We start from the raw sequence: 54,479 nt of genomic DNA on the forward strand, positions 1-54,479 counted from the left end.
AGATTGCTTTAAACGGCGATCTTCTCACATGGAAGTACCTCGGAAAAAATGAGCAGGATACTTATATGAAGGTACTGGCCGGACTTACGCTTCTTGATACAGAACAGGGGAATACGGGGATGCCGATCGTGGCTGAACACGTAGATGGCCACCAGCGGAAAGCGGTGCTGAACTTTATGGCGATGATGGAGAACGCTGTCCATGCGAAGTCGTACAGCAACATCTTTCTTACATTAGCTCCAACCGAGCAGATCAATGAAGTCTTCGAATGGGTGAAAAACAATAAATTTTTGCAAAAGAAAGCGGGAATAATTGTTTCAATCTATAAGTCAATTCACAAAAACGATGACATTTCATTATTCAAAGGAATGGTTGCTTCTGTGTTCCTAGAGAGTTTTCTTTTTTACTCAGGGTTTTATTATCCACTTTACTTTTACGGACAAGGAAAACTGATGCAAAGCGGTGAAATCATTAACCTTATTATCCGTGATGAGGCGATACACGGCGTATATGTCGGATTGTTAGCTCAGGAGATTTATAAGAAGCAAACACCACAGAAGCAAAAGGAATTACACGAATGGGCTTTAAACTTACTGCAGGAGCTTTACGAAAATGAATTGGAGTATACAGAAGATGTTTATGATCAGGTTGGATTAGCTCCAGATGTAAAGAAATTCATCAGATACAACGCAAATAAAGCTTTAAACAATCTGGGCTTTGATCATTGGTTTGAAGAAGAGGATGTTAATCCAATTGTTATCAATGGTTTGAGCACTAAAACAAAGTCCCATGACTTCTTTTCAACTAAAGGGAATGGATACAAAAAAGCAACAGTGGAGCCATTAAAGGATTCAGATTTTATTTTTAACGAGAGAGGATGTATTCGATGAGAGTAATTAAATTAGAGCAGCCTAATTGCAATCCATGTAAAATGGTGTCCAATTACTTAGAACAAGCAAATATTCAATTTGAGACAGTTGACGTTACACAGGAACCAGAAGTGGCAGCTAGATTTGGTGTTATGGGAGTACCGGTAACCATTTTGTTGAGTGATCAAGGAGAGGAAGTAAACCGAAGTATTGGTTTTAAGCCTGATGAACTTGATGAGTTACTAAAGGAATTACGATAAAAGGGTAATTTTAAACAAATTTAATTAGAAGGAGCTATTTATGTATTTCATTGAGACTCAGGAAGGATTAATTGGTAAAGAAGTTGCTTATGTTTGGGCAAATCAGTTTTGTGAGCAAACAACAATTATTACTAAAGATGGGGGCGTGTTTATGGCTTGTCAACAAACTGACTGGGATGATACCTATGAGACAAGAATTTTATACGCACATGAAGCAAAGAAGATCTTACACCCACTGAAAAGAGAATTACATGATAAAGGTGTGATCGATGAAACAGAGTGGGAAGAGTATGAGAATGAGCTAAAAAAGAAGCAAGATGCTGAAAGAGAAAGGTATCTCAAAGAGAAAGAAGAAAGTGATCGTAAACTATATGAAGAGTTAAGGGCAAAGTTCGAACATTAATGAGTTGTTTGTTTAACTGAAGAAGACAAAAAAGAACGTACATACATTAAAAATAAAAGGAGCTAATACATAATGCAAATTAAAATCAAGTATCTAGATGAAACCCAAACAAGAATCAGCAAAATTGAGCAAGGTGATTGGATTGATCTTCGTGCCGCTGAAGATGTAGTGATCAAAAAAGATGAATTTAAGCTTGTCCCATTAGGTGTGGCTATGGAACTGCCTGAAGGTTACGAAGCACATGTCGTTCCTCGTTCAAGTACATATAAGAACTTTGGTGTTATTCAAACAAACTCAATGGGTGTTATCGATGAGTCTTATAAGGGTGACAACGATTTTTGGTTCTTTCCTACTTATGCGTTACGTGACACAGAGATTAAGAAAGGGGATCGGATCTGCCAGTTCAGAATTATGAAGAAGATGGTGGCAGTTGACTTGATCGAGGTAGACCATCTAGGCAACGATGACCGAGGTGGGCACGGATCAACAGGAACGAAGTAATTGGATTATGTATCAGAAGTATAAATTAATTTAAAAGTTTTCTTGAAAAACATTTTTAATCATATTACCTTTTCTAGGAAAGGGGATTAAAATATGAAAATAACTATTGAAGAATTACCTGAATCAAGGATTGCTTATTTCCGAAATGTTGGAGAGTATGGTGGCAAGAAAAATAAAGAACTAATGGAATCTTTTAAAAAGTGGGCACAGTTGAATGGTGTATTTCATAACTCTATAATTTTAGGGATTCCACAAGATAATCCAAGTATTACTCCTAAAGAGGAATGCCGTTACGATGTTTGCATTGTAATAAATCAAGATTTTAATGTGCCACAACCAGCTAAAGTTGGCAAGTTATCTGGAGGGAAATACGCTGTTTTCTTGCTTGACCATACAAAAGAGGCAGTCAGTGAATTTTGGAATATTATCTTTTCTGAAATAGAGAAAAATAGTCTAACTATAAGGGAAGATCCAATCATAGAGAGATATACTTCACAAATGATTGATAATCACTTATGTGAATTATTAGTTCCAATACAATAAAGAAGGTGGGAAATTTCCCACCTCCTATATATGTATAAGTTAAATGCTCTGAATTAACTCGTTTATTTTATCAAGATTAGTAGTTATGTTGCATATTGCAATTAAGAAGTATAGAGTACCTTGGTATCGTTCTTTTTTAACAAAACAGTTAACTCCAAAACCAATTAAGAATGCAATTATGATTAGCTGAACGAACACAAATAATTGTGAGTTAGAACTGAAGAAAGAATAAACTAATAATAACAATAGAATCAATAAACTAATGATTTTGAATATTTTTCGCAAATTAACACTCCTTTAAATACATTACTTTAAATTTATCATAAAAGAATTTTGTTGGAAATATTTCCGAATAAAAGAATACTTTTATCTAAAATCAATAAGGAGGAAAGAGATAATTAACAACAAAGAAAGAACTTTACAAGCAAAACATGATGACATGCTTTATAGGAACGGTCTTTGCTTTGGATTTCTTCAGTTGCAAGGACTCGAAGATGAATTCATTGAACATATGAGACAAGTTGCTGAGTACGAGAAAGACCTGAGATACAAAAGTGCAGCGTCTAATTTCTTGAAGATGATCGACCATAATTAAAATAGGTGGGTGATTAATTGTTTAAGGATAAAAATAAAATAATAAAGAGTATTGAAAAGATCAACAAACTTGAAGAAGGGTTGTCGCTATTTGAAGAAGGTGACGAAGAATATTTAAGTGTATTAGTGAAAATTCAGGGGCTATATGATGAAATCTCAGATACTGCTTTAGAGTGTTTTAAAGAGATGACTACAAAAATCAGGAAAACTGGTCAGAAACGAATTGAAAAGGGGATAGATCAGTTGCCACATACAATTAAAGAAAGCATTGCTGATCAAATGAATGATTTAAAGGGGATTATTGAATGAAAGTAAAAATTAATGGTGTTGAATTTGAGGGTACGCCCGAAGAAATAAATGAATTGATCAATTTACATGGATATAAAAATATGCTGGAAGATGATTTATTAATGAGGAACTTTGGCCAGCTTAGCCGAGTGAATAGATCAAGACCGACTAATTTATTTAAAGTAGGGGATTATGATTTCCATGACTCGCCTAAATGCTTAATCAGCACTTGATTAAAGTAGTAAAAAATCAAACTCAAATATAAAATAAGGAGATGTTCTTCATAGCTTATGTAACTCTATTTCTAGCAGCTTATCTAATAGCATTAAACATTAATGAGGTCAGATTGATTGTTCGAGGAGAAAGCAATGCGTATAGAAAAGTAAAGAATGTGCTCGATAATTCAACGTTAGAAAATGTGAAACGAAATAAGAATTTGATTTATCTGTTTACTTTACTCAAGGGAATATCTTTCATTGTCCCTCTGGCTTATATTGGATTAGTTACGCACGATAACATCCTAATGCTTGCGTGGACAGCAGTTTCACTTATATACACAGTCCTAAGCATGTTTAAGGTTTTAGACGTGTTGGAGGGCGAAACAGTAAGCCATAGTAGGTATATTTATTTGGCTTATGTCTTTGGGAACCTTATCTTTGCTTTGAGTATTATTTTTCATTTAATGTGAAATTGAGTTTAGCTGCACTCATTATACGGCTCAAGCCCTTTTAGCATAGGTCTTGAAGGATGTCTTGGAGAGTTTTTCACAGTTAGAAGCTTGTCAAAATGAGTTTTTATTACATAAACCTGAGTCTGATTCGCTTCTTTAAGCAACAACATAAAGTCATTACATTGTTTTTTATGGAATTGCTTATCAAATAAATCAGGGCAATCTCCCCAAGCCAAGACGACTTTTTTTGAGTTTCTTACAAGGGAGCTCAATACCTGCCGATTAGTTGCCATTACTGTATCAAATAAATTTGTATTTTCGTCTTGTAAGTTTTTAATTAGAGAAGATAACATTGTGGAATTGGTTTCATAAAAAGGATACAGATTGGCAATATGTATTGTACCTACTTCGTTAAGGGTGTGGCTGAATTTACAAAGCTTGTTTATGGTTAGGTCAGAAACATCCCTACCTGCTATACTTGGATTTAACATTATATAAACAAAAGAGGAGTCTAAAGAGTTGTTTAACTTTATCGATAAACAGTACCTAGCTTCGATGGAATCTGTTAATCTTTCAGTTTTACACTCAATAACTTTGCTAACAAACTCCGGCTTATACTTATAAACAGGCATAACTGACCATCCCTTTCCAATTTATAACTAAGAATATCTTACCAAAGTGTGTAAATGAAAGGAAGTTAATTTTAAATGACTCAATTCGATAAACAATACAACTCAATCATAAATGACATTATAAATAAAGGAATCTCAGACGAAGAATTTCAAGTAAGAACAAAGTGGGATTCAGATGGAACACCGGCTCATACACTGAGCGTGATTAGTAAGCAAATGAGATTCGACAACTCAGAGGTTCCGATTTTAACAACAAAAAAGGTTGCCTGGAAAACAGCGATTAAAGAGTTGCTTTGGATATGGCAAATGAAATCGAACGATGTTACTGAATTGAACAAAATGGGCGTACATATTTGGGATCAGTGGAAACAAGAAGATGGCAGCATCGGACATGCATATGGATTCCAGCTGGGCAAGAAAAACAGAAATCTAAATGGAGAAAAGGTAGATCAGGTTGATTATCTTCTGCATCAATTGAAGAACAACCCATCTTCACGGAGACACATTACAATGCTTTGGAATCCTGATGAATTAGACTCAATGGCCTTAACACCATGTGTATACGAGACGCAATGGTATGTTAAGCAAGGAAAACTCCACCTAGAGGTAAGAGCACGTAGCAATGATATGGCATTGGGAAATCCCTTCAATGTATTTCAGTACAATGTTTTGCAGCGCATGATTGCTCAAGTGACTGGTTATGAGCTTGGTGAATATATCTTTAACATTGGTGATTGCCATATTTACACACGCCATATAGACAATTTGAAAATTCAAATGGAAAGAGAACAGTTTGAAGCACCTGAATTATGGATCAATCCTGAAGTAAAAGATTTTTATGACTTTACCATTGATGATTTCAAGTTAATCAACTATAAACATGGGGACAGGCTTTCATTTGAGGTAGCAGTTTAATGCTGCCTCTTTATTGTGCATTAAAAGTGAAACCTATAGGATAAGATTAGAGTGAATGGGAGGTGGTAATTATGGTCACAGAAGATGAGCAAATGAGCTGAGGAATTATGAAATTGGTGAAATATCGCCTCCAGCTTGCTTACGGAACAAAAGGTTAATAAAGCTAAACCAATAAATAAAGAATAAAAATAAAATAACTATAGACATACGTAATGAACAGGTGATAAGATAGAGACAAGTTAATCAACTTGTTCTTTTATATATTTAGAGTAAAAATAAAATTACTATAAAACTAATATTTTATTCAAACTTTAAGGAGGTGATTCATTGGAGGTAGGAGACAAAATACATAGCACAAACGAACAGATAAGAGCCTTGGAGGAAAAGAAATATCAAATTGAAACAACTTTACTTGAAAAACAAAGGGATCTTTTAAGACTTGAAACACAGCAAAATAAAGAGAAGCTTGAATTGTTTTTCGAGCTAAGCGAAGTCTTAACCCAATTGGAAGATGAAGAATGGGTAAGCTACACAATTGCTTTACGTATTATTAGAAGAAATAAAAGAAAGTACTTAGATCTTTTTAAACTTAATGATGACAAAGCATACATAAATAAGGATAAATTTAAATTTCTTCACGATAAATTCTTTGATCTGAAACAACAATTAAATGATATTTGAGGAGACGTCGGAGGTGAATTATATGTGTACATGCGAAGAGGAGAATGGCAAATGTCCTTATTGTGATGGAGCGCTGGATATTATCTAAATGAAATCTGTATTTTATTTAGATTAAGGCGCAAAAAAATGAAGAGGTCAAACCTCTTCATCAGGCAGTTTTCTTCTTAGGTTCCCAACTGCAGCCTAAAACTGAATTAATAATCCCAGCTGTTAAGAATCCCAAAAAAACACCTAAGTAATGATTTATATTCACACTAAACCATACACCAAGAGAAATAGCTGTGATTAGAATTTCAGAAATATTTTTAATAAACGGATGTGAATTGAAAAAATTTTTAAACATGTATAGCTCTCTTTCTGCTTTGATTTCTTAAATAGTGATTTTTTAAAACCAAAGAATGTAAATAAAAAAATTAGGAATCAAGCACAAGGACAGAAATTAAGGAAGGATATGATTATATTGACCAAACGCTTATTTTTCTTTGTTTTGTGCTTATTTTGCACAAGTTAATACACCTCATTTAGGTCCTTTTATCATAATTTAATCATACTTACCCATTAGAAAGTTATTCTTCCAGGTATTTAACAAAATTTACTTTCTTTTCATTTAATTTCGGGACTGCCCGGAAGCCTGCTTTCAACCAGGAATTAGCCTGAGTATGTTGTGAATTATTATTTACCCACCATTGATCTCGTTTTAAAGCTGTTGTAGGAAGTGTAAAACCAAGTATATCCTCCAAATCAGAAAAAGTCATGACAACACGATTGGTATCCTTTAACTTTAAAAATTTATACAGTGGCTCGTATTTACTACTTCTAGTATTCATTTTTCATCCTCCTAAAGCTTTATTTTTAGTTAATTATAAGACACTAGATGATATTTATATAGAAAATCATACCATTGAAAAATGTGGTAGAGCAAGTGGGAGGGTTAAATGTAATGGCAGGGTTTAGAAGAGGAGCATTAAAAGAGGGGAATACCCCTCCTTAATGAAATTGACTGCCCATGTTCTGTTGAGCTAAGCGAACTAAACGTTTAGTGATTTCTCCACCAACTGAACCGTTTGCACGAGAAGTAGTCTCAGCGCCTAATTGAACACCAAACTCAGAAGCTATTTCAAGTTTCATTTGTTCAATGGCTGAAGCTGCTTGAGGAATTAATAACTCATTATTGTTGTTTGATCTTGATCTGCTTTGTTGAGCCATCTTATTCATCTCCTAAAGTGTAATGAAAACATGCTTGTTTGAATCATATTATGGAGAGATTATTTTAATTAATACACGCCAACGAAATTAATTTTTTCATTAAGAAAGGTGGGCGAAAAATGAAAATTGATTATGTATCAGATCTTCATATTAATCATTGGATTCCCTGGAATGTAAATCAGATTAAGTGGGAGAAGCGGACAAGGGAAATCATAAATAGATTTATCTCAAACGGTAATGGAGAGGTATTAGTCATTGCCGGTGATTTTACTGAATGGAATCAACAAACATTATGGGTTTTAGATGAGGCAGCAAAGCATTACGAGAAAGTTTACTTTACATATGGTAATCATGATCTTTATTTACTTAGCAAGAATCAAAAAAGAAAGTATTCAGACTCAATTGGAAGGTTAAATGATCTAATCAAAAAGGCTGCCAACATAAAAAATGTAACTCCATTAATTAAGACAACGGGAACATATAAAGGTAAAGTCTTTGCAGGAGATGTAATGTGGTACCTTCCAAAAGGACTTGATGGATGGGATTTCTTTAAAGGAGTTTCTAATGACACAAATTACATTTGTATTAATGGTTACAACAAAGTAGATGGAGTAAGAGCGATGTGGAAAGAATCAATGGATTGGTATGAAACATTAAAAAACATCCAAGTTGATGTATTTGTGTCTCATGTTCCACCTGTTCACAATCCGTATTCACCGTTTGAGCCTAACACATGTTATATGGTTGATGTACCGTTCATTAACACAAAACATTGGATTTGTGGACATGATCATTTACAAGCTGAGTTTGATAAAGAGGGAGCGAGCTTTCATATGAATTGTATCGGATACCCGTATGACTATGATAATTATCCAAGTGTCAATGTGATACCAGGAAATGAAGTAGATTCATATAAAACATTTGAACTTAAAACATTTGAGATTTAAATTCAGTTAAAATTCTAATTTTATGTAGAGGTGATGTGTATGGATGAAATAATGATATTGAACATGGTAATAGAGCGCCTAAACAAAGCTAAAAAAATTGCCAATACTTATGATGAACAGTTTGGAATTGACATTGCAATAGACGAAGTTGAAGAAATGATTAATGAATTTAAATAAAATGTTGATTTTTTTTGAAGGTTTGCCTTTATATTATTTTTAGTTGGATGAATATGTACGAAAATAAGAAGGGATTACAAGCTGACTGGCTTAAATTTTATTAAACATTCTGCTAGTATATTATGTGAATATTGAAAAACAAATGGGAGTTTTAAAACCATGTTTTTAAGCAGATCACTTTAGAGTGGAATGATTATAAAATTTTTTGGAGTGAATTCTAATGAGTAAGACTGAAGAATTTAATTTAGCAGCTTATATAAAGCAGATAAGAATCAATCGGAATATAACACAGAGCAAACTTGCTGAGCTAGCGGATTTAACAGTATCATATATTTCTCAAATAGAAAGTGGCAAGAGGAAAAATCCCTCTCAAAAGACTTTAAAAAAAATAGCCGTGGCACTTTCAATACCAACTATAGATGTTGTGAAGGTATCAAATTTTATTTCGGATGCTAATTCTGATAACAACTTGAAAGTATTCGATGTTAGCGGATTAGAAAGTCAGGATATTCAACACATTGAGTCTCAAATTGAGCTGTTGAAAATAAAGAACAAATATAAAAAAATATGTACAGACGAACGGCAAGATATTTGAGTGAAAAAGATAATTGTTATGAGTTTTAAAGATCACTGGGTGTATTGAAATCTCAGGTATTCAAGACGCCCTCTTAAACTTTTAGCATAAAAATAAAATTAGTGAAGGATGAGCGGTATAGTCGAGGCTTATCATTCAATTCAAACATTATATAACAAAATGGATAGACAAATGAAAACAGTAAAGGAGGCCATTGATGAAAAAGATCTACAAAGAGCGCATCGTAACTTAATTAACTTAGCTGACAATAATGAGGAATTAATGCAGGAAATAAGGTGGGTCAAAAAGGGAACCATATTGTAAATTATTTGGTTAATTGTCTGCGCTCTTTAAAGTTCCATACATAAAGCTCTTCTATAGAGCAACCTATGGCATCAGCAAATGTCATTGCTGTTCCAATATTCATATTAGATTTAAAACCACGTACATAATCATTAATACGTTGTTTTGATAATCCAGTACGCTCAACAAGATCTTCAATTGAAACGCTATATTCATGCATGAGTTCATTGAGTCTTGAATCAACTGGTTTCCATTGTTTTTTCACTATGTACACCTCTTTCAGGAACGATTTTAGCACATACATATTTTACCTTCAATATAGATTAGGAGAGTGATTGATTGGGAGCAAACAATCAAGGAAAAGTTTTTGAAGCGAACATTGAAAAATCTGCAGCAGATCAGAAGCTGTTCTTTTACCGGATTAAAGACGTTAACCCAATGTTTTTGAAAAGGGGAGCATCGGTATCAAAAAACAAATATGACTGTTTCCTTCACTTTAATGGATACTTATTTCCTTTTGAGCTTAAATCAACAAAGGACAAGTCCATTTCCTTCAGCGAGAAGATCATAAAGCCGCAGCAGATTAAATATTTAAAGGAAGCAACACAATATCCAAACATAATCCCTGGCTTCCTGTTTCAATTTAGAGAGCCCGAGAACAAGGTTTATTTCGTACATATTGATGATTTCCTTACATATAAGAACATAGCTGAAAAACAGTTGGAACATAAATATAAGACTAAAGTTAACAAGTCCAGTATTCCGATTGCGATCTGTAAAGAGATCGGCACAGAAGTGCGTTGGATGAAAAAGAAAGTGAATTATACATATTATCTAAACAAACTTTGTGGGGAACTAATTAAGAAAGAACAGTCAAGAGACAAACCCTTACATACATATAATACTCCTGTGAAAACGGGGGTTAGATAAATGCCTTATGAAGAATATGAAGAACTGAAGAAGAAAACAATTAAGGTTATTCAAAGAAATAACTACTCAATAAGAATTATTGACCAAAAATTTGAGGATGATAACTTAGATCAGTTTTATAAAGAAGTCGCAAGATTACTATTTGAAAGGGCTCTGAAAAGTTCAGAATAGTCCTTTCTTTTTTATCAATTTGTAGTCAGTATCTTTAAAAACAGCTTTATCTGTACTGATATGAATAACCTGCTGAACTCGGTGTAAAAGGGCAGCCTCAACCACATTCTGTCCGCCGATGAGATTGGTCTGGATCGCTTCAAATGGATGGTCTTCACAGGTCGGAACCTGTTTCAGCGCAGCAGCGTGAAAGACGATGTCGACGTCTTCCATCACCTGATTCACCCTTCTATAATCGCGCACATCTCCGAGTATAAATAAAAGCCGCTTATCCTCCGCATATTTTTGGCTCATCATATACTGTTTACTGTCGTCTTTGCTGAATACAATCACCTGTTTCGGAGTAAGCAGCAAAAGGCGTTTGACAATTTGACTCCCGATTGAACCCGTCCCGCCAGTGACTAAAACTGTTTTGTTATGGAAAAATGGTTTTAGTTCTGCTGTTTGCTGTTTAGGCATGGCTTATCCTCCAACTCTCGTTTCTCTACCATGCATCATATGTTCAACTTTTTAATCGAGTTAATGAAAGCAACCAGTAAATCAAAATTTAGGGGAATGATTACGTCACAAAGTGTTCTTCATTTATAAAAAATGGAAAATAGACGCAACCAGAAATAAAAAAACTAAATGAATAATGTACTAAATATTCATTATAATTTATTTCGCGCCGTAAAAGGAAACCTGACAGAGTTATCACGTCCCTCGTACGTGCAGTAGTTTACGAATCAAAAACACTATAAAAAAGGTTCATTTCCTCACAGTTAAATACCTGTATATATTAAATTGCTGCTAAGCACTGGTGCGGGTTTATTGCTTAACCTGACAGCAATAAACCTGCCGATCATCATGTGAATGCGGAACATCATTTTAAAGTGACAGCGCAAATCGAGACAAATCCTGTCGCTTTAGGAAAGGGGCAGGTTGTCGACCGTGCGACAGGAGAACATTTGACAGCATATAGAAGGACTGACGATCTTTTATGCACCAAACGGCAAAGGGTACCTCATGGCCTCAAGTCACGGAAGTAACTGCTATGCAATGTATGAACGGCAGGGAAGCAATTGCTATGTAGCAAACTTTGACCATCACAGTTGGCGTAAAGATAGACGGTACTAGTGATACGGACGGTATTGATGTTCTCGGTTTCGGACTTGGCCCAAAATATCCTTTCGGGATTTTTGTGGCACAGGACGGCGAAACTATCAACAATGGACAAGCCGGCAATCAAAACTTCAAATCAGTGTCGTGGGAACAGTTTGCACAGCATCTTGGCGGGAGACTTGATCTTTATAAACAGGTGAATCTGAGGAAGCTGAAGGACCGTTCTGATGGCTAGAAAAAATCGTTCATAGAAATGAACGATTTTTTAAGAAAGCGCCAAATGAATCGCCTTTAGTTTTTCAGGAAGCTCATCATACGTATTTGCGGGTACGGTCTCTTTGTAATTGGATGCTGCTACTTTATGCCGTTCTTCAGGATGGTTGATATAGAAAGCGGCTTTTTCCTTAAAGTCGTTGATACTGTGATAAGAAATAAAGGATGAAAAAGGATGAGCCGCGGGTAAATCTGTTAATTGAAATGCTTCGCACGCAGCGATATCAAACGTTCGGTTATTGAAACTGGCATTTTTGATGGGGATATTATTTTTGTTGAAAGCAAAATGATAAGGCCGATGCGCATTGATCACAATGTCAGCCCCGTTATAATAATGAACGGCGTGTTCGGGTGGAATCCATGTGCTGACGACATCGATATGCGGCTGCTTGAGCACTTTTTTAGGCAGATACTTTCTCCATTCCTTTCCGATTACTCGAACCGTGAAAGGCAGATGTACCGCTTCTTTCATAAGCTGAACCCGATTAGGGTAAGGATAGCCAATGATAAGCAGATTTGAATGGAAGGATTGTTCGGTGTCCATTTTTTTAAACAGCCGATGATTAACTGGAATCGGAACATAATAGACGTGCTGGAAGCCAAGCTCCCGATAATAGAGAGCGGCATTTTGTTCTATCGTTAATATGGCGTCAGCATGTTTAATCACCTGAAGACTGATATCAATATAAAATGGGTCTTCGGTCAGCCAAACATACACGGGAATATCCTTACCCTTTAACCAGGTCAGCCAGTCGTGAGGAACGCGGTCTCCAACCATCATAAGTGCGAAGTCCGGCTGAAATGTTTCGATCTTCACCAGAGCCTCTGCTTCCAGAGTACCTGCTGACATATACTCTGTATGAGTACACCGAAAACATTCTTCAGCCCAGCGATCAAAATAACTGTATATTCCTCCGTATCCCGACTGGATATACAAGACTTTCATCAGATGTTATGAAAAGAACGTAACGCTTTCTACTTTGTTTACATCAATTAATGTTGTAGCTTGGCCCGCAGGAGTGACAGTGCTTTCTTGTGTTACAAAGACGATGCCTATTTCCTGATTGAAATTGATAAATATGGCAGGGCCGATCATGTCACCTGAATCAGTTACAATACTGATCCTAGTACCCGGTGCGATTCTCTCGAAAATCCATTCTGCTGGCGAATCAGGTGAAGTATTCGAATTCGTATTTAAATCAAGCGCGGTTCCCAAAATAGTGTTAAGTGAAATATCCAAGTTATCTCCTCCTAAAGTTGAATTTGTTAATAAAGGGTTTAAAAGGGCCCTGATTAACTCCCTTTTTAATTGCGTGTTTCCACTATTCATTAAAAACACCTCCTAATAATAGTGAACTCAAATTAATCATATTCTACTAACCGGTATTTGGTATGAGGCGAACGCCAAACTTTTTTTATATTTAAGAAAAGTGCTGATTTTTTTCAATGAACAGACATTATCTATACCGCAATTGACAGTTCAATCATACTGTGAAAAGTATAGGAGGGATTGTTGTTTGGAGTCTCAATATCAAGTAAACAAAGATGAAAATGGAAACGAATTGCAATTTATTCTACTTTTATTGATTTTGCTTATCTGTCACCCAGTTTCTGAAGAAAATGATTCTGATCTCAGACGTCAACTCATATTTGCGAAAGAGCTTAGTGTGCCGATTCCAAAAGTGAACCTAATAAATGGAGGTACGCTTCAAAATGTCATTGTAAAAGAAGTCCTGACAGACTTGGTGATTTTTCAAAATCCGTTAAATAACCTGAGGTCAAATGTTGCACTCTCGAGTATTGTAAGCTGGGGTGCTTTTTAATGAAGACAGAGGCTCTGCTTGCTGCGGAGCCGTTTTATATGTCAGACGTTAAGGGGATGTATAGATGGGAGAGAAAGTGTCCATTGTTTTAACGAGTTACAACAAACCCGCTTATCTGCAAAAGGCGATTGAAAGCGTCATGAATCAAACACATGACAATTGGGAGCTTTTTGTCATGGATGATCATTCTAATGAAGAAACAACTGCAGTAATTCACAAGTATCTTCATGACCCTCGCATTCGTTATGAAAACAGTTTCGTAAAACCTGAAGAACGAATAAAAACAACCCGCTACGCCACGCTAATTAACAGCGCGCTTCCATTTGCTAAGGGAGACTACATTTCCTATCTCACCGATGACACAGTTTATCATCCTGAGCGTTTGAACCGTATGGTGCAGACGTTTTTGCATAAGCCTGAGGCACTGGCTGTCTATTCAAGACAAAAAGTTATACATGTAAACGAAAGAGGAGAGGAAATTTCACATTTCTATAGGAATGCCGATGCAGTGTTAGATCAGGCTGCTTTCCAAGTCGATCATTGCTCAGTTATGCATCGTCGTTCGTTACTTGATCGTATACTTCATAAATATGGAAGCTACTGGGACGATGACATGAAGCATTGGAATCATGGTGACTCAATTTTTTGGACCAGAATCAACAACTTTGCGCCGTTTTTGCCGATAAATGAAGTATTAGATACAACCTATAAAACCCCCAATTCATTTCAAAATGCATATCAGTCTCTGCCCGCTGATTTGATTGACGGATCTTTTGTAAAAGGTTCAGATCAAAACGTGTATTTTATTGATCAGGGTCTGAGGCGTCCTGTCGGGGATAGGTGGGGTTCTTTGTATCTAAATCGGACTGTGACCGTTCCAGATCCGTATTTATTCCAATATAGAATCGGAAAAATGTTAAATATACCGAATTACATTTTAGTAAAGGAAGCTGGACATCCTGCAATATTTTATATCGAAGACGAAAAAAAAAGACGGATTATGGGTCAGTATGCTTTTCGGTTTTATCAATTTAAAAGAAAAGACATATTGACAATTGGAAAAGAAGAATTAGAGGCGCTGCCGGAAGGGCTGCCAATTACGCGGGAACGATCTAGTTTGATCGAAAATCCGCCTAATCGAAGGCTTTTTCTCATAGAACGCAAGTCGTTTTTGTTTCTACACGGCGTCTTACACCCAATTAGTGAACAAGTAGTAAGGAAATTTTTTTTGCATCAAAAGCCAATCTCCGCTTCTTTCCGAAATATCCATAAATTTTCAATTGGAAAGCCGTTTTATCCAGTGTACGATGAGATTATAAAGAAGTTGAATATTGCAATTGAGTAAAGGCATAGGTTCATAAAAAGGAGACGTTCATGACAGGACATTATTCAAAAACGGAACACCAATATATATTGTTAACGTCTGAATCGGCATTGTTTGATCATTACAGAATATATAGAGATCCAAAGCTTCCGCAAATTTTTTCTCATAACTTTGTACAGCTCCATGATACGTTTCCATTGGATCGGTTACTGGACTTTTTGCCCTCCGTACCAAAGCTACTTGCTGCGAATTATCTCCATTTAAAAGCGTCACCGCAGCATGTTTTTCCGCTTGGTTTGAAGCAATTGCTTGTCAAAAGCGGGTTTGTTGTCGAGGATGAGCTGTTGTACGACATGAAACTTAGTGATTGGAAAGGGCAGATGGGGCATCCGTTAACGGCATGGGGGACAGCAAAAAGTCTCAGTGATGGGTCTACTATCATGAAAATTTATGATTCCATTTATATTGGGGAAGCGATCGCAAAACAAAAATTAAAAAGAAAATATCCCTTTTATGAAGCGGGTACGATTATTCTTGTTGTTTGTTATAGCGAAGCTTCACAGAAGGTTCCCATTGGGTGTGGAGAGCTATTTATCCATCCGCAAGAAAAAACGGCTAAAATCGAAGAAGTTGCCATTTTGGATCAGTTTCAAAGGAAGGGCTATGGCAGTATCTTAGTGAAAGAAATGTTGTCCATCGCGAAATCGCTAGGAATGGAAGCAGCCTATTTAGTGGCCACAAGCACTGAGGGTGCAACCCATTTTTACGAAAAGCTGACGTTTAAAAAATATGAGCGGATGCACACTGTTTTTCATTATTTCCTTACATGAAATAGGCGTTTGCACAAACCATTTGGGACTTGGCCCGCATATTATGCCGTATATCGTGATAAGAAAGGATGAAAATAGCATGCATGGATACTCTGGATACGGTTACGGATCTGGCTGCGGGACAAATACGTTTGTATTGATTGTTGTCTTGTTTATTTTATTAATTATTGTCGGAGCTGCTTTTATTCACTAATGTTGAAATTCAAAAGAGCCTTCCCATCAGGAAGGCTCTTTTTTGTGTGAAAAGTTTTTGCGTGGAACGTCATGCCGCAATTTGGACACTCATATAATATGTCAAAAGGGTTTTTTGAGGTGGGAGCATGAGCAGTTATTTAATTAAGCCGGACCTTAGTTCGGCCTATCCGGTTGTCAGTTATGCGAAGGGTTCATATGTTTATGATCAGACCGGAAAAAGATATCTTGACGGCTCATCAGGTGCAGTGACATGTAATATCGGCCACGGGGTTCGTGATGTGACTGAGAAGCTGAAAGACCAGCTTGATCAAGTGTCTTTTGCTTATCGATCACAGTTTACAAGCGAGCCTGCCGAGCAATTAGCCGCCCTCTTGGCGCAAGAGCTTCCGGGAGATGTGAATTGGTCTTTTTTTGTCAACAGCGGATCAGAAGCGATAGAAACAGCTATGAAAATCGCCATTCAGTATTGGCAGGAAAAAAAGCAAACACAAAAATCCATCTTTTTGTCTCGATGGAGCAGTTACCACGGAATAACTTTGGGAGCGCTTTCATTATCTGGTTTTTATGAAAGGAGATACCGATTCACCCATCTCATTGAGCGATATCCTGTTATTTCAGCTCCTCATGTGTATCGGCGGAATCATGGGACGGAAGAAGACTTTGTTCAGACTGCCGCTGATGAACTGGAGACTGCGATCAAAAGAATCGGAAGCCAATTTATCGCCGGCTTTGTGGCTGAGCCTATTATTGGTGCAGCAGGAGCAGCGATTACTCCGCCTCCGGGATATTATGAGAGATTAAGTGAGGTATGCCGCACACACGAAGTGCTCTTTATTGCAGACGAAGTGATGACAGGGCTTGGAAGAACGGGAAGGATGCTCGCGACAGAGCATTGGCACACCGTTCCTGATATTGCTGTACTGGGAAAGGGTCTCGGTGCCGGGTATGCACCTATTGCCGCTGCCGTTGTATCTGATTCTATTATTCAAACGATAAAACAAGGCTCAGGTGTGATTATGAGCGGCCACACATATAGTGCACATCCCTATTCAGCCAAAGCCGCTCTTGAAGTTTTGCAGTATGTGGTAAAGCATGGCTTGATCAAGCAATCAGAGAAAAAGGGGGCTGTACTGAAAAAGAAGCTTGTTGAGACAGCGTCTCAAAGCGAGATTATTGGCGATGTGCGCGGAAAAGGACTGCTATTAGGAGTTGAATTTGTAGCAGACAAGAATACGAAACAAGTTTTTTCTCAAGAGAAGGCGGTTACTCAGCACATGATCAGCGAGGCGAAAAAACGCGGGCTGATTGTTTATCCTGCCAAAACGGGAATAGACAGCGGGGAAGGAGATGCTGTTATTATTGCTCCTCCATTTACCATTTCAGACGGTGAAATTGAAGAGCTCATTTCAAATTTTTCGGAAACAGTTGGAGCGGTCGAAAAAATACTGAAAAAGGATTGAAATCAAATGGCGCCATTTCAAAAAACAATCAGCATCGAAACAGCAATTGCAGATGTTCAGGACGGGGCGGTCCTGATGTTTGGCGGCTTTGGGGGAGTCGGGACGCCTCCTTCATTAATTGAAGCTATATTGGACAGCGGTGTAACGGATTTAACCGTCATCTGCAATGATGCCGGGTTCCCGGAAATAGGGGTCGGCCCGCTTATTGTCAATCAACGAGTCAAAACCCTGATCGCATCGCATATCGGTTCCAATCCTGTAGCCGGAAAACAGATGACAGACGGGACGTTAGAGGTTCAATTTTCACCCCAGGGAACGCTTGCGGAACGGATTCGTGCCGGCGGTTCGGGAATCGGTGGCATTTTGACCGACGTCGGCATTGATAATCAAATGGTTTGTGAGAAAAAAGACATCGTGTCTGTGGCTGGAAAGCGGTATTTGGTTGAAGAGGCGCTGACGGCTGATTTTGCTTTCGTCAATGCGCACATTGCTGATGAATTCGGCAACTTAACGTACGACAAAACAGCGCGCAATATGAATCCACTTATGGCAATGGCTGCCAGGAGAACCTTTGCCGAAGCTGAGCGGATCGTCCCGATAGGAGAGATTTCTGAAGAAATGATTGTCACACCGGGGGTTTTTGTCGAGGGGGTTGTGAGAAGCGAAGGAGTGAAGTGGAAATGGGCTTGGGAGTAGCAGAGAGAGAACAGATCGCAAAACGGGCCGCTTCTGAAATCAAGCCGGGTATGATTGTGAATCTCGGTATCGGCATCCCATCTTTAGTGCCGAACTTTTTGCCGCCTGACATGCAGGTCATGCTGCAGGCGGAAAACGGTGTGCTCGGCATTGGTGAAAGCCCTGAAAAGGGGGAAGAGGATGAATATTTATGCAACGCCGCGGGGTATCCTGTCCGCGCTGTAAAAGGGGCGTCATACTTTGATACAACGATGTCATTTGCGATGATCAGAAGAGGCAAAATTGACATAACAATTTTAGGCGCCCTGCAGGTGAGTCAGTCAGGCGATTTGGCAAATTGGCTTGTCCCGGGAAAAAAGGTGCCGGGCATGGGCGGTGCGATGGAACTGGCCCAAAAAGCGAAAAAAGTGGTTGTCGTCATGAGTCATACAGATCAAAAGGGAAGGCCTAAATTAACCGAAACATGCACGCTTCCATTAACCGCAGCAGGCTGTGTAGATATGATCATTACTGAAAAAGCCGTTCTTGAGGTCGATGGCCGTCATTTCATTTTAAAAGAGCTGATGAATGGTTCGACAATCGACGAGGTGACGAGGCTGACTGAAGCTGAAATCAAAATAGATATGCCTTTTTCTTAAAAGGGGGAATGAGGATGCAAGACATTGAGAGAAAAGTAATCGGGTGGCTTGATCAGCATTCGGCCAAAGCCATTCGTCTTCTCAAAAGATTGATTGGAGAAAAAAGTACTATGGGCGCAGAATTTAACGCCCAAGCTGTTGTGCTTGAAAAGCTGAGGCAATTTCATATGGACATTGACGTGTGGGAGCCAAGCCTAAAGCAATTAAAACAGCATCCCTACTTTAAATCAGACCGCTCAGATTTTCATGAGAGCCCGAACATCGTTGCAAAAAAAACGGGAGCGGGCGGAGGCAGGTCTCTGATTTTAAACGGTCATATCGATGTTGTGCCTGAAGGAAGCGTAAAGGATTGGAAGTATGAACCGTTTCAAGCAGTCGAAGAAAACGGTAAAATATACGGGCGTGGCTCAACGGATATGAAGGGAGGCAATACAGCCCTTCTTTTTGCTTTAGAAGCCCTGCACGCCTGCGATGTTCATTTAAAGGGAGATATATTGTTTCAAAGTGTTGTAGATGAAGAGTGCGGCGGCGCCGGAACACTGTCCGCCATCATGAGAGGTTATCGTGCTGACGGGGCACTAATTCCGGAGCCGACGAATATGAAACTATTTATAAAGCAGCAGGGCTCGATGTGGTTTCGAATTACAGTAAAGGGATTAGCCGCACATGGCGGCACACGCTATGAGGGGGTAAGCGCGATTGAAAAAAGCCTGCACGTGATCACTGCCATACAAGAGCTGGAGAAAGTTCGCAATGCGAGAATTTCAGATCCGCTGTATGACAATGTCCCTATACCGGTACCAGTGAATATCGGCACCATCTCAGGAGGAGCATGGCCTTCGTCAGTTGCAGATCGTGTCGTCATAGAAGGGAGATGCGGAATTGCTCCCCATGAAAAACCAGAAGCAGTAAAACTTGAATTGGAAAACTGGTTGAAGGATTTAGAATACCGTGACGAATGGTTTAAACGCCATCCGGTAACAGTAGAATGGTTCGGCGCTCAATGGCTGCCGAATGATTTACCTGATGACCACCCTTTACTTTCAGTGCTGCAATCAGCCTATCAAAAAACGAAACAGACAGAGCCAATCATCGAAGCTTCACCATGGGGAACGGACGGAGGGCTTTTATACCATGCAGGAGATACGCCAGTGATTGTCTTCGGGCCTGGGGAAACAAAAACAGCTCATCAGGCAAATGAATACATCGAGGTTGAAGCCATGATAGAATCTGCTAAAATTATTGCGCTTTTTGTTATGGATTGGTGCGGGCTTCACACAGACGAGGAGGATGCGGATGCTCAAGTCGATAAAGAATAACGGTGTTACAGCAGTTCTGGACTATGACGGTTTTAATAAACGAATCAGAGTGGTTCGTTATGACGGAGCCATTGAGAAGGCTCTGCCTGATATCGTGGCAGCGGCAAAAGAAGAGGGTTCCGAAAAAATCATCGTCTATACGAAACAGCATGATGAGGCAGTGCTTGCCCAACAATTGTTTGTGCCGGAAGGTTTTCTTAAGGGCTATTATCTCGGCCACCCGGCTTGCGTCATGGTCCGTTATCTCACAGAAAACCGGAGACAAACACATTCTTATATAGAGGAACAGGAAATGATCGAAGCTTTATATCGCACAGCACCTCGCCTCCGCAGTGAAGATACACCCGTCTTTACGATGAGAAAAGCTGAAACAAACGACATGTATCAGCTATCGATGCTGTATAAAAAAGTATTTCGTACGTACCCGACCCCGGTATTTGACCCTGCATATATTGAAAAGACGATGAATACAAACACGATGTATTATGTCATGCTTGACCATGACCGCCTGATCAGCGCAGCAAGCGCAGAAACTAACCCAGAGCTCGGGCATGCAGAAATAACCGACTGCGCTGTGCTTCCGGAATATCGAGGACATTCACTGACAAGCGTTTTAATCGAGGCATTAGAAAAAGAAATGGCTGAAGACAATATATTTCATGTATTTTCTCTCGCCCGCGCTGCGTCTTTTGGGATGAATGCTGTGTTATACCATTCCGGTTATCAATACGGAGGAAGGTTGATTAATAATTGCTATATAGCGGAAGGTCTTGAAAACATGAATATTTGGTGCAAGCACCTGTAAGTCAAAATGATGCACGAGGAGGAATTCATTTGGAGAGCAAATGGTATAAACCGAAACGGCATTGGAAGGAGATAGAATTATGGAAGGACGTTCCGGAAGAGAAATGGAACGATTGGCTTTGGCAGCTTACACATACGGTAAGAACATTAGATGATTTGAAAAAAGTCATTAACTTGACCGAGGATGAAGAGGAAGGCGTCAGAATTTCAACCAAAACGATCCCCTTAAATATTACACCATATTATGCTTCTTTAATGGACCCCGATAACCCCAGATGCCCGGTCCGCATGCAGTCTGTACCTCTTTCAGAAGAAATGCACAAAACAAAATACGATCTGGAAGACCCCCTCCATGAGGATGAAGATTCACCGGTACCCGGACTGACACACCGCTATCCCGACCGTGTGCTGTTTCTTGTCACCAATCAATGTTCCATGTACTGCCGCTACTGCACAAGAAGGCGTTTTTCCGGACAAATCGGAATGGGAGTTCCTAAAAAACAGCTTGATGCTGCAATTGCTTATATCCGGGAAACACCCGAAATCCGCGATTGTTTAATTTCAGGCGGTGACGGACTGCTAATCAATGACCAAATTTTAGAATACATTTTAAAAGAGCTGCGCAGCATTCCGCATCTGGAAGTAATCAGAATCGGAACAAGGGCGCCGGTCGTTTTTCCGCAGCGCATCACCGATCAGCTGTGCGATATTTTGAAAAAATATCATCCAGTCTGGCTGAACACCCATTTCAACACAAGCATCGAAATGACAGAGGAATCCGTTGAAGCCTGTGAAAAATTGGTGAACGCAGGAGTGCCGGTTGGAAATCAGGCCGTCGTGTTAGCCGGTATTAATGATTCCGTTCCCATCATGAAAAAGCTCATGCACGACTTGGTAAAAATCAGAGTCCGTCCGTATTATATTTATCAATGTGATCTGTCAGAGGGCATCGGGCATTTCAGAGCTCCTGTTTCTAAAGGTTTGGAAATTATTGAAGGGCTGCGAGGCCATACCTCAGGCTATGCGGTTCCTACCTTTGTGGTTGACGCACCAGGAGGCGGGGGGAAAATCGCCCTGCAGCCAAACTATGTCCTGTCGCAAAGCCCTGACAAAGTCATCTTAAGAAATTTTGAAGGTGTGATTACGTCATATCCGGAACCGGAGAATTATATCCCTAACCAGGCCGACGCCTATTTTGAGTCCGTTTTCCCTGAAATCGCTGACAAAAAGGAGCCGATCGGGCTCAGTGCTATATTGGCTGACAAAGAGGTTTCGTTTACACCGGAAAATGTAGCCAGAATCAAAAGGAGAGAGGCATTCACCGCGAATCCGGAACATGAAACATTAAAAGACCGGCGTGAGAAAAGAGATCAGCTAAAAGAAAAGAAATTTTTGGCGCAGCAGAAAAAACAGAAAGAGGCTGAAAGCGGAGGCGATTCTTCATGAAAACATGCGAATGGTGTGGCGAGCTTGAAGCGGTACCCGGCAGGAACACTGTATACTGGGAGCTCCCTGACGGCACAAGAGCCATAGAGCTGACTGACACACCAGCCATGGTGTGTGCTTCCTGCGGGATGACCTATCAAGACGAAATTACAATAAAGGAGATTGAGGACCAGCTGCTTTTGATTCAAACAAAAAAACTGCCTGAAAGCCTGACGTATCAGCAGCTCATGGAGACAGAAAGGATTTTGAAACGCAACTATTTTGACTTCTCCTGAATGATGCTTCGGTATTCTTTTGTTGTAATTTTACACTTGAACTGTATAATAAAACAACAAAAGACAGACACTAGGAGGGGAAACCCATGAAATCCTTTTATCATTATTTATTAAAATACAGACATCCGAAGCCGAAGGACAGCATCAGTGAATTTGCCAATCAGGCGTATGAGGATCACAGCTTCCCAAAAACATCAACCGATTATCACGAAATCAGTTCATATTTGGAGCTGAATGTTGATTATCTGGACACGATGGCGACGTTTGATGAAGCTTGGGAAAAATACGAGGCCGAGGTGCACGGCAAATAACCACATGTAAGAATCCGCAGACCCGCTGCGGATTTTTTTGTGCGCATACACATACCATAATTGGATACTTCCTATGGTTTTCATGCCCATGCGAATTGGTGTAACCCGGCATACGATAGCGTATGAGAAATGTTGCGGCGAGGGGGAGACACCATGAAGCAAAATAAACCGAAATTCCAAGTAGGGGATATCGTAGTTGTCATTATGTATGGAACAGTCGGCACCATCACAAAAGTACACCAAATTGATAAACACTATCTTTATGAAGTAAATCATAATGAAGTCTTATACTTTGAATCGTCCATTCAGCTTTATAAAGATTATGAGGGTGTCATTGTCGATATGGAAAAGCTTGATATAGAGTATGAATTCCTTATTGGGGATGTTGTTTATGTAAAAGATTATGGAAAAGAACTCTTTCGCATTATCGGCCACAGAACAGAAATTTGGAGATATTTAGAAGACGGCTGGGAGGATATCATTTATGAGCTGACCCGTTTAAAGGATGGAGAGTGGCTTGAAACGGAGGAAGAGGATCTCACACTGGTGCTGAGAAAATATGAAATGGACCAGTTTGTACACCAGCTTTTGTTTGTCCACTATGTCGGAGAAACTGGCCATGAGATCGGCGAAGATATCGCATCGTCTGCTCTTCTTCAGTTTGAAGGCGATGATGAAGATCAAGAAACCCTTCATATCCTTGCTGTATCAATTGTTGATGAGCTTCTGGATATTTATAATGATTACAAAATTCTGTACGAAATGTTTCGAGATGAAGAATATAAAGATATGATGATGTTTGTTCTGGAAAGTTTAAAAGAGCATTTCAGTTAGTTTGTGAACATACGGATCAGGACATATAAAAAATAAGGCAAACAGCCCCAAATCATCACATACGTCATTCCTTTAAGCGTTTTTTCCATTATGATATCAAATCTTTCTCCGTCCAGTGCTTCCATCATTTTAGCAATCATTCTCGTCAGCCTCCCATGGCTTGTTTTTTATTCAATGTATATGACTGAAAGAATTGTTTAGAACACCGGGTATAATTCAGCCTGTTTTTTCATAAAACATAAAAAAGGAGGCGGTACGGAGATGAAAGAAATAGATCTTGTGATTGATACGGAAGAAATCGCTGAATTTTTTTACAAAGAGCTTGCAAGACGGGGCTACATACCGAGTGAGGATGAGCTGTTTGAAATCGCTGATATTACCTTTGATTATTTGATAGAAAAATGTATGATAGATGAAGAGTGGGATGAAGATGACTAAGGTTTAAAACCGGAGCGATCAGCTCTGGTTTTCTTATTTGTGATGCTATGACTTCTGTAAAAATCGAGGTGGTTGAATTGTTGTACAAGCCCGTTAGTCTATTTCTTATCTTTCTTTTTCTAGCTGCGGCCATTCATACAAATGCTGTGCAATCAGCGGATGAAGCGATTAGCAAGGCAGCTGTTTTGATTCGTCAGCCATGGCTTAATGATGTCATGACAGGGATCACCCATCTTGGTGCTTCTTCTATTCTGCTCCCTCTTATCGTGATTATGGGAGCGGGTCTGTTTTTTTACAGAAAAACATGGGACGGCCTGTTGATGCTCTTGGTATTCGGTGCGGATCGGCTGTTAAACAAAGTATTAAAAGAATGGATCGAACGAGTGAGGCCTGATTTTGCACCGCTGGTTCATGAATCATCATTCAGCTTTCCGAGTGGCCACTCCATGAATGCTGCCTGTGTCTATCCTGTCATTGCCTACTTTTTAGTGAAACACCTCCCGTTTTTATGCAAACATAAAAAAATAGTATATATAATAGCCGGTTTCATCACAGTTTTAGTCGGAATAAGCAGAGTCTATCTTGGGGTTCATTTTGTAACTGACGTGTTAGGAGGCTTTAGTCTTGGTTTGCTTCTGTTTTTCCTAGTAAAAGGTTTTGACGAAAAGATGAAGCAGATTCGACAAAAATAGAGAGAGGAAAACGTGACGAAAACGCCAATATGTAAAGAAATAAATGGGAGGGGATCTTGATGATGTTATCCGTGTTTAAAAAGAAGTCTTGTTCCTATGACGTGACAATATTTCAGACACCCCGGTTTGGCGAAAAAAAGGGCTATAGAGCCGTCTATCGAACTGAACTCAACGGGAGCGATCATCAAGACGTGCTGAAAAGAGCATTCTCTTTATTTAATTTATTTGACACCGTTCCAAGTGATTATGATGCGAGATTTATGGCCACAGGGGACGTGATTCTGATTGATGAAGGCAGAAAAGGGAAAACATATTACAAACTGCTTCCCGCCGGATGGAGAAAAATCAATCGTTTGATTGTACAAACGACATAACAAAAAGAAAACTGCGGATTTCCGCAGTTTTCTGCAGTTTAAGGCTTGCGTTTGGCCGCGGAATACTCTTTCCCGTGCGCCTCTTCAGCTGCAATTACATCTTTTGCAGGTATATGATTGTTCTTTTTTTGGCCGGTGATCCGGTTACGCTGTTTTTTACCCATGTCTCATCCCTCCTTCCTGCGGTTAGGTTTTCAAATAAACAACTCGATTATCCCGTTTTTCTCAGGAAGTGCCCAAACAGCCTCGGACCATTTCTTTTTTCGCCAGATTCCTTTATAATCTATGCTGAAGTTTGTCACACCATGACATTCGTTGTAAAATGAACGGACTGGATGATAATTTAGATTTACAGGAGGATATGAGATGAGTGTACATATAGGTGCTGAAAAAGGGCAGATTGCGGATACAGTGCTTTTGCCGGGAGATCCTCTCAGAGCAAAATTTATTGCTGAAACGTATCTTGAAAATGTAGAATGCTACAATGAAGTCAGAGGCATGTATGGATTTACAGGTACATATAAAGGGAAAAAAATCTCCGTGCAAGGCACGGGAATGGGCGTTCCGTCTATTTCAATTTATGTGAATGAATTAATTCAAAGCTACGATGTACAAAATCTAATAAGAGTAGGTTCTTGCGGTGCTATCCGTAAAGATGTCAAAGTGCGTGACGTCATTTTAGCTATGACATCCTCAACTGATTCACAAATGAACAGAGTCGCTTTCGGAAGTATTGATTTTGCGCCTTGCGCGGATTTCGAGCTTTTAAAAAATGCCTATGAGGCCGCAAAGGATAAAGGCGTGCCGGTGACGGTAGGAAGCGTATTTACAGCTGACCAGTTCTACAACGACGATTCGCAAATTGAAAAGCTTGCAAATTACGGAGTGCTGGGCGTTGAGATGGAAACAACTGCATTGTACACATTAGCAGCGAAGCACGGAAGAAAAGCGCTGTCTATTCTCACCGTGAGTGATCACGTATTAACAGGAGAAGAAACGACAGCGGAAGAGCGTCAAACTACATTTCATGATATGATAGAAGTGGCTTTACATTCCGTATCACAATAAAATAAATCAAGAGGCGTGCTGGGTGCCGGCAGCCTCTTCTTTGTGAATGCGGAAACGATTGATAAAAGGAAGGTAATGTAATATGATAAAGTCCGGTAAATGGTTCTCACTGGCTGCCGCTCTGAGTGTAACGGCATTAGTCGGAGCCGGCTGCAGCATGTCGAATGGAGATGCTCAAAAGGATACGAAAACCACAGCAGAAACAAAGCAAACAGATCAAAAAACAACTGACAGCAAAAAAACTAACACTCAAGACAGTGAGTTTTCACTGGAAAGCAAATATTTCAATGATACTAAAAAAGTAGACGGTCTAGAAACCATTCAAAATCCAGAAAATATACTCGCGCTTGTCAATAAACAATACGCACTGCCCGGAAACTATGAACCTAGCGATCTAGTCATACCTGATGTAGAGTTTTCTTTTGAAGAAAAGATTCAAAAACGTTACATCAGAAAGGAAGCGGCCGACGCATTAAAAACGATGTTCGATGCTGCAAAAAAGGAAGGCTATGAACTGGCAGCTGTCTCGGGGTACCGTTCGTATGATAGACAGAAAGTCATTTTTGACAATGAAGTTAGCCTTAAAGGGGAAAAGAAGGCAAAGGAAGCGGTCGCTTACCCGGGTGAAAGTGAGCACCAAACAGGCCTTGCGATGGACATTTCGAGCCGGAGCAATGGCTTTGAGCTAAATGAAGCGTTCGGAAGCACGGCCGACGGAAAATGGGTACAGGACAATGCTTATAAATATGGCTTTATCATTCGCTATCCGAAAAATAAAGAGGATATCACGAAATATGAATACGAGCCATGGCACCTGCGCTATGTAGGCAAAAAGGCCGCAAAGGTCATGCAAGAAAATGATTTAACGCTCGAAGAATACTTTGAAAAAGTGAAGAAAATTTAATAGAGAAAGCCCGCTTACAATTGATAAGCGGGCTTCTTTGTGTCTGGTGAATCTAGCAATTAATCAGGTATTTATTTTATGCTTACCAGAAGAATAAACCAGCCAGAGCCACTCCTGCAATTAATCCGAGGGAAATACCGTAAGCCGCTCCATATCCCCAATAACCGCCCCAATATCCGTAACCGAAGCCCCCTCTTGGCCCTCCGCCGGCCGGAGCTATATAAACTCTGTCTCTTGTGACACGGGTAATTCTGCCGACGTGAACTCTTCCGCCTCTCTCTGTAATTCTGACGACTTTACCTTGATGGTTTCTGCAAAGATGGTAATATCTCTCCAATATTGTTTCCCTCCTAAACTGACTTTCTATCAGAATATGATAGATGGGGAAAAAAGGTTGGACGAAAACAGGGGGCGATACGCCGTTTTACTTATACGCGATAAAGATACAATGGCCCATATACTCGCTATATATCTGCATGAGTTCATAATGTGTTTGAAGTGTATCGTAAAAAATAGGAGCAATCGTTTGCGATAAATCCATTTCTGTGGTTGGCTCAAATTCCATTTCATCCGAAAGAAGTGTTATCGCTTTAGTACTTTGAAAGCCATAAGACTTCAAGGTTTTATGCCACTCGGTTTCTTCAAGTAAACAAGTAAAACCGTAGAAATCCATCATTTGCTCTTTTTCTGCGGGGGGCATCGGTTTTTTTAAAGCTGCTTCTATACCAATCAGCATCCCGCCGGGCTTCAATACTCTTGACATTTCTTGAAGAGAGGATGTCAGATGAGAAAAACTGAGGACCGATTCTGACAGGACGCAGGAAAAGGACTCAGAAGAAAACGGGAGGTGTTCCAGCTCAGCCTGATATGCAGGGATGGCAAGCCCTTCATTTGCAAATCTTTTTGTTGCTTTCTCAAGCATGATAGGGTCTTTATCAACGACTGTTACAGGATACAGCAAATGTCCTAAATAAGCCGCAGTCTGGCCTGTTCCGCATCCGGCATCAAGAATCGGCTGATTCGGAGAGGGCGCAGCCTTTTGCAAGACCGCTTTTGAAAAAGCAAGCCCACCTGGATGCGCTCCTGCGACACCGAATAAGGACAGCATTTCTAAATATCGGCTCAATATCGAATCCTCCTTTTTCTTTATCATATGTCGTATAAAGACATAGGTTTATGAAAAGCGAAAGAAGGGCGTTTCTCTTTCATTTCTGCTCTGAGTTGACGAATAAGTATTCGTCCATGATAATATTGTAAGAAGAAAAAGGTGGTGTTTAATTGAAACGGCAATTAAAACTGTTTTTTATTGTGCTGATTACCGCGGTTGTCGCTTCGGCGCTTACTTTATTTATTACGGGCAATTCCAGCATCCTGGGCCAAACATCAGCAAGCCTGGGAGACAGCAAGTTCGACAAATTAAATAAAGCGTATGAGCAAATCAAAAGTGATTATTACCAAAAAACAGATGATGACAAATTAGTAGACGGAGCAATTAAAGGAATGATTCAATCTCTCAATGATCCGTATTCCACATATATGGATCAAGAGGCAGCAAAATCATTTGACGAGACGATTTCTGCATCCTTTGAAGGAATCGGAGCCCAAGTAGAGGAGAAAGACGGAGAAATCCTTATTGTGTCGCCAATTAAAGGTTCACCTGCTGAAAAAGCCGGAATCAAACCGAAGGACCAAATCCTAAAGGTGAACGGAAAAAGCGTTGAAGGCATGAATGTAAATGAAGCCGTCGCTTTAATCCGAGGCAAAAAGGGCACAAAAGTGAAGCTTGAGCTGAACAGAGCGGGAGTTGGAAATATCGATCTCTCCATTAAGCGTGATACCATTCCTGTAGAAACCGTCTATTCCGAGATGAAAGACAACAACATCGGCGAAATCCAAATCACATCTTTCTCTGAAACAACTGCTAAAGAGCTGACAGATGCGATTGACAGTTTAGAGAAAAAAGGCGCCAAGGGCTATATTTTAGACTTGAGGGGCAACCCGGGCGGCTTAATGGATCAGGCGATTACGATGTGCAACCTGTTTATTGATAAAGGGAAAAACATCATGCAGGTTGAATACAAAAACGGTTCAAAAGAAGTCATGAAGGCCGAAAAAGATCGAAAAATGACCAAGCCGACTGTCGTTTTAGTAAATGACGGCACAGCCAGCGCCGCGGAAATTATGGCCGCTGCCCTTCATGAATCGTCAGGCATACCATTAATCGGCGAAACCACATTTGGCAAAGGCACGGTTCAAACAGCAAAAGAATATGATGATGGATCTACTGTCAAACTGACAGTCGCCAAATGGCTGACTGCCGACGGTGAATGGATTCACAAAAAAGGCATCAAGCCTCAAGTGAAAGCAGAACCGCCTGATTACGCAAAGCTTCCGTATTTGGATGCAGATAAAACGTACAAATCAGGTGATTCAGGCACCAATGTTAAAGTAGCTCAGAAAATGCTAAAAGCACTTGGCTACAAGGTAAAGGTTAACAGTACGTATGATCAGAATTTTGTATCTGTCGTCAAACAGTTCCAGAAAAAAGAGAAGCTGAAAGAAACAGGTGTACTGACTGGTGATACAACAACGAAATTAATGACAGAACTTCAAAAGAAGCTGTCAAATAATGATACGCAAATGGAAAAGGCAATTGAAACTTTGAAAAAAGAAATGTAAAAAAACCATACGCGGCTGCCGCGTATGGTTTTTTTTATGCACCCTTTTGATTTGGGTCAGCGTCTTGTTTTTTACCAAATAAACCTTCAATGACAGGATTGGATCCTGCCTTCTTGATGAACAATGGATTCAAAATAATCACAGCGATGAGATTGGCGGCCAATCCCCAGAACCCTTCATAAATGCCATGTGCGAATTGAGTGGTATACACAATAAATGTTACTGCAAGGCCGACTAATAATCCGATAACCGTAGCTTCTTTCGTTTGATGCTTCCAGAATAGGCTGACAGCAATCGCCGGAAAGATTTGCACCATGCCGGATACTCCCAATAGCTGAAGTGTCACTAAGGCAGTCGGGAACAGCATTCCAAACAGAAGCGCAAGGCCGATGACAACAAACACCATTGAACGTGTGATAAGGGTCAGCTTGCTCTGAGACACATTCGGATGAATCAAATCTCGATATAGGTTATTGGCAAACAAATTTGATGCACCGATTGCCATAATGGAGCATGGAATCAAAGAAGCAAGAGCAATCGTGGCATATGCAAAACCTTGTGCCACGCCGCCGTAAGATGTTTGAATCAAATGCAGCAGCGCCAGTCTTGGATTTGTATCTTCCGGCAGGACAAGAAAGGCGATAAAGCCAAGAAAAATAACCAAAATTAACACTATGTTATAAAGCGGCAAAAACATGCTGTTTTTTCTAACTGCATCAGCGCTCTTCGCTGTGAAAACGCCTGTAGCGGCATGTGCCCACATAAAAAGTGCAAGGGCGGAAACAATAGATGCTGTGATAAACCAAGGAATGCCTTTTGGACCTTCTGCCGGTATCGTCAGCATTTGCGGCGCTTCCTTTACTAACGTGTCAATCATTGGTGTCCAGCCGTTAAAATGAATGAGAGGGAGGGACACCACCATAAACAGCATTATGACCCATACTAAAATGTCTTTAATGATGGCTGTAAATGTAGGCCCTTTAATTCCGCTGAAAAATGTGTAAAGTGCAACTAGAATAAATGAGATGATCACAACGAATTTTACGTTGATATACCCGGTGCCGGCAACTTGGAGCGTATCTTGGATGCCGCTCAGCTGGAGGCATATGTACGGAATAAGCATGAGCACACCGACGATGGCAACAAGGCTTGCTAAAAGCTTACTGTCAAAACGTTCCCGTGCGTAATCTGCGAGTGTAGTTAATTTATGAATTTTCGCAACTTTCCAAAGTTTTGGCAGGAAGAAGTAGGCGATAAAGTAGGCCAGGACAGAATAAGGAATGGCGAAAAATGCAACACTTCCGCCTGTAAAAGCGGTACTGGTTAACCCTAAGAAAGTATAGGCCGTATAGAGGTCGGCGCCTACTAAAAACCAGACGAGAAGACCGCCGAAGCGTCTGCCGCCAACAGACCATTCTTCCACTGAAGTGCGTGAGGATTTGTCTCTTCCGGCGAGAAATCCAATACAGACAACGGTTAAAACGATAATAGCTGTAATGAGAAGTGCAGTCAGATTCCCTTGCATTATTCAAGTCCTCCATCTTTTTTTTGCATCTGGTAAATGCCAAACGAGCATAACGGCGTAATGATAATCCACAATAGCAGCCAAAAGTGGAAAAACGGAAGGCCGAAAATAATCGGTTCAATTCGATTCACAAGCGGCAATAGCGCAAGCTGAACGAATGGCAAAAGAATGAGAATAACAATAAGTGCTTTTTTAACCATTTACTTTCCTCCTGAATCATGATAATGCTCACTATAATAGCAGTTGTAAGAAAAGATCACAAGATAATTATTAGAAAAAAGTGATTTTTTCAATTATTTAATCAAAACACATGGTTTGCATCCTCTTCAACAAAGGTTTAAAATAATAAATATCTTGAAATCGAGATAAGTAGGAGTGGGAAAATGAAAACAGAAGGATTGCATCATGTCACAGCATTCGCCAGAGATCCGCTAGAAAACTTGCGGTTTTATACAGAAGTGCTCGGGCTTCGGCTTGTTAAAAAAACAGTAAACTTTGATGATCCCGGAACGTATCATTTTTACTTCGGGAATCAAAAAGGGGATCCCGGTACAATTATGACCTTTTTCCCGTTCCAAGGAAGCGGACAGGGAACGGTAGGCAAAGGGCAAGTGGGCCGGGTGTACTTTTCGGTTCCTAAAGGCTCCCTGTCTTTTTGGAAGGAACGTCTTGAGAAAAACGGGCTGAACTTAGAGGAGAAAATGTTATTCGGTGAAAAGGGACTTATGTTTGATGATACGGAAGACCTTCCGCTAGCGATTATAGAAGATGCGAAAAGTGGCAGAAGCGAGTGGACGCCTGATGGCATTTCACAACATGAAGCAATAACGGGAATGAAAGGCGTGCTGCTGTATTCCTATGACCCGCAGGCGACCATTCAATTGTTAACAGAAAGCTTGGAATACACCAAAGCAGCGGAAGAAGGCCAGATTGTCAGACTGACATCCTCAGCGGCCATTGGTAACGTCATTGACGTACATTTGCACCCTGAAAAAAGAGGGGTGGGAGGTTATGGAACGGTACACCATGTAGCATTTCGGACAACAAAAGAGGAACAGGCAAATTGGCTGCCGATTATTGCGGAAAACCATCTTCCTTCGTCAGAAATCCTTGACAGAGAATACTTTACATCTATTTATTTCAGGGAAAAAGGCGGTATCTTATTTGAAATCGCCACAGATGAACCTGGCTTTATGACAGATGAAACGTTTGCTGAGCTGGGAACCTCATTAAAACTCCCTGAATGGCTGGAGAAACATAGACAACAAATTACAGACGTTTTGCCAAAACTTTAAAGGGGGACTTTACAATGAAGTATATTTATGAAAAAGGGACATCTGACAACGTACTTTTGTTGTTACATGGCACCGGCGGAAATGAGCACGATCTGCTTTCGTTGGGACGTTTTATAGACCCTCATGCCCATTTGCTTGGTGTCAGAGGATCGGTGCTTGAAAATGGAATGCCGCGTTTTTTCAAACGTCTGAGTGAAGGTGTCTTTGATGAAAAGGACCTCGTGGAGCGGACAAGGGATTTGAAACATTTTATCGACGAGGCTGCAGAAACGCATCAATTTGACCGAGGCCGAGTGATTGCGGTCGGTTATTCAAACGGCGCAAATATTGCAGCAAGCCTTCTTTTCCATTATAAAGATGTTTTAAAAGGGGCTATTCTGCATCATCCAATGGTTCCGATTCGCGGTATCAAGCTGCCTGATATGACAGGACTTCCAGTTTTTATCGGTGCCGGGAAATACGACCCTCTCTGCACAAAGGAAGAATCAGAAGAGCTTCACCGTTATTTGCGTGACAGCGGGGCATCAGCCTCTGTTTACTGGCAGGATGGGGGCCATCAGCTGACGCAGCATGAAGCTGAACAGGCTCGTGAATGGTACAAAGATGCGATTGTATAAAAAAACCTTAGTCCGTATTTTGGACTAAGGTTTTTTTATACCCTTACAGCCAAGTTGACACTTTTGAAAGCGGTAAGCGATTGCTTTGATGAGCAGATTTCACTGCTTTTCCGATTGAAATAAGCATAACCGGAACATAGCGCTCACTAACATCAAATTGCTTTTGGAACTGCTCTTTATTAAATCCGCCGATTGCGCAAGTGTCATAACCTTTTGCTTTTGCGGCAATCATAAGCTGCATAGCTGCTAAAGAAGCATTTAAGAAAGCGGAATCACGTGCGAATTGCTCGCTTTGGTAGGCACCGTTGATTTGGCCGAGTAGTGTTTGTTTGATTTCCTCTGTGATATAGCCTTGGCTTGCTAATTCATCGTAAACTTCTTCACCATTTTCATTTGCTTTTAAATCGCCTAAAATGGCAACAACAGCAGAAGACTCAACGATTTGTTTTTGATTATACGCTATAGGAAGAAGCGCCGCTTTTGATTCATCGCTGTGGAAAACAGTGAAATGCCAATGCTGAAGGTTCCAAGCTGAAGGTGCTTTAACGGCAAGGTCCAGTAGCTCAGTCAGCTCCTCCTTAGAGATCGGGGCATTTGTATCATATTCCTTTACAGATGCACGTGCTTTTAAAACATCCAGAGTATTCGTCATAGTGTTTCCTCCTTCGGATAAACGTGGTATGATAATAGAAAAGTTAGAAGCTTACTAAATGTAACTTGAAAGATTATTGTAATGGATCATTTAATACATGTCAATCAATAGATGAAGGGATGAGGACTTATGGGAAATACAATGTGCCCTAAAATGGAATCCGCTTTCTCATTGTTGGGAAAACGATGGAACGGTCTGATCATCCATGTGCTTATGGATGGGCCGAAACGGTTTAAAGAGATAACGGAAACAATTCCGATGATTAGCCAAAAAATGCTCGCAGAGCGCCTTAAGGAGCTTGAACAAAATGAGATCGTCGAACGGCAGGTTCTCCCTGAAACGCCAGTCAAAGTCATCTACACGCTGACTGAAAAAGGAACAGCGCTTCAGGCTGTATTCCAAGAGATGCAGGCGTGGGCCGACCAATTTTGCGAGCCTGGTGATACCGTGTGCGAGGAAGAAAAGTAAGGAAAGAGGCGTTCGGGAAAGGGTCTTTATTTCATAACATATAGTCATGTAAGGGGGTGGTCGTTCATACCGCTTACATGGCTTTTTATATTGGTCAAGTGAGATCCAGGCTCCAGATCATCCCGCTATACCTCGTTTTGCTGGCAGTTTTCGCACTGATTATTTCGCTTTTACCAAATAGAAATAAGACAAAGAAAAGAGAGGGCCTCTAATGAAGCCCTCTCTTTTTAAGCGCATTTTCATTAATTTATAGTTTTCCATTCAAAAATTGCGGCTCACCAAGACCGGAACTCCAGTCTGCGTCACCATTCTCGGTAATAGAAACCATTAGGTCTTCTGGAGATATCCCGCATTCTGTTTCTAGTTTTTCAGCCAGGAGGGAGACTTGTCTCAGACGCTGGGGGCGGCTATCGGATTGCCATTACGCTAATCGACAAATTCGGGAGGAATCAAATACAGGCGGCGGTGGTCATTGCCTCGTTTATCATCGGCATTGCCCTGTTTTTTGAAGTTGATCTTGTTCTGTTGATTCCGATTGTGTATGCGATTGCCAAAGAATTAAAAATGCCTTTTCTCTATCTGGGAATCCCGATGGCAGCCGCCTTCAATGTTACGCACGTTTTTGCCCCCGCATCCTGCGTCAACTGCCATCTCAGTTGCATCCTGCGCCCATATTGGCCAGGTGCTGCTTTTAGGAATCATCATCGCTGACCCGACGACTGTCATTGCCGGGCCTTTATTCAATTAATTTGCGATGAAGCGGTTTCCCGGTGCGTATCAAAAAAGCGGAAACTTATCAGCGTTAGGGCCGCGGAAAGAATTTCAGCTGGATGAAACACCAAGCTTTTCAATCAGTGTTGCCACGTCTTGATTTCCGGTTATTTTTATGGCGATTGCGACTGTTTTTTCTTTATTGTTCAAAGAACATTCAAAAGGAAAAGACATCATAGAATGTATCGGTACGCCAGGGACGGCAATGCTTATTTCGCTTTTGCTTGCGCTCTATACGATGGGGTTTGCGCGTAAAATATCTGTGAAGGAGATCAGCAAATCATTATCAGAATCAATTTCACAAATCGCGATGCTGCTGCTCATCATAGGTGGGGGAGGGGCGTTTAAACAGGTGCTGATTGACGGCGGGGTTGGTGATTTTGCTGCTGATCTTTTCAGTCGCTGCTGCTCGTTGCATGGATCATCGCTGCGGTTCTGCGTCTGTGCTTGGGCTCTGCTACCATGGCTGCGCTTACCACTGTGGGAATGGCAGCTCCGCTTATGCACACGGGCAGTGTAAACCCGGCATTAAGGGTACTGGCAACCGGAGCGGGAAGTGTCATCGCTTGTCATGTAAATGATGCAGGATTTTGGATGGTGAAGGAATTTTTTGGCTTGAGCATGAAAGAAACATTTCAAACTTGGACGCTGCTTACAACAGTCCTTTCCGTAACCGGGCTTGTCTGTGTGTTTATTGGCAGGGCTTGTGATTAACACCGATAGATTCAGTCCATAGCCCAATCGTTTTTCTTCCTTGTTGAATACCTTACGTATAGGCAGACATAAAGGAGGAAAAATCATGTACCCTCATCATTCGTATTATCGCGGGAACCCAGACCCAGCCGGATACCCGGTGCGTAATCCTTTCTTGTTTGGAGCTCCTTTAGTCGGTGGTTTATTAGGCGGTTTTCTTGGGAGTGCTCTGTTTAACTATCCTCGTCCCTATGCTTATCCGCCTGGCCCTTACGGATACGGAGGCGCACCGTACGGTTTTGGCGCCGGCGCGCCATACGGGGGTTATCCCGGCTTCTATTAATGAAAAACGGCCTGCATCGGTGCAGGCCGTTTTTTATCGGATGATTTCTATCTCGGACATATTGTAGTCTTGCTGTTTCTGAAACATGACTTCCAGAAGGCCGTCCTTATAGACGGCTTTTGTTCCTTTGCGTTTGACTAAACAAGGCAGGTTTATCTTTTTGGGATGCCCCAAATTCGGAAAATTTTCTATCATTAATGCGTGAGAGGTGTGTTTAATTTTCAACTGGTTCAGCTGGCTCTCATTAATTGGCACCTTTACAAACACATGGTCTGCTGTTTCGAATATATCAATATCAGGTTTGGCATTAGGTTTGGCGGGCTGTTCTTTTTTGGGAAGGGGATCGCGGAAAGGAAATTGAGCAGCATAATCACTTCCGAACACACTTTCCATCACACGATTCACATATGTTTCAACTTCTTTTGGATCAGCTTTTTTTAAAGCTTCTTTAGAAAATTGATTGTGGAAAGGAAAGTACTTGTTCCACTCAAACATCGTCGTCACACCCTTTCTTCATGGACAAAATAGTATATGCCCGACAGATCTTTCACGTGATATAATATAAGATGCTCTAAAGAAAGGCAGGGATTTACATGCAATATACAGAAACGAAAAAAGGCGTTCTTTACACAGCCGTTTCCTTTATCATGTGGGGGCTGTTTCCGCTCTATTGGAAGCTTCTCGAACAGCTGCCGGCTCTTGATATTTTGGCTCACCGTATTATATGGTCTTTTGTTTTTATGTGTATCGTGCTTTTTTTCTTGCGGCAATGGAAAAAAGGGTGGCAGGAGCAGCGCTCTTTGAAAAAGAACGGAGGCATCCTATCTTTATTTCTCGCTTCTGTCCTGATTTCGATTAACTGGTTTGTATACATATGGGCTGTCAACCATGGTTTTTTGCTTGAGGCAAGTCTTGGCTATTACATCAATCCGCTTGTATCAGTGCTCCTTGGAATTTTATTTTTAAAGGAAAAACTGAATCGCCTGCAACTGGTGGCGGTTTCGATTGCGGCTGCCGGCGTCATTATCTCAGCGTTCCAATACGGCTCCATTCCTTATGTTGCGCTTCTGCTCGCATTCAGCTTCGGCCTGTACGGGTTAAGCAAAAAAAGAACAAGTCTGCCGAGCGCCATCGGTTTAACGCTTGAAACATTCATGATTATGCCGATCATTGGGATATTTGCTGGTGAGCGGCCATGTTCAGCCAGCGGGTGCAGAAAGCGGGGGCACGGGCACATGGGTGCTTCTCTTTTTTGCTGGAGTGTTTACGGCTTTGCCGCTATTATTGTTTGCGGAAGGGGCGAAACGGCTTCCGCTCTATCAAGTTGGTATCTTGCAATATATTGCACCGACCATTACCTTGCTGATTGGGCTGTTTGTTTACCATGAGCCATTTTCAAGCTCAAAGGCTTTTACTTTCAGCTGTATATGGGCTGCGCTGCTCTTGTTTACGTTTTCACAAGTAAAGTGGAAACGGGCGTCAAAAAGCCATTGAGGCCTTTGGCTTTTCAGCTAAAGCATATATTATGTATAATCATTTCATGTATGTAAGACATAAAGGAGCAAGACGATGGACATTGATAAAGAGATAGTGAAAGCCTACGCTTTACTTTGGAACAACAGATCTCTCACAAGTGATGACGCAGAAGCGGTAGCAGAGGCGATTGATCTTGAGCTCTTGGATAAACGAACACATCCGAGACTCCGGAAACCGATGCTGGAAAAATACGTTGCCGCGATTCAGCGCATTGTAAATTCACAGCTCGAACCGGCTATAAATATCAGCTGGTCAAATTACATACAGAACGTGCAGAGCATTTAAAAGAAGAAAGAGGGGAGCAATCATGAAAGCAATCATAAAAGAAGATGTGCAAGCATCTTTAGAACGATATGCGGACCGCCCTGTATATATCCATTTAGAAACCACAACCGGTTCTTATTCAGCGCACTTAAATGAAAAAAACATGACGGTTGTTGCATACATCCGCAATGCAAAAGTCACCTATCATCAGGCGAAAATCAAAGGCAGCGGACCTTACCGTGTGGGCTTAAAAACAGAAGAAGGCTGGATTTATGCCGAAGGCTTGACTGAATACACGATAGATGAAGAAAACCGTTTATTAATGGCGGGACACTTGCCGGGCGGTAAACTGGCTATTTCTCTGCAAATCAGCGAAAAACCGTTCACAGTTTAAAGAAAAGGGTGAAAAATAATGAAAGAACACGTACTTGTAATCCTGCCTCACCCTGATGACGAATCATACGGAGTGGCAGGCCTGATTGCCTTAAACAGAAAAGAAGACATACCCGTTACGTACGCCTGTGCCACTTTAGGTGAAATGGGCAGAAATATGGGCGATCCATTTTTCGCGAATCGGGAAACATTGCCATTGTTAAGAAAACAAGAGCTCATTAACGCTTGCAAAGAAATGGATATTAATGATCTTCGAATGCTGGGGCTGCGTGACAAAACGCTCGAATTTGAAGACGATGAGTATTTAGCTGATATCATGGAAGAGATCATAGATGATGTAAAACCAAGTTTAATTGTCACATTTTACCCTGGACACGGTGTGCACCCTGACCATGATGCGTGCGGGGAAGCGGTTATTCGTGCATTGTACCGGAAAAAGAAAGAAGACCGGCCGCGCACGCTCTGCATGGCGATTACACGCAATAGAGAAGAGGTTCTCGGCGAAGCTGATGTTGTACTTGATATCAAAGAAGTAGCTGATATTAAAATGAATGCGTTAAGAGCGCACCGCACTCAAACAGAAGGCATGCTTAGAGAGCTTGAAGAAAAATTGAAAAACAATGAACCTGTAATGGCAACATGGTTTGAAGAAGAAGTATATTGGACGTATCAATGGAATGATTAATCAAAAAGGTATAAGGCCTTAAGCCTTATACCTTTTTTAATTTCAAGTCAGATGCAATCGCTGAAGCGAGGGTGGATCTTAAGGAAATATCTTCAAAAGACAAACCTAGCTGAACCGCGGTTTGCGCGATTTCTGGGCGAATTCCCGATAATGTGGATGAAACGCCGATTAAACGTAGCGCTTCAATCAGACTGAACAGCTGGTGGGCAACCATTGTATCAATAACAGCTACTCCTGACAAATCAATATACAGCTGCGTCACCTTTTTCTCCGCACATTGATGCAGGGTGTTTTCCATAATCAGCTTGGCGCGTACTGTATCAATATCTCCGATTAAAGGCAACAGTCCGACGCTATGAAACAGCACAATAACCGGTGCGCTTAATTCAGTAATCATATCTTTTTGAGCCTGAAGCTGAAGGCTTGTGTTTTTGTACATTTCTTCTATAAATATATGAATCACAAGATCGAACGCTTTTATTAGGGAGTGATACAGATCTTCGGCTTCTTCGCCTTTCACAGTGTCCTGATTGAGATGGACAAATTCTTTCACATAGGAAACATACATATCTCTCACTCTAACAAACTCCCGGATGATATAGTGGATAGGAGTTTTTAAATGCTCTTGATCCTGTGTCACTTCAAAGGCCCATTCTTTCAGTATAGGCAGGTATACCTCCTCATCATCCATGAAAATGCGATTTATCTTATAATTGAAGGCGAGATTCTGGCTCTTTAAATTGTGAATGACTGCAGGGTCATTTGATGCATAAATGGAATTCGGATCAGTTTCCTCAATTGTTTCGTACCATGTAGAACTGATCGTCTCCGCATGCTGAGAAAGATATTCGTATAATTTCTTATTTTTTGCCATGATTGATCACCTCTTTTAAATGTGTTGATTTTGCGAATAACGTTTTTGCAGTTTAGCCAGCCTGAAAAACAGTCCAACTGCTCCTGCGGCGAGTCCTGTAATTAATCCGATCCAATAGCCAAACGCGCCGAGGCTTGTAAACGTACCGACCGCATAACCGACGGGAAGGCCAATGACCCAATAAGAGACAAAGGCGGCCACAAGCGTATAGTTCACATCTTTGTATCCTCGAAGCGCTCCTTGGATCGGTGCTGCAACAGCATCGGAAAGCTGAAAAAACAGCGCAAAAATTAAAAAGTGCTGTGTCAGCCGGAGCACATCGGGGTCAGTGGTGTACATGCCTGCAATTTGCTCTCTGAATAAAAGGATACAGGCTGCTGTCAACAAAGAAAAACCGATCGCCATCATGATGCCGATTAAGCTATATGAGCGCGCATCCTTAAAACGGGCTGCACCGGCTTCAAAACCGACGACAATTGTTAATGCCATGGACACGCTGAGCGGCAGCATATATAAAAGTGAAGCAAAGTTCATGGCTGCCTGGTGGGACGCGATAGTCACTGTATTAAAATGGCTCATCAGAAGTGAAAATGCTCGTTTCAAAAAACACGGCGAACCCAATAGGCAGACCGATTTTGAGCATATTTTTGCATGCTCTCCATGAAAATGTATACATTGTATGGAAAATCGCGTATTCGGAAAACGGTGCTGATTTATGAATAATGAAAAAACTGATGATGCAGATACACCAATAGGTAAGCGCGGACGCTAGCCCGGCGCCCACACCGCCAAGTGCCGGCATGCCGAATTTCCCGAAAATGAATACGTAATTCAATACAAAATTGATCGGAAGAGAACTGAGTGTAATCAGCATAGTGACTCTCGTTTTTCCTAATGAATCAATGAATGATCTCAAAACGGTGTAAACAAATAAAGGGAAAATTCCCAGCGATAAAAAGCCTAAAAAGTGTTTGGCAATTTGATGGACATGAGTTTCAAGGTCTAATTGGCCAAGAATTAGGTCAACTGCAGCATATCCAATCGCTAAAACGGCGACGCTAAGAAGCGCGGCCACGTATACAGCCTGTAAAACAGTAAAGGGAATTTGCTGTTTTTTTTCAGCGCCTAAAAACTGAGCGACAATCGGGGTGACCGCCATTAATATACCTGCAAGTCCTGTATAAACAGGGGTCCAAAGGCTTGAGCCAATAGCGACACCAGCTAAATCAGCGGGGCTGACTTTCCCAGACATCACCGTATCTAAAAAAGTCATAAGAGAAAGCCCCGCCTGGGTAATGAATATCGGAATTAAAATGTGCAAAAGCTGTTTGATCTTTTGCCGGGCGTTTCGAGCTTCTTTCATACATTGATCTCCGTTTCTTTTTCATAACGAGAGAAATTATAACATTTTATGTATAAAAAGCAATGAACGCCGGTCCTATTCTTTTTTTGTCGGTTTCGTTTTTCTAAACATTTGGGCATAAATAAAAGAAAGCGAAATCACGCCTAAAAAGGTGCAAACATACTGAATGATTCTTTCGATTTCCATTCTTTACATCCCTCCTTTACCAATAGAATGTGCATCAATAAGGTAAGCATGCGTGAAAAGTTGGAAATTTAAAAAGGAGATGAAGGTCTATGCGTTATGAACAGATATCAGAAAATGCATTTAAGGGAAAAATACAAGTGTATTTAGAGCAAATATTAGGTGATGCGTCGCTAATCTTAAAAACGCTACACGAAAAAGACCAGTGCCTTCTTTGTGAATTAGATGAATTGGGCCACATTTTTCAGGACATGCAGGGCATCGCATCATCGTTTTATTTGCAGACATACATTGAGCAATTTACACCGGCATTTATCGAGCTGGCCAAGGCGATTAAAGCCCTATCGGAACATAAACATGGTGCTTTAATTGTGATTGAAAGAGCGGAACCTGTTGAACATTTTATTCAAAAAGGAACCTCCCTTCATGCGGAGATCAGCGCTTCATTAATTGAAAGCATCTTTTTCCCCGGAAATCCTCTACATGACGGCGCTTTATTAGTGAGGGAAAATAAACTTGTCTCAGCAGCCAATGTCCTCCCGCTGACAACAAAGGAAGTGGATGTCCAATTGGGAACAAGGCATCGCGCGGCTCTTGGTATGTCGGGGTATACGGATGCGCTTGTGCTCGTTGTTTCAGAGGAGACAGGGAAGATGTCGTTTGCCAAAGATGGTGTATTATATCCGTTAATTTCGCCAAGAACGTAAAAATAAATAAAAGGGCCTGATTAAGAATCCTATCATGAGACAAAATGCCTGAATTCAGACCTTTTTTTAAAGCATTCACTTTAAGCTGAATGCTTTTTGTTTTGGAGACAGGAAATATAAACTGATAGAAAAGTTTTACAAGATGAATATTAATTAAGTTAAATACTTTACCGAATTTTGTATTTGTAGTACCGTATAAAATATTACATAAATTTTAAAGGAAGGGTGCTGCGCCATGGCTAATGTATTAATGATCGGTTTTCCCGGTGAAGGGCATATTAATCCGTCGATCGGTGTAATGAAGGAGCTGAAATCACGGGGAGAACATATTACTTACTACGCAGTGAAGGAATACAAAGAAAAAATTGCAGCTCTTGATATTGAGTTTCGTGAGTATCATGATTTTCGAGAAGATTACTTTGGAAAAAACGCAACAGGAGATGAAGAAAGAGATTTCACGGAAATGATCTGCGCCTTTTTGAAAGGCTGTAAGGATATTGCGACTCATATTTATGATGAAGTCAAACATGAATCGTATGATTATGTCATATATGATCACCATTTACTGGCCGGTAAAATCATTGCCAACCTGCTGAAGCTGCCAAGATTTTCATTGTGTACTACCTTTGCAATGAATGAGGAATTTCTAAAGGAAATGATGGGTTCTTACATGAAAGGGCCAATTGAAGAATCGCCTCATTATGAATCTTATCAGCAACTTGTAGAAACAATAAATGCTGATTTTCAAACAGCGATCAAGAAGCCTTTTGACGTTTTTTCTTCAGATGGGGATTTGACGATTGTTTTTACATCAAGGGAATTTCAGCCAATGGCTGAGCAATTCGGTGATCGGTATGTATTTGTCGGCCCTTCTATTACAGAAAGGGCCGGAAACAACGGTTTCCCATTTGATCAGATTGACAATGAAGACGTGCTGTTTATTTCAATGGGAACCATTTTTAACAATCAAAAGCAGTTTTTTAATCAATGTCTCGAGGTATGTAAAGACTTTGACGGGAAGGTTGTGCTTTCCATCGGCAAACATATTAAAGCAAATGAGTTAAACGACATACCGGAGAATTTCATTGTACGCCCGTACGTCCCACAGCTTGAGATCCTGAAAAGAGCCCGCTTATTTGTAACCCACGGGGGAATGAATAGCACAAGTGAAGGTTTGTATTTTGAAACCCCGCTTGTAGTCATTCCAATGGGTGCTGACCAATTTGCTGTAGGGAATCAAGTGGAAAAAATAGGCGCAGGAAAAGTGCTGAAAAAAGAACAATTATCTGAAGGCCTTCTGAAAGAAACCATTCAAGAAGTGATGAACAATCCTGTATATGCTGAAAAGGCGAGAGACATTGGCCAATCATTGAAAGCGGCAGGCGGCTCTAAAAAAGCAGCCGACAACATTCTTGAAGTTGTGAAACTCAAAACTCAATCAGCCAACGCATGCATTTTGACATTTTCATAAGAAAGCAGAGGAAGGGATTTGATACGACGATAGAGAATTGATAAGAAAAACAGACAAGAAAGGAGGAAGATCTGCTTCATTCATCAATAGAAAACCATCATTTTTACCCCCGCTTAATTAGTTCCTTAGACTTTCGAAAAACATATACAGCTTATGTAAAATATTAGGTGTTTATTTAATTTAAAGGTCGAACGATGCTGAATTTGCAGCCAAATCTTTGAAAAAGGGTGTAACATGCTGAAAAAGTGACGATAAAATTGATGTGTTCCATTTTTGGAAACAAAATACTAACTGTTTTTGCGATATAAACAGTTTAGGAGGTTGAATAATGAAAAAGAAGATTGTAGCCGGCTTGGCTGTTTCTGCAGTTGTCGGGTCATCAATGGCCGCAGCACCCGCGGAAGCAAAAACGATAAAAGTAAAAAGCGGTGACTCTCTTTGGAAGCTTTCCCGTCAATATGATACGACAATATCAGCGCTGAAATCCGAAAATAAATTGAAATCAACGGTGCTTTATGTCGGACAAAGCCTTAAAATTCCTGAAAGTAGTAAAAAAAGCACGACATCCTCACCAAGCTCAAGCAAAACATCAACATACACAGTTGCATATGGTGATTCGCTATGGATGATTGCTAAAAATCATAAAATGAGTGTTTCTGAGCTTAAAAGCTTAAACAGCCTGACCAGCGATCTGATTCGTCCTGGGCAAAAGCTTAAGATCATAGGGACAAGCAGTTCAAGCGGCTCAAACGGTTCCAAAAAAAACAGTGGTTCCAATTCTTCTGGCTCATCGAAAAGTACATATACGGTTAAGCTTGGTGATTCACTGTGGAAAATAGCAAACAGCTTAAATATGACTGTAGCTGAATTGAAAACCTTAAATGGTCTAACATCAGATACCCTTTACCCTAAGCAGGTACTCAAAATAAAGGGCAACAGTTCACCTAAGAGCGGAAACAGCGGTTCCAAGAAGCCGTCAAACTCCAACTCCCCAAAAACAACTACATACAAGGTAAAAGCAGGCGATTCGCTGTGGAAAATCGCGAATCAGCTCGGTGTCACTGTGCAAAGTATCCGCGATAAAAACAATTTGTCATCTGATGTCTTGCAAATTGGACAGATACTGACCATCTCGGGAACAACAAAGTCTAACAATTCAAATCAGACAAAGCCAAAAGACAATTCAGGGTCAAACATTCAAATAGGTTCGAAGATTGACAGAATGATAACTGAAGCGAAAAAATATGTCGGGGTGCCATACCGCTGGGGAGGAAACACGCCTGCAGGTTTTGATTGCAGCGGCTTCATATATTACCTCATTAATAATGTATCATCGATATCAAGATTGAGTACGGCAGGATATTGGAATGTCATGCAAAAAGTCAGCCAGCCGTCAGTCGGAGACTTTGTCTTCTTTACCACATATAAATCCGGCCCGTCTCACATGGGAATTTATCTAGGCGGCGGAGACTTTATTCATGCAAGCTCATCGGGCGTCGACATTTCCAATCTTAGCAATTCATATTGGAAACAGCGCTATTTGGGCGCAAGAAGCTATTTTTAAAAATAAGTATGACAAAAAGCCTTTTTATAGGCTTTTTTGTTTATATCAGAAATTGATTGACCACACTGTTAGAAAAAACAAGGGGGAGACAGTATGTACCGTCTCTTGCTGTTCATGATGGTGACGGCACTGGGAGTTGCGGGATGCGGACAAAAAAAACCTCATGACCCTCCTAAGCGGGTACCGGAAAAAGAAGTGGTTGAAACGTCAGCGTTTGGCCATCATGTCCAGCTGATGAATCGTGAAGGTAAAGCAGTCGGTTTTATAGAAATTAAAGAATCAGAAGACGAGGGACTCGATATTCATATTTCCGCAAACAGCCTGCGCCCCGGCGCTTCACTCGGTTTTCATATCCATGAGAAAGGTTCATGTGTCAGGCCGGATTTTGAATCAGCGGGAGGTCACTTTAATCCGCTAAACAAAGAACACGGCTTCAACAATCCGATGGGGCATCATGCCGGAGATCTGCCGAACCTTGAAGTCGGTGCTGATGGAAAAGTAGATGTCATAATGAATGCGCCGGACACCTCAATGAAAAAAGGAAGTAAACTAAATATTCTCGACCAGGACGGAAGTGCTTTTATTATTCATGAGCATGCCGACGATTATTTGACGAATCCTAGCGGCAATTCAGGTTCGCGTATCGTCTGCGGAGCCCTTTCCGGCAATAATGAGAAACAGTAATATCATCCAAGCCCTTTTGTATTGAGCATACAGGGGCTTTTTTAGTATACTCGTTAATGGAATACGAATAGGAAAGGGAACTTGTCTATGACAACTCAATTACAGCACTTAACATTGCCGGAAGATATACAACAAAAGCTATTATCATATAAAGATCAGCCGATTTCCCCAGAGTTTCAGTCGCTCATCGGGACATCAGGCTATGAGGCGGACGATGAAGCGATTTTATTCGACGCCATTATCGCATTAGCCATGGGAAAAAATGTCCTGCTGAAGGGGCCTACAGGCTCAGGAAAAACAAAGCTGGCAGAAACATTGTCGAGCTATTTTCATAAACCGATGCACAGTGTCAACTGTTCTGTTGACTTGGACGCAGAAGCCCTGGTCGGCTATAAAACGATTGATAATCAATCTGGCCAGGCGACGATCGAGTTTGTTTCAGGGCCTGTCACAAAAGCCATGAAAGAAGGCCATTTTCTTTATATAGATGAAATCAATATGGCAAAGCCGGAAACACTGCCTATTTTAAACGGTGTATTAGATTACAGAAAAATGATGACAAATCCGTTTACAGGAGAAGTCATTCGGGCTAAAGAAGGTTTTGGCGTCATTGCAGCCATCAATGAAGGCTATGTCGGAACTGTTCCGCTGAATGAAGCGTTGAAAAACCGATTCGTCATCATTGATGTGCCTTATATTAAAGGCGATCTGCTGAAACAAGTGCTCATGTCTCAATCGGCCCTGCAAGATGAGAAATTGATTGACCGGTTTATCACGCTTTCCTCTGACCTGATCGTTCAAGCCAATAACGGACAGGTATCTGAAGAAGCGGCATCCATCAGAGCGTTAATTGATACATGTGATTTAGCCACTTATATTCCGCCGCGTCGCGCCATCGAGCGGGGAATTGTAGAGAAGCTTGATGATGACCGGGAAAAGGCGGCCGTCCGAAATATCGCAGAAACTCTGTTTGAATGAGGGCGCTGCGATGAAATTTATCAAATTTAATGACAGCACAATAGATTCGTTTTTATTTATGATGCTCACTGATTTGGCCAAAACACTCACCAAGAGTGAAGCGGTAGAAGTGGAATATGGCGTTCAGTCCTATTACAACCCATTTGAAAAGAAAATCTATATGAGCCACTTTTGGAAAGACAGGGCAGCGGAGGACATGGAAGCGGGCCTGAAAAGTGACGTCTACCTGCGTTCGGTCGGAACGAGATATAGCTCGCTGCAAGAGTTTGCAAACTTTTTGAATGATATTCATCGACAGCTTACGTTCAAAAGCTTTGCCAAGCAGCTGTTTATGCTGCTTGAGGACATCAGAATAGAGGAATGTATTAAACATGAGCGCCCGGGTACGAAACATGTATTTGCGAAGCGAAAAGACATGTACAGAAAACACTTCTCCACTCAGCTGACTTTAAATTTAGAGCGAAGCATTTTTACGGATGCCCTCTTTTGCGCCATCTATGTCAAGCTAACAACGGAATCACCGCTCGAGACCCTTCCGTCTATGCGTGAAGATATTGATCTGATGCGCCCGTTTATTGAGCAGCAGCTCCTGCGCGTGTATGAAGCAGATTCGACACGGCAGGTTCTAAAAATTGTTGAAGACCTAATGGACGGACTCGAAGAGGTGCTCGATAAAGACATGTTGAACACCTACTTCTTTTTGCCTGAGCTTGATTACGCAAAAGCTGCAGAACAACCGTTATTTGAAGATGAGAAAAAAGCGCCGAAGCTGAGTGATGACATCACGCTTCCAAAAAAATCAGAAGGTGATGAGGATATCCACGAAGAAGAAATGCCGACATGGCACCGGGAAACAGAAGCACCGTCTAAAAGCTTCCTTCAATTTGATATTGAACACGGAGCAAAATCAGATTTAGGGAAAGACGCTTCAAGGGAAGGTGACGATGGAGATCAAGCCCTTGGCTCTGTCCAGGGATCAGCCAGACAAACAAAACGGAAGGACTATTCTAAGCTGGAAGCGCTGGAGTCCCAAAAAGACCAGCCGAACGGGGCGGGTATGGCTGACGGCAAAGAAAATAAATATGCATATCCGATTTATAAAGAGCCGCAGAAGGCAACGAGTGAAGAAGAGCTTTCTTATAAACAGCAGGCAAAAACGATTGAATCGTATCAAAAGCGTTTAAAACAAATGATTCAAAAAACGCTGGAGCATAAAAAAACATTGCCTAGAACAGACCTTCATGCCGGACGGCTGAACAATAAGCTCCTCCGTTACTTCACTGAGCGAAATCCGCGTCTTTTCTACAAAAAACAAGAACCATCATCAGAAATTGACGCGGTTTTTACATTGCTGGTCGATTGTTCTGCCAGCATGTTCGACAAAATGGACGAAACAAAGCGGGGAATCGTGCTATTTCACGAAGCGTTGAAATCGGTAGCGGTTCCGCATCAGATTGTCGGCTTTTGGGAGGATACAAACGATGCGACCGAAACAAGCCAGCCAAACTATTTCAATACGGTAGTTCCCTTCCAATCATCATTAAGACAAGAGGCTGGACCTGCAATTATGCAGCTTGAGCCTGAGGAAGATAACCGTGACGGCTATGCGATCCGACAGATGACAAAAAAAATGCTGCAGCGCAGCGAGGCGCAAAAGTTCTTGATCGTTTTTTCAGATGGAGAGCCGGCTGCGTTTGGCTATGAGCAAAACGGGATTGTCGATACAAGCGAAGCCGTTATTGAAGCCCGAAAGAGAGGAATAGAAGTGATAAATGTTTTTCTCTCCAACTCAGAAATAGAAGAATCGCAAATGAAAACCATTCAGGATATGTATGGAAAGTTCAGTATATTTGTCCCGGATGTTGATGAGCTCCCCGATGTACTGTATCCGCTGCTGAAAAAACTACTCCATAAAAGCATAGGATAGCCCTTTATCCTATGCTTTTTGGCGTTTCTTTTTTCAAATGATTAAATTTTTTGTTTTTTATAAAGGTTTTTTACTATTTTGTGAACAATCAAGGTAGAATCAAATTGCAAACAGTGGTAAAATATCGTTGGAAGCGTTTTTATTACATAATTTTGGACACAGCGTTTGAAAGTTATTTTAAGATAGTGAATCATTCACTTGATTATCTAAGTTGGGGGTAATATTCAAATGTTTCAAAATAGTATGAAACAACGAATGAATTGGGAAGATTTTTACGGTCCGAACCTCGGCTATGCGCTGGAGCTTTACGATCAGTATACCCAGGATCCGACCAGCATTGATCCGGATCTAAAGGAAATGTTCGACGAGCTCGGCGCTCCGCCAAACGATATAAAAGAGGCCTCGGGAACAAAAGAAAAGGGACGTGTTACAGCCGATCTGATTCAAAAGATCGCATCCGCAGTCAGACTTGCAGAAGATATCCGAACCTATGGCCATTTAAACGCTTCCGTCAATCCGCTCAGAAAGGATGGTAAAAAGAGCGAGCTCTTTCCATTATCCGATTACGGGCTAACAGAAGAAGAAATAAAAGCAATACCTGCGTCAGTGATTTGCAAAGACGCTCCTAAAAACATTACGAACGGTTTAGAAGCCATTCAGTATTTACGAAATACGTATAAAAGAACCATCTCATTTGAATTTGACCATGTGCATGACTTTAAAGAGCGCGAGTGGCTGACAAAGATGATTGAATCCGGCGAGCTGTTCCAGAAGAACTCAGCTGAAAAGCTGTCGGCTGTTCTGGAAAGACTGACAGAAGTAGAGGGCTTTGAACAGTTTTTACACCGTACATTTGTCGGGCAGAAGCGCTTTTCCATTGAGGGGCTGGACGCACTTGTTCCAGTGCTTGATGACATTATTGCACAATCTGTTAAATCTGGCACGACGAGTGTCAACATCGGGATGGCACACAGAGGGCGCCTGAATGTTTTGGCACACGTGCTCGGCAAACCGTATGAAATCATTTTCTCCGAATTCCAGCATGCGCCGAACAAAGATCTTGTCCCGTCTGAGGGTTCAATCGGAATTAGCTACGGATGGACAGGGGATGTCAAATACCATCTGGGGGCGAATCGGGAGCTTCAAGACGCTGAAACAAAATCAGCGCGCATTACGTTAGCAAACAACCCGAGCCACTTGGAATTTATCAATCCGATTGTTGAAGGCAGCACGAGAGCGGCACAGGAAACGAGAACACAAAGCGGATATCCGGTGCAGGATGAAACAAAATCGCTTGCCATCTTAATTCATGGAGACGCTGCATTCCCTGGGGAAGGAATCGTCGCTGAAACATTGAATTTAAGCTCTTTAAAAGGGTATCAAGTAGGCGGTGCGATTCATATTATCGCCAATAACATGATCGGATTCACAACTGAAAGCGCTGAATCAAGGTCGACAAACTACGCCAGTGACCTGGCGAAGGGCTATGAAATTCCGATTGTTCACGTAAATGCGGACGATCCAGAAGCCTGTCTTTCAGCTGTTAAGTTTGCGGTCGAATACCGAAAAACATTCAATAAGGACTTTCTGATTGACTTGATTGGGTACAGACGCTACGGACACAATGAAATGGATGAACCGTCTACCACTCAGCCGATGCTGTATGATGCTGTCAGAAAGCATCCGACCGTCAAACAAATTTTCGCCGAAAAGCTCGTAAATGAAGGCGTGCTTACCGAAGAAGTTGTTCAAAACATCGAAAAATCGGTAACGAAGCGCATGGAAGATGCTTATCAGAAAGTGCCGTCTAAAAAGGAACATACCGCAAGTGAAATTGAACTTCCAGAGCCTGTTTCAAACGGTTTCCCTGATGTGGACACATCCATTGATTTTGATGTACTCCGTAAGCTGAATGGGGAATTAATCAATTGGCCGGAGTCATTTAACGTTTTCGGCAAGCTTAAGCGTATTTTAGAAAGACGCGCCAAGGCGTTCGATGATGATAGAAAAGTGGAATGGTCTTTGGCTGAATCACTTGCGTTTGCTTCTATTTTGAAAGACGGAACACCGATTCGTTTAACTGGACAGGATTCCGAGCGCGGAACGTTCGCCCAAAGAAACCTTGTGCTTCATGACAGTGAGACGGGCGAAGAATTTGTGCCGCTGCATCATTTATCTGACTGTGACACGTCTTTTGCTGTTCATAACAGCCCGCTGTCTGAAGGATCGGTTCTTGGCTTTGAATACGGGTATAACGTGCATTCACCGGAAACGCTTGTCATGTGGGAAGCGCAGTATGGAGATTTTGCCAACGCTGCTCAAGTGTATTTTGACCAATTCATTTCTGCCGGACGCGCGAAATGGGGCCAAAAATCTGGATTAGTCATGCTTCTTCCGCACGGTTACGAGGGACAGGGGCCCGAGCACTCAAGCGGAAGAATCGAGCGGTTCCTGCAGCTTGCCGCGGAAAACAACTGGACGGTTGCCAACCTGACAAGCGCTGCACAATATTTTCATATTTTAAGAAGACAGGCCAAAATGCTGCTCCGTGAAGAAATCAGGCCGCTCGTCATTATGACGCCGAAGAGCCTTCTTCGTAATCCGAATACGGTATCGGAAGTGCAGGAGCTCAGCGAAAGCCGCTTTCAGCCTGTATACGAACAGTCGGGACTTTCTCATGACTATGAAAAAGTAACCAGACTTGTATTATCCAGCGGTAAAGTGTCTATAGACATCAGCGACCATTTCAATAAGCTAGAAGACGGTAAAGAGTGGCTTCACATTGCGAGAATTGAACAGCTGTATCCATTCCCAGCAAAAGGAGTCAAAGAATTATTTGCGAAACTTCCGAACCTGAAAGAAATCGTTTGGGTGCAGGAAGAGCCGCAGAACATGGGGGCCTGGAGTTATATCAGCCCATATTTGACAGAGATTGCACCACAGGGAGTAAGCGTTCAATATATTGGGCGAAGAAGACGATCCAGCCCTGCAGAGGGAGATCCGACAGTGCATAAAAAAGAGCAGGAACGTATTGTATCTGATAGCTTGACTCGCAAAAATTAAGGGGGAAATGAAAAAATGGCGGAAATTAAGGTACCTGAATTAGCAGAATCAATCTCAGAAGGAACAATAGCCCAATGGTTGAAGCAGCCTGGTGATTATGTAGAACAGGGTGAATATCTGCTTGAACTAGAAACGGACAAAGTAAATGTTGAATTGACAGCAGAAGAATCGGGTGTACTTCAAGAGGTATTGAAAGATTCGGGTGATACCGTCCAAGTTGGAGAAATTATCGGTACGATTTCAGAAGGCGCGGGTGAAAGTTCTGCCCCTGCACCTTCAGAGAAAGCTGAAAGCAAAGATAGCGAGAAAGAAGAGAAGCAGGCTGAACCAGCTGCAAAAGAGGTTAGCGAGGAAGCACAAGCCGAAGCAAAATCAAGAACGATCGCTTCCCCTTCAGCCCGTAAGCTGGCAAGAGAGAAAGGAATTGACCTGTCTCAGGTTCCAACGGGAGATCCGTTAGGGAGAGTGCGCAAGCAGGATGTCGAAGCGTACGAAAAACCAGCGTCAAAACCGGCTCCTCAGAAACAACAGCAGCCTCAGGCTCAAAAAACACAGCAAAGCTTTGACAAACCTGTCGAAGTGCAAAAAATGTCACGCCGCAGACAAACGATTGCAAAACGACTTGTAGAGGTACAGCAAACATCAGCGATGCTGACTACATTTAATGAAGTAGACATGACGGCTGTCATGAACCTCAGAAAACGCCGCAAAGATCAATTCTTTGAGCAAAACGAAGTGAAGCTCGGCTTTATGTCTTTCTTTACGAAAGCGGTTGTTGCTGCATTGAAGAAATATCCGCTGCTGAATGCGGAAATTCAAGGCGATGAGCTGATCGTTAAGAAATTCTACGACATCGGGATTGCTGTTGCAGCTAATGAAGGCCTTGTCGTTCCGGTTGTACGGGATGCGGACCGTTTGACATTTGCAGGCATCGAAAAAGAAATCGGCGAACTTGCGAAAAAAGCAAGAAACAATAAATTAACCCTTAGCGAGCTTCAGGGCGGTTCCTTCACCATTACAAACGGAGGAACTTTCGGTTCACTGATGTCGACTCCGATTTTAAACAGCCCTCAAGTCGGTATACTGGGCATGCATAAGATTCAACTGCGACCTGTAGCCATTGATGAAGAGCGCTTTGAAAACCGTCCGATGATGTATATCGCTTTATCTTATGATCACCGGATTGTTGACGGTAAAGAAGCGGTTGGTTTCCTAGTGACAATCAAAAATTTACTGGAAGATCCTGAACAGCTTTTATTAGAGGGATAATAAAAAAAGGTACATCACGATAAAGTGATGTACCTTTTTTGATGCGTATTTTAAAGAGACAGATTGTTGCTGTTGGCTGTTGTTTGTTCCTTTTTCGCTTTTTTTGACCAGTATGTTGCCAGCATGGAACCAGAAAGGTTATGCCACACACTGAATATCGCGCTGGGTACGGCAGATAGCGGTGAGAAATGAGCCGTGGCGAGTGCGGCCCCAAGTCCTGAATTTTGCATGCCAACTTCGATTGCAATTGATTTTTGAGACGGATAATCCATTTTTAAAAGCTTTGCACAAAGAAATCCAAGCAAATAACCGATTCCGTTATGCAGGATGACAACAGAAAAAATGAGCAACCCTGATTGAAGGAGATTTTCCCGGTTGCCGCTGACAACAGCTGAGACAATCGCAACGATGCCAATGACAGAAACAAGCGGAAGGGCATGTACAGCTTTTTCCACTTGCTTTCTGAAAAACATTTTGACGATCACGCCTGCGATGATCGGAAATAAAACAGCCTGTAAGATTGAAATAAATAAAGACCCTGGCGAGACAGGGAGCCATTCCCTGGCAAACAGCATGATCAAAACTGGTGTTAAAACAGGTGCCAACAAGGTAGAAATTGTTGTAACAGCAACAGATAAAGCCGTATTTCCTTTTGCTAAAAATGTCATGACATTAGAGGCTGTGCCGCCAGGACAGCAGCCAACAAGAATAACACCCACTGCAATTTCAGCTGGAAGATGCAGCCCAAATGAGAGGCCGAAAGCAACGAGCGGCATGATGGTATACTGTACAATTACCCCGATAATGACATGCCAAGGTTTTCTAATCAGTTCTTTGAAATCATCGGCTTGCAGTGTAAGACCCATTCCAAACATGATAATGCCAAGAAAAATCGTAATATAAGAACTGATCCATGTAAAATAAGACGGGAAAGTAAATCCCAGCAGGGCAAAAACAATGACCCATATGCCAAAGGTTTGTCCCGCGAAATGACTTATTTTTCTAA

Annotated in this window: 69 protein-coding genes and 7 pseudogenes (1 of these 76 running past the window's edge); 55 read left to right on the forward strand and 21 right to left on the reverse strand. The window is 41.2% G+C overall.

Annotated features, from left to right (window positions below; all coding sequences use genetic code 11):
* The first annotated feature begins 2 nt into the window (after window positions 1-2).
* The 5 genes from nrdF (at window position 3) to MOF34_RS16910 (ending at window position 2,576) form a co-directional block, all read left to right on the forward strand.
* Window positions 3-890, forward strand: a complete 888-nt coding sequence (nrdF, locus tag MOF34_RS16890; protein ID WP_268400991.1) for a class 1b ribonucleoside-diphosphate reductase subunit beta — start codon at window positions 3-5, stop codon at window positions 888-890.
* A complete protein-coding gene (locus tag MOF34_RS16895) occupies window positions 887-1,129 on the forward strand; it encodes a thioredoxin family protein (RefSeq protein WP_268400993.1) in 243 nt (80 codons plus the stop codon). Before nrdF ends, MOF34_RS16895 begins: the two co-directional genes overlap by 4 nt.
* Before the next feature lie 40 nt (window positions 1,130-1,169).
* On the forward strand, window positions 1,170-1,532 hold the full coding sequence (locus MOF34_RS16900; protein ID WP_268400995.1) for a hypothetical protein: 363 nt from the start codon (window positions 1,170-1,172) through the stop codon (window positions 1,530-1,532).
* Window positions 1,533-1,604: 72 nt separating this feature from the next.
* The gene (gene dutA, locus MOF34_RS16905) at window positions 1,605-2,033 is read left to right on the forward strand and encodes a dUTP diphosphatase DutA (RefSeq protein WP_268400998.1); all 429 of its coding nucleotides are present in this window, start codon (window positions 1,605-1,607) and stop codon (window positions 2,031-2,033) included.
* A 93-nt stretch (window positions 2,034-2,126) separates the two neighbouring features.
* Window positions 2,127-2,576: an AraC family transcriptional regulator gene (locus tag MOF34_RS16910; protein WP_268401000.1), complete on the forward strand. Its 450-nt coding sequence runs from the start codon at window positions 2,127-2,129 to the stop codon at window positions 2,574-2,576.
* Window positions 2,577-2,615: 39 nt separating this feature from the next.
* On the opposite strand, the gene MOF34_RS16915 is transcribed toward MOF34_RS16910, so the two are convergent.
* Window positions 2,616-2,861, reverse strand: a complete 246-nt coding sequence (locus MOF34_RS16915) for a hypothetical protein (protein ID WP_268401002.1) — start codon at window positions 2,859-2,861, stop codon at window positions 2,616-2,618.
* A 154-nt stretch (window positions 2,862-3,015) separates the two neighbouring features.
* On the opposite strand from MOF34_RS16915, the gene MOF34_RS16920 reads away from it, so the two are divergent.
* From MOF34_RS16920 to MOF34_RS16935, 4 genes are all read left to right on the forward strand, one after another.
* On the forward strand, window positions 3,016-3,171 hold the full coding sequence (locus MOF34_RS16920; RefSeq protein ID WP_061188102.1) for a hypothetical protein: 156 nt from the start codon (window positions 3,016-3,018) through the stop codon (window positions 3,169-3,171).
* Window positions 3,172-3,188: 17 nt separating this feature from the next.
* A complete protein-coding gene (locus MOF34_RS16925) occupies window positions 3,189-3,479 on the forward strand; it encodes a hypothetical protein (protein WP_061188103.1) in 291 nt (96 codons plus the stop codon).
* Window positions 3,476-3,691: a hypothetical protein gene (locus MOF34_RS16930; protein ID WP_268401005.1), complete on the forward strand. Its 216-nt coding sequence runs from the start codon at window positions 3,476-3,478 to the stop codon at window positions 3,689-3,691. Before MOF34_RS16925 ends, MOF34_RS16930 begins: the two co-directional genes overlap by 4 nt.
* Window positions 3,692-3,804: 113 nt before the next feature.
* The gene (locus MOF34_RS16935; RefSeq protein ID WP_061188105.1) at window positions 3,805-4,146 is read left to right on the forward strand and encodes a hypothetical protein; all 342 of its coding nucleotides are present in this window, start codon (window positions 3,805-3,807) and stop codon (window positions 4,144-4,146) included.
* 8 nt (window positions 4,147-4,154) lie between these two features.
* Here MOF34_RS16935 and MOF34_RS16940 read toward each other — a convergent pair whose 3' ends face one another.
* Window positions 4,155-4,760, reverse strand: coding sequence for a DUF1643 domain-containing protein (locus MOF34_RS16940; protein ID WP_061188106.1), 606 nt, complete (start codon window positions 4,758-4,760; stop codon window positions 4,155-4,157).
* A 75-nt stretch (window positions 4,761-4,835) separates the two neighbouring features.
* On the opposite strand from MOF34_RS16940, the gene MOF34_RS16945 reads away from it, so the two are divergent.
* Both MOF34_RS16945 and MOF34_RS16950 read left to right on the forward strand, forming a co-directional pair.
* On the forward strand, window positions 4,836-5,675 hold the full coding sequence (locus MOF34_RS16945) for a thymidylate synthase (protein ID WP_061188107.1): 840 nt from the start codon (window positions 4,836-4,838) through the stop codon (window positions 5,673-5,675).
* Between the two features lie 327 nt (window positions 5,676-6,002).
* A complete protein-coding gene (locus MOF34_RS16950) occupies window positions 6,003-6,356 on the forward strand; it encodes a hypothetical protein (protein WP_268401008.1) in 354 nt (117 codons plus the stop codon).
* A gap of 148 nt (window positions 6,357-6,504) precedes the next feature.
* On the opposite strand, the gene MOF34_RS16955 is transcribed toward MOF34_RS16950, so the two are convergent.
* From MOF34_RS16955 to sspC, 3 genes are all read right to left on the reverse strand, one after another.
* Complete coding sequence (locus MOF34_RS16955; RefSeq protein ID WP_268401009.1) at window positions 6,505-6,699, reverse strand: hypothetical protein; 195 nt, start codon at window positions 6,697-6,699, stop codon at window positions 6,505-6,507.
* Between the two features lie 223 nt (window positions 6,700-6,922).
* Window positions 6,923-7,183 (reverse strand): DUF7662 domain-containing protein, encoded by a 261-nt coding sequence (locus tag MOF34_RS16960; RefSeq protein WP_268401011.1) that lies wholly within the window; start codon window positions 7,181-7,183, stop codon window positions 6,923-6,925.
* A 160-nt stretch (window positions 7,184-7,343) separates the two neighbouring features.
* Window positions 7,344-7,562 (reverse strand): acid-soluble spore protein SspC, encoded by a 219-nt coding sequence (gene sspC, locus MOF34_RS16965; protein WP_268401013.1) that lies wholly within the window; start codon window positions 7,560-7,562, stop codon window positions 7,344-7,346.
* Between the two features lie 119 nt (window positions 7,563-7,681).
* On the opposite strand from sspC, the gene MOF34_RS16970 reads away from it, so the two are divergent.
* From MOF34_RS16970 to MOF34_RS16985, 4 genes are all read left to right on the forward strand, one after another.
* A complete protein-coding gene (locus MOF34_RS16970) occupies window positions 7,682-8,509 on the forward strand; it encodes a metallophosphoesterase (protein WP_268401015.1) in 828 nt (275 codons plus the stop codon).
* Window positions 8,510-8,548: 39 nt separating this feature from the next.
* Window positions 8,549-8,686, forward strand: coding sequence for a hypothetical protein (locus MOF34_RS16975; RefSeq protein WP_268401017.1), 138 nt, complete (start codon window positions 8,549-8,551; stop codon window positions 8,684-8,686).
* A gap of 220 nt (window positions 8,687-8,906) precedes the next feature.
* Window positions 8,907-9,281, forward strand: coding sequence for a helix-turn-helix domain-containing protein (locus MOF34_RS16980; RefSeq protein ID WP_268401019.1), 375 nt, complete (start codon window positions 8,907-8,909; stop codon window positions 9,279-9,281).
* Between the two features lie 117 nt (window positions 9,282-9,398).
* On the forward strand, window positions 9,399-9,584 hold the full coding sequence (locus MOF34_RS16985; protein ID WP_268401083.1) for a hypothetical protein: 186 nt from the start codon (window positions 9,399-9,401) through the stop codon (window positions 9,582-9,584).
* A 1-nt stretch (window position 9,585) separates the two neighbouring features.
* On the opposite strand, the gene MOF34_RS16990 is transcribed toward MOF34_RS16985, so the two are convergent.
* The gene (locus MOF34_RS16990; protein WP_268401021.1) at window positions 9,586-9,828 is read right to left on the reverse strand and encodes a helix-turn-helix domain-containing protein; all 243 of its coding nucleotides are present in this window, start codon (window positions 9,826-9,828) and stop codon (window positions 9,586-9,588) included.
* Window positions 9,829-9,902: 74 nt separating this feature from the next.
* Between MOF34_RS16990 and MOF34_RS16995 the strand changes: the two genes are divergently transcribed.
* Both MOF34_RS16995 and MOF34_RS17000 read left to right on the forward strand, forming a co-directional pair.
* Window positions 9,903-10,493, forward strand: a complete 591-nt coding sequence (locus tag MOF34_RS16995; protein ID WP_268401023.1) for a hypothetical protein — start codon at window positions 9,903-9,905, stop codon at window positions 10,491-10,493.
* Window positions 10,494-10,664: a hypothetical protein gene (locus MOF34_RS17000; protein WP_268401025.1), complete on the forward strand. Its 171-nt coding sequence runs from the start codon at window positions 10,494-10,496 to the stop codon at window positions 10,662-10,664.
* On the opposite strand, the gene MOF34_RS17005 is transcribed toward MOF34_RS17000, so the two are convergent.
* Window positions 10,656-11,123: an SDR family NAD(P)-dependent oxidoreductase gene (locus MOF34_RS17005; RefSeq protein ID WP_268401027.1), complete on the reverse strand. Its 468-nt coding sequence runs from the start codon at window positions 11,121-11,123 to the stop codon at window positions 10,656-10,658. The genes MOF34_RS17000 and MOF34_RS17005 overlap by 9 nt on opposite strands.
* 446 nt (window positions 11,124-11,569) lie before the next feature.
* Here MOF34_RS17005 and MOF34_RS17010 point away from each other — a divergent pair.
* Window positions 11,570-12,000 (forward strand): annotated as a pseudogene (locus tag MOF34_RS17010) (phytase); the annotation flags it as partial.
* 30 nt (window positions 12,001-12,030) lie between these two features.
* On the opposite strand, the gene MOF34_RS17015 reads toward MOF34_RS17010, so the two are convergent.
* Complete coding sequence (locus MOF34_RS17015) at window positions 12,031-12,984, reverse strand: CgeB family protein (protein WP_268401029.1); 954 nt, start codon at window positions 12,982-12,984, stop codon at window positions 12,031-12,033.
* Between the two features lie 6 nt (window positions 12,985-12,990).
* A complete protein-coding gene (locus tag MOF34_RS17020; RefSeq protein ID WP_268401031.1) occupies window positions 12,991-13,368 on the reverse strand; it encodes a protein CgeA in 378 nt (125 codons plus the stop codon).
* A 187-nt stretch (window positions 13,369-13,555) separates the two neighbouring features.
* On the opposite strand from MOF34_RS17020, the gene cgeC reads away from it, so the two are divergent.
* The 14 genes and pseudogenes from cgeC (at window position 13,556) to MOF34_RS17090 (ending at window position 23,993) form a co-directional block, all read left to right on the forward strand.
* On the forward strand, window positions 13,556-13,861 hold the full coding sequence (gene cgeC, locus MOF34_RS17025) for a spore maturation protein CgeC (RefSeq protein ID WP_268401033.1): 306 nt from the start codon (window positions 13,556-13,558) through the stop codon (window positions 13,859-13,861).
* 64 nt (window positions 13,862-13,925) lie between these two features.
* Window positions 13,926-15,206 (forward strand): glycosyltransferase family 2 protein, encoded by a 1,281-nt coding sequence (locus MOF34_RS17030; RefSeq protein ID WP_268401035.1) that lies wholly within the window; start codon window positions 13,926-13,928, stop codon window positions 15,204-15,206.
* 29 nt (window positions 15,207-15,235) lie between these two features.
* Window positions 15,236-16,015, forward strand: coding sequence for a GNAT family N-acetyltransferase (locus MOF34_RS17035; protein ID WP_268401037.1), 780 nt, complete (start codon window positions 15,236-15,238; stop codon window positions 16,013-16,015).
* A 43-nt stretch (window positions 16,016-16,058) separates the two neighbouring features.
* Window positions 16,059-16,208, forward strand: a complete 150-nt coding sequence (locus MOF34_RS21055; protein ID WP_395940369.1) for a YjcZ family sporulation protein — start codon at window positions 16,059-16,061, stop codon at window positions 16,206-16,208.
* A gap of 9 nt (window positions 16,209-16,217) precedes the next feature.
* Window positions 16,218-16,355, forward strand: a pseudogene (locus MOF34_RS17045) (hypothetical protein); the annotation flags it as partial.
* Window positions 16,336-17,670: an aspartate aminotransferase family protein gene (locus MOF34_RS17050; protein ID WP_019714681.1), complete on the forward strand. Its 1,335-nt coding sequence runs from the start codon at window positions 16,336-16,338 to the stop codon at window positions 17,668-17,670. The pseudogene MOF34_RS17045 and the gene MOF34_RS17050, both read left to right, overlap by 20 nt.
* Before the next feature lie 6 nt (window positions 17,671-17,676).
* Window positions 17,677-18,366, forward strand: coding sequence for a CoA transferase subunit A (locus tag MOF34_RS17055; protein ID WP_019714680.1), 690 nt, complete (start codon window positions 17,677-17,679; stop codon window positions 18,364-18,366).
* Complete coding sequence (locus MOF34_RS17060) at window positions 18,351-19,004, forward strand: 3-oxoacid CoA-transferase subunit B (protein ID WP_019714679.1); 654 nt, start codon at window positions 18,351-18,353, stop codon at window positions 19,002-19,004. Before MOF34_RS17055 ends, MOF34_RS17060 begins: the two co-directional genes overlap by 16 nt.
* 8 nt (window positions 19,005-19,012) lie before the next feature.
* Window positions 19,013-20,323 carry a peptidase gene (locus MOF34_RS17065; protein WP_080010316.1) on the forward strand — a complete coding sequence of 437 codons (1,311 nt, stop codon included), beginning with the start codon at window positions 19,013-19,015 and terminating at the stop codon, window positions 20,321-20,323.
* A complete protein-coding gene (ablB, locus tag MOF34_RS17070; protein WP_268401041.1) occupies window positions 20,301-21,128 on the forward strand; it encodes a putative beta-lysine N-acetyltransferase in 828 nt (275 codons plus the stop codon). The genes MOF34_RS17065 and ablB overlap by 23 nt, the downstream gene beginning before the upstream one ends.
* Before the next feature lie 29 nt (window positions 21,129-21,157).
* Window positions 21,158-22,573 carry a lysine 2,3-aminomutase gene (gene ablA / locus MOF34_RS17075; protein WP_019714676.1) on the forward strand — a complete coding sequence of 472 codons (1,416 nt, stop codon included), beginning with the start codon at window positions 21,158-21,160 and terminating at the stop codon, window positions 22,571-22,573.
* Window positions 22,570-22,848, forward strand: coding sequence for a YokU family protein (locus MOF34_RS17080; RefSeq protein WP_268401044.1), 279 nt, complete (start codon window positions 22,570-22,572; stop codon window positions 22,846-22,848). The genes ablA and MOF34_RS17080 overlap by 4 nt, the downstream gene beginning before the upstream one ends.
* 86 nt (window positions 22,849-22,934) lie before the next feature.
* Window positions 22,935-23,159, forward strand: coding sequence for a YozE family protein (locus MOF34_RS17085; protein WP_019714673.1), 225 nt, complete (start codon window positions 22,935-22,937; stop codon window positions 23,157-23,159).
* Between the two features lie 153 nt (window positions 23,160-23,312).
* Window positions 23,313-23,993, forward strand: a complete 681-nt coding sequence (locus MOF34_RS17090; protein ID WP_019714672.1) for a hypothetical protein — start codon at window positions 23,313-23,315, stop codon at window positions 23,991-23,993.
* On the opposite strand, the gene MOF34_RS17095 is transcribed toward MOF34_RS17090, so the two are convergent.
* The gene (locus tag MOF34_RS17095) at window positions 23,990-24,133 is read right to left on the reverse strand and encodes a hypothetical protein (protein WP_019714671.1); all 144 of its coding nucleotides are present in this window, start codon (window positions 24,131-24,133) and stop codon (window positions 23,990-23,992) included. The genes MOF34_RS17090 and MOF34_RS17095 overlap by 4 nt on opposite strands.
* A gap of 121 nt (window positions 24,134-24,254) precedes the next feature.
* Here MOF34_RS17095 and MOF34_RS17100 point away from each other — a divergent pair, with 121 nt between their 5' ends.
* The 3 genes from MOF34_RS17100 to yodL all read left to right on the forward strand — a co-directional run bounded on the left by MOF34_RS17100 (window position 24,255) and on the right by yodL (window position 25,497).
* On the forward strand, window positions 24,255-24,431 hold the full coding sequence (locus MOF34_RS17100; protein WP_019714670.1) for a YozD family protein: 177 nt from the start codon (window positions 24,255-24,257) through the stop codon (window positions 24,429-24,431).
* A gap of 80 nt (window positions 24,432-24,511) precedes the next feature.
* On the forward strand, window positions 24,512-25,123 hold the full coding sequence (locus MOF34_RS17105; RefSeq protein WP_268401048.1) for a phosphatase PAP2 family protein: 612 nt from the start codon (window positions 24,512-24,514) through the stop codon (window positions 25,121-25,123).
* 59 nt (window positions 25,124-25,182) lie between these two features.
* Window positions 25,183-25,497 (forward strand): shape determination protein YodL, encoded by a 315-nt coding sequence (gene yodL / locus MOF34_RS17110; RefSeq protein WP_268401051.1) that lies wholly within the window; start codon window positions 25,183-25,185, stop codon window positions 25,495-25,497.
* A gap of 38 nt (window positions 25,498-25,535) precedes the next feature.
* Here yodL and MOF34_RS17115 read toward each other — a convergent pair whose 3' ends face one another.
* Window positions 25,536-25,661, reverse strand: coding sequence for a hypothetical protein (locus MOF34_RS17115; protein ID WP_003218142.1), 126 nt, complete (start codon window positions 25,659-25,661; stop codon window positions 25,536-25,538).
* Window positions 25,662-25,863: 202 nt separating this feature from the next.
* On the opposite strand from MOF34_RS17115, the gene deoD reads away from it, so the two are divergent.
* Entirely contained in the window at window positions 25,864-26,565 is a 702-nt protein-coding gene (gene deoD, locus MOF34_RS17120) for a purine-nucleoside phosphorylase (RefSeq protein WP_268401053.1), read from the forward strand.
* A gap of 82 nt (window positions 26,566-26,647) precedes the next feature.
* Window positions 26,648-27,469, forward strand: coding sequence for an LD-carboxypeptidase LdcB (gene ldcB / locus MOF34_RS17125; RefSeq protein WP_019714667.1), 822 nt, complete (start codon window positions 26,648-26,650; stop codon window positions 27,467-27,469).
* Window positions 27,470-27,551: 82 nt separating this feature from the next.
* On the opposite strand, the gene MOF34_RS17130 is transcribed toward ldcB, so the two are convergent.
* Window positions 27,552-27,806, reverse strand: coding sequence for a hypothetical protein (locus MOF34_RS17130; protein ID WP_019714666.1), 255 nt, complete (start codon window positions 27,804-27,806; stop codon window positions 27,552-27,554).
* A gap of 87 nt (window positions 27,807-27,893) precedes the next feature.
* Complete coding sequence (locus MOF34_RS17135; RefSeq protein ID WP_019714665.1) at window positions 27,894-28,595, reverse strand: class I SAM-dependent methyltransferase; 702 nt, start codon at window positions 28,593-28,595, stop codon at window positions 27,894-27,896.
* A gap of 152 nt (window positions 28,596-28,747) precedes the next feature.
* On the opposite strand from MOF34_RS17135, the gene ctpA reads away from it, so the two are divergent.
* The gene (ctpA, locus tag MOF34_RS17140; RefSeq protein WP_268401056.1) at window positions 28,748-30,148 is read left to right on the forward strand and encodes a carboxy-terminal processing protease CtpA; all 1,401 of its coding nucleotides are present in this window, start codon (window positions 28,748-28,750) and stop codon (window positions 30,146-30,148) included.
* A gap of 34 nt (window positions 30,149-30,182) precedes the next feature.
* On the opposite strand, the gene MOF34_RS17145 is transcribed toward ctpA, so the two are convergent.
* Together MOF34_RS17145 and MOF34_RS17150 are read right to left on the reverse strand one after the other, a co-directional pair.
* On the reverse strand, window positions 30,183-31,673 hold the full coding sequence (locus MOF34_RS17145; RefSeq protein WP_268401058.1) for a sodium:solute symporter family protein: 1,491 nt from the start codon (window positions 31,671-31,673) through the stop codon (window positions 30,183-30,185).
* Window positions 31,673-31,873, reverse strand: a complete 201-nt coding sequence (locus tag MOF34_RS17150) for a DUF3311 domain-containing protein (protein WP_014114107.1) — start codon at window positions 31,871-31,873, stop codon at window positions 31,673-31,675. The genes MOF34_RS17145 and MOF34_RS17150 overlap by 1 nt, the downstream gene beginning before the upstream one ends.
* Window positions 31,874-32,056: 183 nt before the next feature.
* Here MOF34_RS17150 and MOF34_RS17155 point away from each other — a divergent pair, with 183 nt between their 5' ends.
* Both MOF34_RS17155 and MOF34_RS17160 read left to right on the forward strand, forming a co-directional pair.
* The gene (locus tag MOF34_RS17155) at window positions 32,057-32,968 is read left to right on the forward strand and encodes a ring-cleaving dioxygenase (RefSeq protein ID WP_268401060.1); all 912 of its coding nucleotides are present in this window, start codon (window positions 32,057-32,059) and stop codon (window positions 32,966-32,968) included.
* 14 nt (window positions 32,969-32,982) lie between these two features.
* Window positions 32,983-33,585, forward strand: coding sequence for an alpha/beta hydrolase (locus tag MOF34_RS17160; RefSeq protein ID WP_019714660.1), 603 nt, complete (start codon window positions 32,983-32,985; stop codon window positions 33,583-33,585).
* Window positions 33,586-33,628: 43 nt separating this feature from the next.
* On the opposite strand, the gene MOF34_RS17165 is transcribed toward MOF34_RS17160, so the two are convergent.
* Window positions 33,629-34,237 (reverse strand): nitroreductase family protein, encoded by a 609-nt coding sequence (locus MOF34_RS17165; protein ID WP_019714659.1) that lies wholly within the window; start codon window positions 34,235-34,237, stop codon window positions 33,629-33,631.
* A 129-nt stretch (window positions 34,238-34,366) separates the two neighbouring features.
* Here MOF34_RS17165 and yodB point away from each other — a divergent pair, with 129 nt between their 5' ends.
* Window positions 34,367-34,705, forward strand: coding sequence for a transcriptional regulator YodB (gene yodB, locus MOF34_RS17170; RefSeq protein ID WP_004399427.1), 339 nt, complete (start codon window positions 34,367-34,369; stop codon window positions 34,703-34,705).
* 247 nt (window positions 34,706-34,952) lie between these two features.
* Here yodB and MOF34_RS17175 read toward each other — a convergent pair.
* A pseudogene (locus MOF34_RS17175) lies at window positions 34,953-35,087 on the reverse strand (tautomerase family protein); the annotation flags it as partial.
* Here MOF34_RS17175 and MOF34_RS17180 point away from each other — a divergent pair.
* Window positions 35,042-36,212, forward strand: a pseudogene (locus MOF34_RS17180) (gluconate:H+ symporter). The pseudogenes MOF34_RS17175 and MOF34_RS17180 overlap by 46 nt on opposite strands.
* A 63-nt stretch (window positions 36,213-36,275) precedes the next feature.
* Window positions 36,276-36,512: a hypothetical protein gene (locus tag MOF34_RS17185; RefSeq protein ID WP_003220090.1), complete on the forward strand. Its 237-nt coding sequence runs from the start codon at window positions 36,276-36,278 to the stop codon at window positions 36,510-36,512.
* Between the two features lie 33 nt (window positions 36,513-36,545).
* On the opposite strand, the gene MOF34_RS17190 is transcribed toward MOF34_RS17185, so the two are convergent.
* Window positions 36,546-37,007, reverse strand: coding sequence for an Hsp20/alpha crystallin family protein (locus tag MOF34_RS17190; protein ID WP_019714656.1), 462 nt, complete (start codon window positions 37,005-37,007; stop codon window positions 36,546-36,548).
* A 98-nt stretch (window positions 37,008-37,105) separates the two neighbouring features.
* On the opposite strand from MOF34_RS17190, the pseudogene rarD reads away from it, so the two are divergent.
* The 4 genes and pseudogenes from rarD to bshB2 all read left to right on the forward strand — a co-directional run bounded on the left by rarD (window position 37,106) and on the right by bshB2 (window position 39,390).
* Window positions 37,106-38,006 (forward strand): annotated as a pseudogene (rarD, locus tag MOF34_RS17195) (EamA family transporter RarD).
* A gap of 75 nt (window positions 38,007-38,081) precedes the next feature.
* Window positions 38,082-38,359, forward strand: a pseudogene (locus MOF34_RS17200) (hypothetical protein).
* Entirely contained in the window at window positions 38,356-38,706 is a 351-nt protein-coding gene (locus tag MOF34_RS17205) for a YojF family protein (protein WP_003220097.1), read from the forward strand. The pseudogene MOF34_RS17200 and the gene MOF34_RS17205 overlap by 4 nt, the downstream one beginning before the upstream one ends.
* Window positions 38,707-38,724: 18 nt before the next feature.
* Window positions 38,725-39,390, forward strand: a complete 666-nt coding sequence (gene bshB2, locus MOF34_RS17210) for a bacillithiol biosynthesis deacetylase BshB2 (RefSeq protein ID WP_268401063.1) — start codon at window positions 38,725-38,727, stop codon at window positions 39,388-39,390.
* A 25-nt stretch (window positions 39,391-39,415) separates the two neighbouring features.
* On the opposite strand, the gene rsbRC is transcribed toward bshB2, so the two are convergent.
* A complete protein-coding gene (gene rsbRC, locus MOF34_RS17215; RefSeq protein WP_268401065.1) occupies window positions 39,416-40,264 on the reverse strand; it encodes an RsbT co-antagonist RsbRC in 849 nt (282 codons plus the stop codon).
* Between the two features lie 15 nt (window positions 40,265-40,279).
* Window positions 40,280-41,627 (reverse strand): annotated as a pseudogene (locus MOF34_RS17220) (MATE family efflux transporter).
* Window positions 41,628-41,902: 275 nt separating this feature from the next.
* Between MOF34_RS17220 and cdaS the strand changes: the two are divergent.
* The 8 genes from cdaS to odhB all read left to right on the forward strand — a co-directional run bounded on the left by cdaS (window position 41,903) and on the right by odhB (window position 53,473).
* Window positions 41,903-42,517, forward strand: coding sequence for a cyclic di-AMP synthase CdaS (cdaS, locus tag MOF34_RS17225; protein ID WP_268401067.1), 615 nt, complete (start codon window positions 41,903-41,905; stop codon window positions 42,515-42,517).
* A 235-nt stretch (window positions 42,518-42,752) separates the two neighbouring features.
* Window positions 42,753-43,988 carry a macrolide family glycosyltransferase gene (locus MOF34_RS17230; RefSeq protein ID WP_268401069.1) on the forward strand — a complete coding sequence of 412 codons (1,236 nt, stop codon included), beginning with the start codon at window positions 42,753-42,755 and terminating at the stop codon, window positions 43,986-43,988.
* A gap of 328 nt (window positions 43,989-44,316) precedes the next feature.
* A complete protein-coding gene (cwlS, locus tag MOF34_RS17235) occupies window positions 44,317-45,552 on the forward strand; it encodes a D-gamma-glutamyl-meso-diaminopimelic acid endopeptidase CwlS (protein WP_268401070.1) in 1,236 nt (411 codons plus the stop codon).
* A gap of 93 nt (window positions 45,553-45,645) precedes the next feature.
* On the forward strand, window positions 45,646-46,236 hold the full coding sequence (locus MOF34_RS17240; RefSeq protein WP_268401072.1) for a superoxide dismutase family protein: 591 nt from the start codon (window positions 45,646-45,648) through the stop codon (window positions 46,234-46,236).
* Window positions 46,237-46,323: 87 nt separating this feature from the next.
* Window positions 46,324-47,214 carry an AAA family ATPase gene (locus MOF34_RS17245; protein ID WP_268401074.1) on the forward strand — a complete coding sequence of 297 codons (891 nt, stop codon included), beginning with the start codon at window positions 46,324-46,326 and terminating at the stop codon, window positions 47,212-47,214.
* A gap of 10 nt (window positions 47,215-47,224) precedes the next feature.
* Complete coding sequence (locus tag MOF34_RS17250; protein WP_268401076.1) at window positions 47,225-49,141, forward strand: nitric oxide reductase activation protein NorD; 1,917 nt, start codon at window positions 47,225-47,227, stop codon at window positions 49,139-49,141.
* Between the two features lie 228 nt (window positions 49,142-49,369).
* Complete coding sequence (gene sucA / locus MOF34_RS17255; RefSeq protein WP_019714644.1) at window positions 49,370-52,204, forward strand: 2-oxoglutarate dehydrogenase E1 component; 2,835 nt, start codon at window positions 49,370-49,372, stop codon at window positions 52,202-52,204.
* Between the two features lie 15 nt (window positions 52,205-52,219).
* Window positions 52,220-53,473, forward strand: coding sequence for a 2-oxoglutarate dehydrogenase complex dihydrolipoyllysine-residue succinyltransferase (gene odhB / locus MOF34_RS17260; RefSeq protein WP_268401079.1), 1,254 nt, complete (start codon window positions 52,220-52,222; stop codon window positions 53,471-53,473).
* A gap of 50 nt (window positions 53,474-53,523) precedes the next feature.
* On the opposite strand, the gene MOF34_RS17265 is transcribed toward odhB, so the two are convergent.
* Window positions 53,524-54,479, reverse strand: partial view of a bile acid:sodium symporter family protein gene (locus tag MOF34_RS17265; RefSeq protein ID WP_268401080.1) — the 3' portion only. 10 nt of this gene lie beyond the right edge of the window; 956 of the gene's 966 nt are visible here — the last part of the coding sequence; its start codon lies off the right edge, out of view; its stop codon occupies window positions 53,524-53,526.

Source organism: Bacillus sp. T17B1 (genome assembly GCF_026796395.1).
Taxonomy (GTDB): domain Bacteria; phylum Bacillota; class Bacilli; order Bacillales; family Bacillaceae; genus Bacillus; species Bacillus spizizenii_A.

Coding starts and splice junctions, on each gene's coding strand:
- MOF34_RS16895 (WP_268400993.1), top strand. CDS start 887: ATGAGAGTAATTAAATTAGAGCAGCCTAATTGCAATCCATGTAAAATG.
- MOF34_RS16900 (WP_268400995.1), top strand. CDS start 1,170: ATGTATTTCATTGAGACTCAGGAAGGATTAATTGGTAAAGAAGTTGCT.
- dutA (WP_268400998.1), top strand. CDS start 1,605: ATGCAAATTAAAATCAAGTATCTAGATGAAACCCAAACAAGAATCAGC.
- MOF34_RS16910 (WP_268401000.1), top strand. CDS start 2,127: ATGAAAATAACTATTGAAGAATTACCTGAATCAAGGATTGCTTATTTC.
- MOF34_RS16920 (WP_061188102.1), top strand. CDS start 3,016: ATGCTTTATAGGAACGGTCTTTGCTTTGGATTTCTTCAGTTGCAAGGA.
- MOF34_RS16930 (WP_268401005.1), top strand. CDS start 3,476: ATGAAAGTAAAAATTAATGGTGTTGAATTTGAGGGTACGCCCGAAGAA.
- MOF34_RS16940 (WP_061188106.1), bottom strand. CDS start 4,760: ATGCCTGTTTATAAGTATAAGCCGGAGTTTGTTAGCAAAGTTATTGAG.
- MOF34_RS16945 (WP_061188107.1), top strand. CDS start 4,836: ATGACTCAATTCGATAAACAATACAACTCAATCATAAATGACATTATA.
- MOF34_RS16955 (WP_268401009.1), bottom strand. CDS start 6,699: ATGTTTAAAAATTTTTTCAATTCACATCCGTTTATTAAAAATATTTCT.
- MOF34_RS16960 (WP_268401011.1), bottom strand. CDS start 7,183: ATGAATACTAGAAGTAGTAAATACGAGCCACTGTATAAATTTTTAAAG.
- sspC (WP_268401013.1), bottom strand. CDS start 7,562: ATGGCTCAACAAAGCAGATCAAGATCAAACAACAATAATGAGTTATTA.
- MOF34_RS16970 (WP_268401015.1), top strand. CDS start 7,682: ATGAAAATTGATTATGTATCAGATCTTCATATTAATCATTGGATTCCC.
- MOF34_RS16975 (WP_268401017.1), top strand. CDS start 8,549: ATGGATGAAATAATGATATTGAACATGGTAATAGAGCGCCTAAACAAA.
- MOF34_RS16980 (WP_268401019.1), top strand. CDS start 8,907: ATGAGTAAGACTGAAGAATTTAATTTAGCAGCTTATATAAAGCAGATA.
- MOF34_RS17000 (WP_268401025.1), top strand. CDS start 10,494: ATGCCTTATGAAGAATATGAAGAACTGAAGAAGAAAACAATTAAGGTT.
- MOF34_RS17005 (WP_268401027.1), bottom strand. CDS start 11,123: ATGCCTAAACAGCAAACAGCAGAACTAAAACCATTTTTCCATAACAAA.
- MOF34_RS17015 (WP_268401029.1), bottom strand. CDS start 12,984: ATGAAAGTCTTGTATATCCAGTCGGGATACGGAGGAATATACAGTTAT.
- MOF34_RS17020 (WP_268401031.1), bottom strand. CDS start 13,368: ATGAATAGTGGAAACACGCAATTAAAAAGGGAGTTAATCAGGGCCCTT.
- MOF34_RS17030 (WP_268401035.1), top strand. CDS start 13,926: ATGGGAGAGAAAGTGTCCATTGTTTTAACGAGTTACAACAAACCCGCT.
- MOF34_RS17035 (WP_268401037.1), top strand. CDS start 15,236: ATGACAGGACATTATTCAAAAACGGAACACCAATATATATTGTTAACG.
- MOF34_RS21055 (WP_395940369.1), top strand. CDS start 16,059: ATGCCGTATATCGTGATAAGAAAGGATGAAAATAGCATGCATGGATAC.
- MOF34_RS17050 (WP_019714681.1), top strand. CDS start 16,336: ATGAGCAGTTATTTAATTAAGCCGGACCTTAGTTCGGCCTATCCGGTT.
- MOF34_RS17055 (WP_019714680.1), top strand. CDS start 17,677: ATGGCGCCATTTCAAAAAACAATCAGCATCGAAACAGCAATTGCAGAT.
- MOF34_RS17060 (WP_019714679.1), top strand. CDS start 18,351: ATGGGCTTGGGAGTAGCAGAGAGAGAACAGATCGCAAAACGGGCCGCT.
- MOF34_RS17065 (WP_080010316.1), top strand. CDS start 19,013: ATGAGGATGCAAGACATTGAGAGAAAAGTAATCGGGTGGCTTGATCAG.
- ablB (WP_268401041.1), top strand. CDS start 20,301: ATGCTCAAGTCGATAAAGAATAACGGTGTTACAGCAGTTCTGGACTAT.
- MOF34_RS17080 (WP_268401044.1), top strand. CDS start 22,570: ATGAAAACATGCGAATGGTGTGGCGAGCTTGAAGCGGTACCCGGCAGG.
- MOF34_RS17085 (WP_019714673.1), top strand. CDS start 22,935: ATGAAATCCTTTTATCATTATTTATTAAAATACAGACATCCGAAGCCG.
- MOF34_RS17090 (WP_019714672.1), top strand. CDS start 23,313: ATGAAGCAAAATAAACCGAAATTCCAAGTAGGGGATATCGTAGTTGTC.
- MOF34_RS17095 (WP_019714671.1), bottom strand. CDS start 24,133: ATGATTGCTAAAATGATGGAAGCACTGGACGGAGAAAGATTTGATATC.
- MOF34_RS17100 (WP_019714670.1), top strand. CDS start 24,255: ATGAAAGAAATAGATCTTGTGATTGATACGGAAGAAATCGCTGAATTT.
- yodL (WP_268401051.1), top strand. CDS start 25,183: ATGATGTTATCCGTGTTTAAAAAGAAGTCTTGTTCCTATGACGTGACA.
- MOF34_RS17115 (WP_003218142.1), bottom strand. CDS start 25,661: ATGGGTAAAAAACAGCGTAACCGGATCACCGGCCAAAAAAAGAACAAT.
- deoD (WP_268401053.1), top strand. CDS start 25,864: ATGAGTGTACATATAGGTGCTGAAAAAGGGCAGATTGCGGATACAGTG.
- ldcB (WP_019714667.1), top strand. CDS start 26,648: ATGATAAAGTCCGGTAAATGGTTCTCACTGGCTGCCGCTCTGAGTGTA.
- MOF34_RS17145 (WP_268401058.1), bottom strand. CDS start 31,673: ATGCAAGGGAATCTGACTGCACTTCTCATTACAGCTATTATCGTTTTA.
- MOF34_RS17150 (WP_014114107.1), bottom strand. CDS start 31,873: ATGGTTAAAAAAGCACTTATTGTTATTCTCATTCTTTTGCCATTCGTT.
- MOF34_RS17155 (WP_268401060.1), top strand. CDS start 32,057: ATGAAAACAGAAGGATTGCATCATGTCACAGCATTCGCCAGAGATCCG.
- MOF34_RS17160 (WP_019714660.1), top strand. CDS start 32,983: ATGAAGTATATTTATGAAAAAGGGACATCTGACAACGTACTTTTGTTG.
- MOF34_RS17165 (WP_019714659.1), bottom strand. CDS start 34,237: ATGACGAATACTCTGGATGTTTTAAAAGCACGTGCATCTGTAAAGGAA.
- yodB (WP_004399427.1), top strand. CDS start 34,367: ATGGGAAATACAATGTGCCCTAAAATGGAATCCGCTTTCTCATTGTTG.
- MOF34_RS17185 (WP_003220090.1), top strand. CDS start 36,276: ATGTACCCTCATCATTCGTATTATCGCGGGAACCCAGACCCAGCCGGA.
- MOF34_RS17190 (WP_019714656.1), bottom strand. CDS start 37,007: ATGTTTGAGTGGAACAAGTACTTTCCTTTCCACAATCAATTTTCTAAA.
- MOF34_RS17205 (WP_003220097.1), top strand. CDS start 38,356: ATGAAAGCAATCATAAAAGAAGATGTGCAAGCATCTTTAGAACGATAT.
- bshB2 (WP_268401063.1), top strand. CDS start 38,725: ATGAAAGAACACGTACTTGTAATCCTGCCTCACCCTGATGACGAATCA.
- rsbRC (WP_268401065.1), bottom strand. CDS start 40,264: ATGGCAAAAAATAAGAAATTATACGAATATCTTTCTCAGCATGCGGAG.
- cdaS (WP_268401067.1), top strand. CDS start 41,903: ATGCGTTATGAACAGATATCAGAAAATGCATTTAAGGGAAAAATACAA.
- MOF34_RS17230 (WP_268401069.1), top strand. CDS start 42,753: ATGGCTAATGTATTAATGATCGGTTTTCCCGGTGAAGGGCATATTAAT.
- cwlS (WP_268401070.1), top strand. CDS start 44,317: ATGAAAAAGAAGATTGTAGCCGGCTTGGCTGTTTCTGCAGTTGTCGGG.
- MOF34_RS17240 (WP_268401072.1), top strand. CDS start 45,646: ATGTACCGTCTCTTGCTGTTCATGATGGTGACGGCACTGGGAGTTGCG.
- MOF34_RS17245 (WP_268401074.1), top strand. CDS start 46,324: ATGACAACTCAATTACAGCACTTAACATTGCCGGAAGATATACAACAA.
- MOF34_RS17250 (WP_268401076.1), top strand. CDS start 47,225: ATGAAATTTATCAAATTTAATGACAGCACAATAGATTCGTTTTTATTT.
- sucA (WP_019714644.1), top strand. CDS start 49,370: ATGTTTCAAAATAGTATGAAACAACGAATGAATTGGGAAGATTTTTAC.
- odhB (WP_268401079.1), top strand. CDS start 52,220: ATGGCGGAAATTAAGGTACCTGAATTAGCAGAATCAATCTCAGAAGGA.